This window comes from Marinobacter sp. NSM (assembly GCF_052380025.1).
In the GTDB taxonomy this organism is placed as follows: Bacteria; Pseudomonadota; Gammaproteobacteria; order Pseudomonadales; family Oleiphilaceae; genus Marinobacter.
On record NZ_JBQTCK010000005.1, the window covers coordinates 55,720 to 113,390 of the forward strand.

Sequence of the window (57,671 nt, forward strand, 5' to 3'; positions counted from 1 at the left end):
CAGATAAATATCAACATCAGGTGCATCTGAAGAATTGTGAACCGCGCGAATGCCTGCACCTGTGTCCTTGTCCAGAATTTCCGACGTCTCGCTACCATTAATCACTAGCAGGCTCACCGGAGACTCGCCGTACACCGTGTTATCGATCGCGGCAATCAACAGATCAGAGCCTGCAGGCAACTCGACCGCACCGCTGTCATACACCACATCGGTGCTGCCCTCGGCGGTCACCCGGATCTGGTAGGTGCCGGCGTCCAGCTCCAGCGGCCCAACGGAATCACGGAATGCAAAACTGAAAGCGGGTTCTGCTGGCAAGTCGGCGCCATCAGCGGTCACATAAACCGACACAGCTGGCACCAGGCTGTCAGCCGCTGGTGACAGATGGGCCACCCTCAAGCGAGCCGAGTTCGGATCATCCCGCTGGCCGTCGTCTGTCAGCACCACCGGCTCGATGTCGCTACCGCCAACGGTACCAGTCGCGATAATGTCGTATCGGGTGTTTGCCTCAAGTCGGGTGCTTCCGACCTCGATGACGGTCAACTGATCGCCTGTTGGCAAGAGCGCATCAACATCAACTGAATAATTACCGCGATTTGGCCGCAAGGTCGCAACCTGCTTGAAGTCCGCACCGGCAACCAGTGCCTCGCCGTTGAAACTCACGTTAACAGAAGGGGCGTCGGATACGGCATGAACAACCCGAATATCGGTTCTTGGAGTACTGCTCGAACCATCAAAACAACCAGAAAGCAAAACGCTGCCGGCCATCAAAACCGGTAAAGCCACTATCGTTTTCATTGTCGCTGTTCCTCACTGTACAAAGCTTGACGATCGGTTTATTTGGTTCGAACCTGCACCAGTTCAGTCCCTGACTAATGCGTCAAAGCAATCTACGGGGAGGGAAAAAAAACGGATTCACAATTTTTTACATTCCAGCTCACGAATGTGAGCTGAATTCAATTTTCTCTATGCCAGCAGGCATTCCGGGATGCCCCTGTGCAGGCGTCATTTTACGGGAAGACATGACACCTCCCCGGCAATTGTGAGCAAACAGCATCTGAAACTTTTGCCAATCCGTAACTAGACTGAAGTGATCAGCATTCCGTTAGGCAAGCGCAACATCAAAATAAGTATGCAAAGTTTTACCACCGAGAGACAGGCACCATGGATCAGCGGCACCGCACAAAAAACCTGAAGCTGACGACGCTTTCCCTTGTCGCCCTCTTCGTCCTGGCTGGCTGCAGCTCTACCCGCATGGCCTATCGCTATGCGGACTGGGGTGTGGTTTGGTGGGTAGAGGATTATGTCACCCTTAGCCGGGCGCAAAAACAGCAGCTGAACCAGGACCTGGACAGCCTGCGCCAGTGGCATTGCTCAACGGAGCTACCCCGCTACCGGGCCTGGCTGGACGAACTTGAGGCCGACATAGCCGATGGCGCACCGGATATCGACACCATTGAGTATCATCAACAACAACTTCTGGTCTTTGTGCCAGACTTATTGGATCGAGCTGTACCGGTGGCGGTGAATCTTCTGGCCAGCCTGTCTGATGACCAGGTGAACGAGCTGGCCAGGAACATGGCAGAAGATCAGGCTGAGCTTGAACAGGAAATGCTGGGAGGTAACCAGACCGCCAGCGCCCGGGCAGAGCGCACCACCAAACGCGTAGAGCGATGGCTCGGCAGCCTGAACGGGGAGCAGCAGTCCCTGGTTGAAGAATGGTCTGCCGATCGCGGTCAACAAACGGAAATCTGGCTACAAGGCCGGAAAAACTGGCAACAGGCCCTGCTGGAGACATTGGAAGGCCGGAATCAACCCGGCTTCGATGCGACCATCCGCGAGCTGGTGGTTAACTCAGAAAACGCCAGAGGCCCGGAGTATCAAGCCATGATGACGGAAAGCCAGCAAGCCATGGCAAACCTGATGCATTCGTTGATCCAGGCTGGCGACCAACAGCACCGGGAGCACCTGCAGGCCCGGGCAAATAAATTGAACCAGGACTTCACAGCCCTGACCTGCTCCTGATCTTGCCAGCTGAGCACCAGACACAAAAAAGGGCCGGAGATGACGAATTCTCCGGCCCTTTTTCATTCTGACTGTGATTAAACCGTCAGGTAACCACCGTCCGCATTAATGCAGGCACCCGTGGTGTAGCTGGAAGCGTTGGACACCAGGTACAGCACGGTACCAGCCATTTCGTCCGGGTCTGCCACCCGCTTCATCGGAATGTGGGCCATGGCCTGTCTCTTGATAGCTTCGTTGGTGGTCAGGGCGCTGGCGAACTTGGTGTCGGTCAGGCCTGGCAGCAGGGCGTTTACCCGCACGTTCTGTTGGCCAAGCTCCATGGCGAAAGATTTGGTCATGGAAATCACCGCCGCCTTGGTCACCGAATAGATGCCCTGGAAGTGGCCGGGATTTACGCCGTTTACAGACGCCACGTTAACAATGGACCCGCCACCGTTTTTCTTCATCAGCTGGGCACCGCGGGCACACATGAAGAAGTAACCACGGATGTTCACGTCCACGGTTTTCTGGAAAGCGCTCAGGTCGGTATCTTCTACCGGGCCGAAGTAGGGGTTGGCAGCGGCGTTGTTGACCAAAATATCCAGCTTGCCGTGCTCTTTGGCAATGTGCTCCCACACCGCTTCGATCTGATCCATTTCGCCGATGTGACAGGCGAAGGCTTCTGCACTGCCGCCATCTTCACGGATGCTGCTGGCCACGGCTTCACAGCCGTCAATCTTGCGGCTGCTGACTATCACATGGGCACCGTAGTGGGCCAGTGTGCGGGCAATACTCTCACCGATACCACGGCTGGCACCGGTGACCAGGGCGACTTTGCCGGTCAGATCGAACAGGTTTACGTTGCTCATGGAATTCCCTCAGCTTATCGGAATGTCACCAGGGCGGGGTCTTCCGCTTCCAGGTGGCTATAGTTATTGAATACGGCCAGGCTGCGCCGGGGGCCGGAATACAGAATGCGAGACACGCTGGTGTTGGCGATCACATTATTCATCTCCAGCGCCTTGTGGTCTGACAGCTCCAGCAGGCGCTGGGCAATGACCGCAATGGGCCCGCCGGAGGTAGACACAATCACATCGGCACCGTCCGCCAGCTCAATCAGTTGATCCAACGCATTGCCCACCCGCTGCCGGAAACCCTGCCAGGATTCCGCGTATTCGTGGTCATACTCGCCACTGACCCAGCGGGCGACGGCTTTCTCGAAAGCCTGCTGGAAGGCTCTCGCCGGTTTCGGGAAGCTGGCCAGGTCCCGGGCCATCACCTGTTTGTCCGCCCATTCCGGGCGCAGGCGCTCCACCACTTCCAGATGATCGAACTCGTTCAGGCCTTCCATAACCTGCATATCCGGCAGGTTCGCGCCGTAACCGGTGGTGATTGCCTCCACGGTTTCCCGATGGCGCTGCAGGTTACCGCCAAAAATGGCACCGGGTTCCACCTTGTCCGCCAGCCAGCGGCCCAGAACCTTGCCCTGCTCCCAGCCGCGCGGAGACAGCTGGTCGTAGTTCTCCTTGCCGAAACTGGCCTGGCCGTGGCGCACCAGATAAATCGTGGCCATTACAGTGTGCTCTCGCTGATCAACCGCTGGCACCGCTTCTCCAGATAGTTGGCGGCATGACCAAAGGCGGCAAAGCGCTTGTCTTTGGTCTGGCCGTGATAGAAGCGGTAGTAGATTTGCTGGATGATGACCGCCAGACGGAACAGACCGTAGATTTCGTAAAAATCGAACTTTTCCGCCCGGAAGCCGGATTTCTCCATGTAGTAGTCCACCACTTCTTTACGGGTCAGCATGCCCGGGCGGTGCGTGGGCTGGCGCCGCAGCATCTGGAACGGGCCTTCGTCGTCGGCTTCAATCCAGTAGGCCAGACTGTTTCCCAGGTCCATCAACGGGTCACCGATGGTGGCCATTTCCCAGTCCAGCACGCCAATCACTTCAAACGGGTTGTCCGGGTTCAGCACCACATTGTCAAAACGGAAATCGTTGTGAATGACCACCTGGGCGATATCCTCCGGCATCTTATCGTTCAGCCAGGCCATCACCTCTTCAAAGTCACCGACGTCGTCGGTTCGGGCCTTGCGGAACCGGTCGCTCCAGCCACCAATCTGCCGCTGCACGTAACCGGCGCCCTTGCCCAGTTTATCCAGGCCGGCGGCCTCGGCATCCACCCTGTGCAGGTCCACCAGTTTGTCGATCACGTTCAGGCACAGCTTGCGGGTGTCTTCGGCACTCAGTTCGAAATCCTTCGGGAAATCCTGGCGCAGAATGATGCCCTTAAGCCGCTCCATCACATAAAAATCACACCCCAGCACATTATGATCTTCGCAGATGGCGACAATGTTGGGCACGTATGGGTACACCGGCTTCAAAGCCTCCATCACTCGCGCTTCCCGCAGCATGTCGTGGGCGGATTTGGCAATCTTGCCGAACGGCGGCCGGCGCAGCACGTAGGATTGGTCGCCATAATCCACCTGATAGGTCAGGTTGGACGCACCACCGGGGTACTGCTTGATGCTCGGCTGGCCTTCCAGGCCCGGAATGGCCTGCTTCATGAACTGGTCGACGGCGCTGATATCCAGCTCTTCGCCTTCCCGGATGTCTACCGCCTGGTCGATCTGTGTCATTCAATCTCTCCTGTGATCTGTTCAGGCTTTCGCCTTGCCACCCATCTTGCTCATCCAGCGCTTGGTTTCCTGGTGCATCAACCAGTCAAACGCCCAGGGTGCGTGGCGTTTGAGCATCCACATGCGGCGTTCTTTAGCGTGGGGCAGTACCCAGAAGTCTTTGTCTTTCACACTGCGGAAGATATCCTCGGCCACGTCTTCGGCGGTAATGCTGGAGCGCTTCATCAGCTTGTTGACGTTCTGTTGAATGCCGGGAATGTCGGAACGCATGGTGCTGGCCAGGTTGGTCTGGAAAAACGCCGGGCACACGCAGCTAACATGAATACCGGAATCCCGCAGCTCCTGGCTAAGGGTTTCGGATAGGGCGATCACTCCAGCTTTGGAGACGTTGTAGCTGTCCATCAACGGCGCCAGCATGAGGCCGGCCATAGAAGCCACATTCACAAATGCGCCGGAGCCTTGTTCCTTGAACAGCGGGGTAAAGGCTTTGCAGCCGCGGACAACACCTAGCACGTTGATGTCGAGGATCCATTCCCAGTCGCCGATGGTGGTGTCTTCGATGGAGCCAGCGGAGGCAACGCCGGCGTTGTTAACAACTACGTCCACACCGCCCCATTTTTGTACCAGGTCATCACGAACTTTTTCAAAGTCGCTCAGACGGCGGACGTCACATTCAACGAAATAGCCCTCGCCCCCTGCGTTATTCAGTTCCGCCTCAACGGCCACGCCCTGCTCCGGGTTAATGTCCCCAATGCAGACTTTCGCGCCCTCTTTGGCATACCGCAATGCAATCGCCCGGCCCAGGCCACTGGCCCCGCCGGTTATGAATACTCGCTGTGTCATGTTCGTGCTCACCGTTTTTACGTTTGAGTTCGTTTTGTATTTTGGAGTTCGCGTTCTTTTTGAGTATGAGTAAGAGTTGGTGCCAGAGGGCCCTTTCCAAAAACCGCTACGAGCACATCCATGTGCGCTTCTCTCCGGCCATCCATGGCCTCCGAAATTTTTGGAAAGGGCCCTCTGGCACCAACTCCCATACACCTCAGTAAGCTGTTCCAGGTTCTTTTACTTGCAGCTCCTCACCAATGTTGAGGAGGGGGCCGTTGGGGTGGGGCTTCTGAAAATTTGTGGAGCCATGGATGGCGGAACAGAAGCGCCACATGGATGTGCCGAAGGAGCGTTTTTCAGAAGCCCCACCCCGACGGCCCCCCACTCCCAACCAAGAGGCCAGGAAAACCAGAGCACCCAACTCGAAACTCAGGACTTGTACTTCCGAAGCTCCAGGCGAGCCACCATCGCCCGATGAACTTCGTCCGGGCCATCTGCCAACCGCAGAACCCGAGCGTAACCGAACAATGCCGTCAGCGGGAAATCATCGTCACTAACCCCGGCACCGCCGTGAATCTGAATCGCATCATCCACAATCTGCTGCAGCATCGCAGGCACCACAGCCTTGATCATAGAAACTTCCTGCAGCGCACCCATAATGCCCTTGGTATCCAGCGCCCAGGCACACTTCAACGTCAACAGTCGCGCCTGCTCAATGTTCATGCGTGCATTAGCGATGACATCCGGGTTGCCTCCCAACTTGGCGATGGGCCGGCCGAAGGCTTCGCGGGTCATGGCGCGTTTGATCATTAACTCAAGAGTACGCTCAGCGGCTCCAATCGCACGCATGCAGTGGTGCACGCGGCCCGGCCCCAAGCGGCCCTGGGCGATTTCGAAGCCACGGCCGGGGCCGGCGATGATGGCGCTCTTGGGCAGGCGCACGTTGTCGAACAGTACCTGGCCGTGGCCGTAGGGCTCATCGTAGGCGCCGAATACCGGCATCATGCGTTCGATGGTGATGCCTGGAGTGTCCAGGGGCACCAGCACCATGGAGTGGCGACGGTGTTTCTGCGCATCCGGATCAGTGACACCCATAAAGATGGCCACTTTGCAGTCGGGATGACCGATACCGGTGCTCCACCACTTGCGGCCATTCAGGACTACTTCATCGCCCTCAACAGTGGCGGTAGCTTCCATGTTAGTGGCGTCGGAGGAGGCAACCGCCGGTTCGGTCATGCAAAAGGCGGAGCGGATGTCGCCACTCATCAATTTTGGCAGCCACTCGGCTTTCTGTTCCTCAGAGCCGTAATGGATCAGCACTTCCATATTGCCGGTATCCGGGGCGTTGCAGTTGAAGATTTCCGGGGCAATGAAGCTTCGGCCGGTTTCTTCCGCAATCAGGGCATAGTCGGAGTTGAGCAGGCCGCAGCCGTACTTGTCGTCAGGGAAGAACATGTTCCACAGGCCCTGGGCCTTGGCTTTTTCTTTCAGTTCTTTGATGATCGGCAGCACTACCCAGCGGTTCTCCAGGGAGGCAAGCTCCTTGTGGTACTGCTCTTCAATGGGGTAAATCTCGTCGCGCATGAATTGTTTCACGCGCTTGAGGTAGTCCTGGCCTTTCTCGGAAATGTTGAAATCCATGGTGCAGCTCCTCGCGCTTGCCTGCCCCAACCGGGGCGCACTTTCATTCAGATGGCAATCAGTCTAGGAGCCAATGCTCTATTACGCGACTGAATTGTTCTTATCGTTTATCATTACCCTTACTTATTCCGGAACCGTACGCGTCTCATGGCCCTGAATCGACTGGACCTCAACCTGCTGCATGTTTTCGATACCATTTATCGGGAGGGCAGCCTGACCCGCGCCGCGAGGGCGCTGCACCTGACGCAGCCAGCGGTGAGCCATTCCCTGGCGCGGCTGCGGGATCACTTTGATGACCCATTGTTTACCCGCCAGGGTAACCAGATGGTGCCCACTCCGTTAGCACGCAGGTTTCTGGAGTCCATGCGGCCGGGACTGAATCAGGTGCAGAGCGCGGTAAACCAGTTCCATGCCTTTGACCCGGCCAGTCAGCGCAAGACTTACACACTGGGGTTGCGAGATGTACTGGAGTCTACCTTTCTGCCCCAGTTGATGGGCAAACTGGCACCCTACCCGGACATGGAGATTGTCTCCCAGCGGATACCAAGACGGGATATGGAAACCCAGTTAGCCGCCGGCAAACTGGATTTCGCCATTGATGTATTGCTGCCGGTCAGTAACCAGACCAGCCATGAACTGCTCAGGCAAGACCGGTTGGTGGTATTGGCGCGCAAGGGGCATCCGGCCATTAAAGACGGGCTGGATATGCCGGCGTACCTGAAGGCAAAACATGTACTGGTTTCGTCCCGTACCGAGGGTCCGGGCATCGAGGACTTTGAGCTGTCCCGGCACGGCGTACAGCGCAGCATAAGGCTACGCTGCCAGCACTACTATGCTGCCTGCCGCGTGGTGGAGAATTCCGACCTGTTGTTGACTATGCCGGAAACCTACGCCCGGATTATTGCCGAACGGAGTGAAATAGAAGTGATGAGCCCGCCCGCACAGATGCCCTCCATCGATGTGCACCTATACTGGCACAGGGCGTATGAGCGGGAGCCTGCGCTGGTGTGGTTTCGGGACCTGCTACGCAGCCTGCCACAACATCAGTAGGCGCCTACCAGGGCCAGGAAGCCGAAGAAACCGGCAGCGGTAATGCCCAGGGAAAGCACTACAATTCCAAAACCCCACCAGATTGCGGCGGCGTCTGACACTGGCACGTCGTGGCCCCGCAAGGTTCGATAGAAAGCCCAGGGGCCGAGCACAAACGAGCCCACGACAGCAAACACCAGGCCAACTGCGATGCCGGCAAAGGTCCAGGTAGCCAGTACCATGGCCCGGTCTGAACTCTGTTCCTTTACACCGTGGTGTTCCAGAAACTTCTTGCAGAAGAACCAAAGCAGGGCAAACAGAGCGACCACAAAGACCAAGCCGCCAACAAGTGTAATAATCCGATACAGCACAGAACCATCCTTTACTGTTAGGTGATCAGTCCGGGAACACAGGCTCCGGAAGGCATTCAAACCCCGGCTTGGCAAACAGGTAGCCTTGATAGAGCGTAATTCCCTGGGAGCGCAGCCAGAAGTATTCCTCTTTGGTTTCTACGCCTTCAGCCACAACCCGACCACCTAGATGGCGCATCATCGTGAGGATACCAAGCACCACCGCCTGCTTATTCACATCTTCATAAACGTTTCGCACCAGCGTCATATCCAGTTTCAGGAGCTCCGGCGGGCTCAACATCATGATGTTATAACGAGAATACCCAGCGCCAAAATCATCAATCGCGGTGCTGAATCCCATTGAGTGATAGGCTTCGATGATGGAGGCTAGATGCTCTACCGAACTGAGGTCTTCGTTTTCAATCATCTCAAAGATGATCTTCCGAGTATCGAAATTATAGGTTTTTGCAGCCGCTAGGGTAGTCCGAATGCAATACTCAGCCTGATACACCGCGTTAGGCATAAAATTAATGCTGAGCATTGGCTGCATGTTGAGTTGGGCGGCCAGCTTGACAGCCTTGACCCGGCAGATCTGATCAAACGCATAGCGATTGGTTTCATTCACCTTGGACAAAACCGACCTGGCACTTTGCCCTTCAGGACCTCGCACCAAGGCCTCATAGGCAAACACCGTTTTGTTCTCCGCATCCACGATGGGCTGGAAGGCAAAACTGAACGAGAAATCCAACCCGTTCCCGCAGGCACATTGGCCACAATGCGACTCATCAAACAATACTTTTGGTTTATTCATGTGAACTCCGAGCGCATGAACATGTTCAACTTGGTAACAGGATATAGCAATCAAGTAGCTCCCAATACACTGTCTGCCCCCAAAGTCGTAGTACTTAACCAATTAATTAACGCATCAACACTGGCACCCGCCAGCCTGGGGACTACACTGAATTTGTTGTTCAAAACCCCCAAACACCGCACCTTAGGAAGCTCCGGAATGGCCCAGATTACTCGCATCGCAATTACCCCCGGAGACGGCATCGGACCGGAAGTTGTCGCCGAGGCTGTCCGTTGTCTGGAGACGCTGCGCGCGAAGCATAACCTGGCACTGGAATGGACCCGGTTTCCCTGGCCATCCCATGCCTGGCATGACGAATACGGAGAGTCCTGGCCGGCAGATGCTCTGACCCAGCTAAAAGCCTATGATGCTATTCTGCTGGGCGCCCTGGGGGATCCCGGCCCCATGGACGACACCAACCGGTACCTGCTGCCAGACAGCATTTCCCTGGCTCCCCTGCTGGACATGCGCAAAGGTTTTGACCAGTGGGTGTGTGAACGCCCTGCCCGGCTGCTGCCGGGCGCAAGGCAGTACCTCAAAGACGATCGCGCCAAAGACATCGACATGCTGGTGATTCGCGAAAACAGTGAAGGCGAGTACGTCAGCCAGGGCGGTCGACTGCGCCAGGGCAAGCCAGACGAAGTGGCCACCCAGATGGAAGTATTCACCCGCCGGGCCACCGAACGGATCATCCGTTACGGCTTCGAACAGGCCAGACAGCGGGCTGGTGAACGGGTTCAGGAAGGCCGCACCCGCGCTTTCCGAACGCTGGATGGCCGAAGCTGTGAAAGCCAGGTGTGCCTGGTGACCAAGCGTAATGCCTTGCGTTACTGGGGTGACATGTACACCGAAGTATTTGAGGAAGTCAGCCACGACTTTCCCGACGTCGCCACCCACCATGAACTGGTAGACGCCGCCTGCATGAAGTTTGTTCAGTGCCCCTGGGCCTTTGATGTGGTGGTGGCCAGCAACCTGCAGGGCGATATCCTGACCGACCTGGCAGCCGTATTGTCTGGCGGCATGGGCGTTGCACCCTCCTGCAACCTCAATCCCACCGACCCGCACATGCCATCCATGTTCGAGCCCACCCATGGCAGCGCCCCGGATATTGCCGGCCAGGGCATTGCAGACCCCACCGCCATGTTGTTCACCACCGCTCGCATGCTCGACTGGCTGGGTCGTAAAGACCCCAAACTGACACAGGCCGGCAAAGAACTGTTCGACGCCGTAGCCGCTGACCTTGCCGAGCAGGGCAACCAACAACGAGCCACCAGCCAGATTGGCGATGCCATTTGTAAACGCATGCTGGCCTGACTGGTCTGCTAAAGAGGTATTTCATTCACTTCGGGAGGTGTCCATGACCGACCACAAAGGCAAACTGTCCCCCCTGCTCAAGCAGGCTACCGGTATTACCGCCGCCAAGGGCGAAGGCGCCTATATTATTGATCCCGAGGGCCGTCGGTATCTGGACTTCACCTCCGGCATCGGTGTCACGAGCACCGGCCATTGCCACCCGAAAGTGGTCGCTGCTGCCCAAAAACAGGTAGCCACCATGATTCACGCCCAAGCCACCACAGTAATGAACCCCAGGCTGCCGGAACTGGCGGAAAAGCTCGGAGAGCTAACCCCAGATCCCCTGAATGCCTTTTTCTTCTCCAACTCCGGCACCGAGGTGGCCGAGGGTGCGGTTCGGTTGGTTCGCCAGGCCACCGGGCGGCCCAATGTGATTGTTTTCCATGGCGGCTTCCATGGCCGCACCATGGGCTCTTTGTCCATGACCACCTCCAGCGTTGCGCTTCGGGCCGGCGTTAGCCCGATGATGGGCGGCGTTGTGGTCGCTCCCTTTCCCCATGCTTTTCACTATGGCTGGAGCCTGGATGAAGCCACCGACTTCTGCCTGCGGGAACTGGACAGAATTTTCGTAACCTACTCCGCTCCCAAAGAAACCGCCGCCATGCTGATCGAGCCGGTTCAGGGAGAAGGCGGCTATGTACCCGCCAACGCCCGCTTCCTGAAGGGCCTTCGGGAACGTTGTGACAAACATGGCATCATGCTGGTGTTCGATGAAGTTCAGGCCGGCTTCGGCCGCAGCGGGAAGTTCTGGGCCCATGAACACTTTGGCGTAACCCCGGATGCCATCATGATCGCCAAGGGCCTGGCCAGCGGCTTCCCGATCTCTGCCCTGGCCGCATCCGAAGAAACCATGTCCAAAGGCTGGCCCGGCTCACAGGGCGGTACCTACGGCGGCAACGCCGTGGCTGCTGCGGCCGCCATCGCGACCATTGATGTTATTCGCGAAGAAGGCCTGGTAGAGAACGCCGACCGCATGGGCAAGCGCCTGTGGGATAACCTGCAAGCCCTGAAAAAGGATTATCCGGAGATGGCAGATGTCCGGGGCAAGGGCCTGATGGTCGGTGTGGAAATGCGCCGGGGCGACTGCCCGGACGGCGAACGCGCCGGCAAGATTCTCAAGGAATGCGAGAGCCGGGGCTTGCTGATGCTGCGCTGTGGCCCCTACCAGGAAATTGTTCGCTGGCTGCCGCCACTGATCGTCACCCAGCAGCAGATTGACGAGGCGACCGGCATCTTCGAGGAGGCCCTGAAAGCCACCGCTTAGGAGCAATGGCGAACAAAAAGGCCAGGTGACGCACGTGTCATCTGGCCTTTTTGCTGAAAACTACTTTGAAAACGCCAAGGTGTTATCTGTCTGCCGTAACGAACTCCAGCCGCCCCGGCGCAACCCGGATATCCATAGGCACAATGCCCAGCATCCGCTGGGCAAGGTCCTCCTCATTGAGACGGTACACCGGCATGGTTTCCAGCATCTGGGCCACCACCCGCATCACGTTGTCCGTGACCGGCGCCAGGTCGCCCTTGAACAAGGGTGAGTCAATGGAGCTCTCCAGGAGCTGGAGCCGGCGGATATACACGGCTTTTTCCTGACTGTCATACACCGGCGCACCTTCAACCTTGAGCGCCAGATCCACTGGAAGCTTGGCCATCAAGGCATTCAAAGACACCTGACCCCGAAGATCAATCACCGCCACATCGCGACCATCCGGCCCCAGAGTGATGTCTGCATCTCTCAGGCTCAGGCTAAGCGGTGATCCATTCTGCAATTGCTGCCGATCATAATCGGCCACAGCCCGCTTCAGGTGCCGCTCAATCTCGCCCTCGGAGATGGCATAGGGTGAAATACTCGCACAACCACTGGCCAATACCGCCAGCACCAGAACCGGGAACCAGGCCCGAACCTGCTTGAATGTCTTCATTTTTCTTCCTCTGCGATCCAGGGCCCTATCCTGCGTCAGGCAAGCTACCCACGCAAGCGGTGATGATTAACGATTGGAGAGGAAGTCAGTCGTTCTCGGCACGGGCCTGCACGGTTGGTGTCAGCTGTTCATCGAACGTCACGGTCAGCACGATGGGCTGACAGCACACCTGGCAATCCTCGACATACTCCTGCTCAGCCACCGAGGGGTCGACACTGACTTCCAGCGTCTCCCAGCAGTAGGGGCATTGTATGAGAACCGAATCGAGCGCTGACATGCTGGTTCAGAACTGCTGCTTGGCCATCCAGGGGATGATCCGGTCGAACGCCTCTTCCATTCGCTCACAGGTCGTCGAGAAGCTGAAGCGTAAAGCATTCGTGCAGCTTTCCCCAAAGGCATCACCCGGCACCACACACACACCGGTTTCCTTGAGCATCCTCAGCGCCAGATCGGAACCATCCACATGGGGCGGCAAATCCGGAAACGCGAAGAAAGCACCACCGGGCTTGTAGCCGGTCAGATAGGGTGTTTGATCAATCAACTCAACAATCTTGTCCCGGCGCTCCCGGTAGATATGCACCATATCGCGCACGCACTGCTGGTCTGCCGTCAGCGCCGCGACCCCGGCAAACTGGGAGGGTGTATTGGCCACCGAGGTGGTGAACATGTGATAGCGACGGAGCGACTTGATGGCCGCCTGGCTGGAGATCACCCAGCCCACCCGCAGGCCCGCCATGCTGTAGGTTTTCGAGAAACTGCTGATGCACATGATATTGTCCAGATCCATGGAGCAATTCAGAACACTGGCAAAATCGTCATCATCAAAAATCAGATGGTCGTACACCTCATCCGCGTATACCTGTATGCCACGATAGGCACATTCCTCCAGAATGGTTTCTACCGTACTGCGCGGGTACACAGCCCCGGTGGGGTTATTGGGGTTATTCAGAATCAGCGCAAACGTCCGCGGCCCCATGGCACGGATCACCTCATCCGGGTCCAGCTGGTGATTGTTCTCCGCTCTGGTGGGTACAAACTTCACCTCACCGCCGGTCATCCGGATCAGGGGGGCATAAAGCAGAAACGACGGGTCCGTCACGATAAACTGCCGGCCGGGCGCCGAGGTGGCCGAAATAGCCAGGTACATAGCCTCGGTCGCACCACTGGTCACCAGGATATTGTCGCGAGTGAGCTTGCGGTTGTAGCGCTTGCCGTAGTAATCCCGCAGGGCCACCAGCAGCTCCGGCAGGCCGGCATCCATGGTGTAGCCGGTTTGCCCGGCATTCAGTGCGTCAATATAGGCATCAATAACGTGCTTGGGTGTTGGCAGATCCGGCTGCCCGATGGACAAGTGAATCACATCCTTCATGGTGGACGCCATATTCACCAGGCGACGAATCCCCGAAACAGGAATGGCCTGCATGGCCGGGTTCCAGCTGGCTTTGTTCTTGCGGTACTTCACCTTCCGCGGTTTGGTCTCGCCGGAATCCTTGTTCACGGATTCTGCCATACGCACCTCCTGACAACAGGGTAAATAAAGACCTACCCCTGCAGGTTAGTCAGTAAAAATCGCCGGTACAAGGCAACCGGGACTAAAGACTCAACAAACCCGCCCGGGCACGGAGGCCGTCAAGCCAGGTTGACCCACACCCACTCGCCTACCAGACTGTAACGATGGATTAAAACCAATCGTTGCTATTCCTGCGGAGGTGAAATGACAGCGTCCAACAAACCGGTTGTCACCGTTCTTACAGCGCCCGGCGAGGCCCCGCCCCCGGGCATTGAGGCCATCCAGGCCAGGGCGGAAGTACGCTTCGCCAGTGACGAACAAACACTGCGAGATACCCTTCCAGGCACCGATGTGATGATGGTGACCGACTTCCGAACGGAAGCTCTGGAAGCCGCCTGGCCAACCGCAGACAGGCTGAAATGGATTCACGCCACCAGCGCCGGGGTAGATGCACTCATGTTCCCGGCGCTAATCAAAAGCGACGTTACCGTGACTAATGCCCGGGGTATTTTCGACCGGACCATAGCCGAGTATGTGCTTTGCAGCATTCTGATGTTCGCCAAGGATTTCCCCCGGTCTATCCGTTTACAACTGAACCACGAGTGGAAGCATCGGGACACGGAACGGGCCGAAGGCAAGCAGGTGCTGGTAGTGGGCGCCGGCTCCATCGGCCGCCAGATCGGCCGACTAGTTAACGCCGCAGGCATGCATGCCCATGGCATTGCCCGCACGCCCCGGCAGAAAGACCCGGACTTTGTAGCGGTGCACGGCAACGATGAATTGTATGACCAGTTGAGCCATGCGGACTTTGTGGTGATTGCCGCACCACTGACACCGCAAACCGAGGGGCTGTTCGACAGCAAGGCGTTTGCGGCGATGAAAAAGTCAGCCAGGCTGATCAATATCGGCCGCGGGCCGATTGTGAAGACGGATGACCTGATCAAAGCTCTGGACGATGGTGAGATTGCCGGGGCAGCATTGGATGTTTTCGAGGAGGAGCCGTTACCGAAGGATCATCCGCTCTGGGAGCGGGACAATGTGATCATGACAGCGCACATGGCGGGCGATTTCATCGGCTGGAAGCGGGCGCTGACGGACCAGTTCCTGGAGAACTTTGACCGCTGGCACAAGGGTGGCGAGCTGTTCAACCTTGTTAACAAGGAGCTTGGGTACGCCGGTTAGCCTTTGTGATCGCCGCTCGGGTTCTTTGCCGTTTGGGTCAGAGTCCGGAGCGGAGCTTACATGGACGTATTTACTGCGTGTTTCGGAAGGCACCCTCCGACCCGCTCACATCCCCAAGTTATCGGTTGGCCGCCGAAAACTCCCGCTGCAACGGCAACAAGTCGAAAACACGAGTCTCGTCGTTGGGGTCCACAAGCTCCGTGGCGGACTTGTAAACCCGAGGCGTGGTGTAGAGCATTTTCAGAGCCTTACCATGAGGCATCGCCATGTAACGCTCAGGCTCGTTGTCCTCCAACCACTTCCGAACCCGCGGCGCCATGTTGTGGGCCATTTTCGGGAAAAAATGGTGTTCGATGTGATGACTGAACCGGAAATGCAATCGATCAAGAACCGGATTGCTGCGCAGGCTCATGGAGTTATCCAACGGATTATTCGTCGGCGTTTGCGGCCGCAGGAAGTGATTGGTCAGGATATAGCCCTGCCCCAAGGCATTGGCCGTCATGAACGGAATCAGCACGGTAAACACCGCCAGCGGGCCTGAGACAACCGCCAGGGCAGCCCACAACACCACACACAGGAACACCTGAGCAATGGCCAGATTGCGGTTAAAGCCCTTAAACTGCTTTCGATGTTTCGCCTGAATCCACAGCACCAGCTGGGCATGAAAAGTGAACGAATAGGTCAGAAACAGATAGCTGTACCAGGTGCCTGAACCCGGGGCCAGCTTGTGAAACTTCTTCTGCCCGGGATTGGTTTTATAACGGCGCAGGGTGCCGAAGCTGTCCGGATCTGTATCTCCGGTGTTGGTGTTGCCGTGATGCACCACATTGTGCCACTTACGCCAGAACTCCGGCGGCACCATCAACGGACCAAAACCCAGCCAGCCAAAGAAATTCTGCCAACGCCGGCTCATGCCCAAGGCGCCGTGCAACACCTCGTGGGCCAACAACGCCTGGCAACCAATGGTATGCCCCACCAGCAACGCCACGCCAAGATTGGCATACCAGGGCAACCCCGCCATCAGAATCGCCGCCAGCCCACCCCAGATGATCGCCTGCAGGGGCAAGAACCAGATCACCCGCCAGGTCTGGGCCTTGAACGTATCAGCGGGAAGCTCCTTCTTCATCCGGTCCCGAAGCTCCCGCTCGTCCGGCTTACCATAAACCACGGCCTCCGCCGCTCCCGGTTTCACTGCTGCGTTCATTTTTCACCTTTGCTTAGTTGAATCGTGGGTAGAATAGATTTACAGCGTACATGTGTGCGCCGAAATTACACCACGATATTCAATTAAACAATGGCAGAACGAGAAATATTTTATTTCTCCGAAAACCAAAAGCACATCTGTACGCCAAATACCGGAGCGCAGACGGAGGTCATGGGCAGGGAGGGCTTTCTGAAACCCTGCGGAGCCAGGGATGGCGGAGCGGAGCGTACAGGGACGTATTCACAGCGTGTTTCAGAAAGCCCTCCCTGCCCATGACCATGCACCCGATTCCGAAACAAAAAAAGGAGCCCGAAGGCTCCTTTTCTCGATGAAAACTCAAAAATCTGAAAGTCAGCCCCCCGAAAGCGACTGCTCCGAAGGATCAAGCTCCATCTGCTGAATGGCAATCACCGCCTGAGTCCGGTTACGAACACCAAGCTTACGGAACACCGCCGTGATATGGGCCTTGATGGTGGCTTCTGACACATCCAGATCATAGGCAATCTGCTTGTTCAAAAGCCCCTCAGCCAGCATCCCCAACACCCGGAACTGCTGCGGCGTCAAAGACGCCAGGCGCTCCGAGAAATCGGTGGATTCAGACTGCATCCGCTCAATCTTGTCGGCTATGCCCTCAGGCAGCCAGACATCGCCCTCCAGCACCGCCTGAATGGCCAGGGTAATGGTAGGCAGCGGTGCACTCTTGGGAATAAACCCCGAGGCACCGTAGTCAATGGAGCGACGCATGGCCTGCAAGTCTTCGGAACCCGACACAACCACCACCGGCAGCCCCGGGTACTGGCCTCGCATGAACACCAGCCCGGAGAAACCATGGGCACCCGGCATGTTCAGATCCAGCAGGATCAGGTCTGCATCCGGGTGCGACTCTACCGCCGCCTGCAGTGACTTGATGCTGTCGACCTCTACAGTCTCGACATCCGGCACCGCTTGATTGACCGCTTGTTTCAATGCAGCCCGAAACAACGGGTGATCATCAGCGACGATAATTGTTTGTGTCATTCAACAGATTCCTCACAGGTTAGGGCTGTCAGCCGCCGGTGTTACTGAAACGCCCGGCTGCTGATCAGGTCATCCACTACGCCCGGATCAGCCAGGGTCGAAGTATCTCCAAGCTGATCGTGCTCGTTCGCAGCAATCTTACGCAAAATCCTGCGCATAATCTTGCCAGAACGCGTCTTGGGCAGTCCAGGCGCCCATTGAATCACATCCGGAGACGCAATCGGGCCAATTTCTTTACGAACCCACTGAACCAGCTCTTTCTTCAGCTCGTCCGATGGCTCTTCGCCCTGCACCAGCGTCACGTAAACATAGATGCCCTGCCCCTTGATTTCATGGGGATAGCCAACCACGGCAGCCTCGGCCACCTTATCATGAGCCACCAGGGCGCTCTCAACTTCGGCCGTACCCAGACGGTGGCCAGACACGTTCAGAACGTCGTCCACCCGGCCGGTGATCCAGTAGTAGCCGTCTTCATCGCGGCGGGCACCGTCACCGGTAAAGTACATGCCCTTGTAGGTGCTGAAGTAGGTCTGGATAAACCGCTCGTGATCACCGTAAATGGTGCGCATCTGGCCCGGCCAGCTGTCCAGAATGACCAGGTTGCCCTCGGTTTTTCCTTCCAGGATGTTGCCTTCGTTATCCACCAGTGCCGGCTGAACGCCAAAGAACGGCTTGGTGGCGGAACCCGGCTTCAGGTCTACCGCGCCAGGCAGCGGGGAAATCAGAATGCCGCCGGTTTCGGTTTGCCACCAGGTGTCCACAATCGGGCACTTGCTGTTACCAATTACCCGGTGGTACCACTCCCAGGCTTCGGGGTTGATCGGCTCGCCTACCGAGCCCAACAGCTTCAGGCTTTCGCGGGTAGTGCCGTCCATGCAGGACTCGCCCTGGGCCATCAGTGCACGGATGGCGGTGGGCGCGGTGTACAGGATGTTGACCTTGTGCTTGTCGACAACCTGCCCCATGCGGGAGCTGTCCGGATAGTTCGGTACACCTTCAAACAGCAGGGTGATGGCGCCATTGGCCAGCGGGCCGTACAGAATGTAGCTGTGGCCGGTCACCCAACCGAAGTCCGCAGTACACCAGTACACGTCACCATCGTGGTAGTCGAACACATACTGGTGGGTCATGGAGGCATAGACCATGTAACCGCCAGTAGTGTGCAGAACCCCCTTCGGAGCACCGGTGGAGCCAGAGGTGTAGAGCATGAACAGCGGGTCTTCCGCGTTCATCGGCTCCGGCTCACATTCTGCCGGCGCATCCTTGATCAGATCTTCGTAACGAACGTCACGGCCTTCGGTCCAGGGTACTTCTTTATTGCCGGTATGGGTGACCACGATCACCTTGTCGACCTTGGAGTCTTCCTCGTGCTTGAGCGCGTGGTCCACGTTCTTCTTCAGCGGGATGGCCCGGCCACCACGCAAACCTTCATCAGCGGTGATCACGAAACGGGATTTGCCGTTAACCACCCGGGCAGCGAGCGCTTCCGGGGAGAAACCACCGAACACCACCGAGTGAATCGCACCGATCCGAGCACAGGCCAGCATGGCAACCGCGGTCTGCACAATCATTGGCATGTAGATGGTGACCACATCACCTTTCTTTACGCCCTGGGCTTTGAGCGCATTGGCAAACTTGCAGGTCTCTTCGTACAGCTCCCGGTAGGTAACGTTGCGGGATACCGAAGGGTCGTCGCCTTCAAAGATGATGGCCGTCTGATCGCCGCGTTTCTCCAGGTGGCGGTCCAGACAGTTGGCGGAGGCGTTCAGTACACCGTCTTCAAACCATTTGATGGACAGGTTGTTGTAATCGTAGGTGCTGTTCTTGACCTTGCTGTAGGGCTTAATCCAGTCAAGGCGCTTGCCGTGCTCACCCCAGAACGTATCCGGGTCTTCTACGGACTGGCGATACATTTGTTCATATTGCTCTTTGCTGACCAGTGCACGCTCGGCAACTTCCGGACTCACCGGATATACCTGTTTATCAGTCATTGTGCTCCCCCTTAATCAGAGTCTGTTGTCATTGTCGGTTTTTTAAAATTCAGGGTGGTCGGGCGATTTTTGCCCTTAAGACAGATGCATGTAGTTCAACATGTGTGCCACCGCACAATGAATTAGACTAACGTCCTAACCTACCGCCATTTTCGGGCTAACCCGTTCAGCAATGCGTCGATCAAGGCAGGGTCTAGCAGCTTTAACAGCGGCTTTATCAAGAATAGTTGCAGATCGGGGAATGGCAAAACATGACGTGGGGAGAGCAGGCCCGGCCGCTGGCCGGACCCAGGAAGGATGATCAGGCAGCTTTTTTGCGCTGCTTGGAAGCCCGGAGACTGTAGACCTTTCTTTCTTTCAGGGCATAGCGGTTCAAACCCGCCAGGTGTATCTTGCGCAGATAGACTTCCCAATCAATTTGGCGTGCGTCCACCGGGAAAAGCCCCTTGTCGACCTCACCCATTCTGGCAGACAACGCCTGCAGTTCATCGTTGTGGAAGATGTAATCCGGGGCTGTGTAAAAACCAAAAATAGTGGCCAGTGACTGGGTGGTATCCAGGTTCTTGAGCATTTTCAGGTCACGGGAATTACCCAACAACTTCAATACCTTGTCCGTCACACTCAGGGGCAGGCGCACACCGCTCACCACCAGGTCAAACAGGGTTCGGTTAACCGCAATGAACGGCTTGCTGGGCTGCCGGTAGAACAGATGATCGTAGGCGGCGTAATTGGCTTTGGATTCCGCCATCAGGTGGTCGATGAACTGCCCCAGTGAGACCGGATTGGAGCTGCCACTGCAGCACTGGTAGATCCTGCGCCGATCAGGTTCTGCCAGGGCCTCGGAAAGCGACAAAACAATCGCATTGGCCACCAGATCCACCGGAATGACATCAATCACGCCCGAGCGCTTACCCGGGAACAGGGTCACCTTCTCCCGGGCGTAGGCCAGGATAATGGCATCCGCTACCTTGACGCCTTCAATCCAGCCAGGGGCAGGCTCTTCCAGAGCACTTTCAATGATGGAGGGCCGCACAATGGTCAGGCTGCGGCCGTTCAGCGCCTTCATCAACAGTTGTTCGCCCAACCACTTGGTAAAGGTATAGGTGTCGCTCCAGCCGTAGCGGTTTGCTTCCCGAATACCCAGGTCCACCAATTTCTTTTCAAGGGTTTTACCGGAGTAACGGGCGCGAACATCGGCAATTTTGTCTTGCAGCAGCTGCACCAGCTCTTCAATTTCGTAATAGCCTTCGCCTGAACGGGGAATCGACTCACCTGCGGGCTTGATCACCGATTCGGTCACCGGCCCGGAGTTCATGCCGTTAACATAGCAGGTCGACACCTGCAAAACCGCCAGCCGGGTATTCCGTCGGGCCAGCCCGGCGATATTCTCAAGACACAGGGTGTTGATCATCAACGCCTTATCCAGCTCTTCCCGGAAGTTCACGCTGGCGGCCGAGTTGATGACAGCGTCCAGCTCTCCGGCCAGCTTCTGGCAGGCATCCTCACCCAAACCAAAACAAGGCTCAGTTACTTCACCGGTAATGCAGTGAACCCGCTCTTCGAGGAATGTTTCAAACCCGTCTGCATCAGTGCTTCTGAGGTGATCAAATATCGATGAGGTGGCAATTTCGTTAACAAAGCGGCTGCGGGCATCCGGGTGGCGCTTATTACCCCGAATCAGCAAGTAGATGCCTCCGATGTCCGGAACGGTCCTGATCAGCTTCTCCAGAACAACCTTTCCCAGGAAGCCGGTGGTTCCGGTAATCAGCACCCGCTTGCCACGGAGCTGCCCGAGCACCTTCGACGGAGATTCTTTATGATTCACTTGCTGGTTTGCCATGGTAGAACTCCTTCTCTGAAATCGATGTCACCAGCGATCAACGCCGGTAAAAAGTCGCGGGGGGCGGTTTCCTTTGCCCCGACATGAGTGCATCCATCCTGCATCCGCCTGTCAGAGCTGCCTGCATAATGCGGGCCACAGTTCCGGTCAATTCTTGCACAGCGATCGTGACAGGGCGGTGACAGACTGCAAAATTACGACACACAAACCCCAAATAAAATGACCAAATAATGGTCAGGTGGTCGTGGTGATATCAGGAGCGGGTTCGATCTTTGCCCGCAAGGGAACGTAGCAGGTCGTCCAGGGAAACATTCGACGGTTTTTCACGCAGCACGCGAAGTAATTGATCCTGCTCACCAAAGCTGACTCGATCGTACAGCGGGCCCTCAATCTGGTACAGGGGATCAGTTGGCTCTGGCTGAGCCGACGGCGACGCCAGTTCACCGGCGAGGTGTCGCAGATGGGCGGCCAGCCGGTCTCGATCGGTCCGGCCCAAATGATCCCAATTCATGGACGCCAGGCCGGTTTGCACAATTTCCACGGTATCGGCATCGGGATTGCGCCCCAACAGTGCAAACAGACGGGTAAATGCGTCATAGCGGAGCATGACGTCGTCCGGCTTCGCTGACAGCAATGCTTCCAGTTGGCCGACCAGAGCCCGGCATTGCTGGCCAACGAATTCTCCACCGGGCACGCCTGGAGTGGCTGTTTCGCCCTGCTCGGATTGCCGGCGCGCAGCCTGATGCCAGTAAGCCGCGATACCGCCTTTGCGCCGGGGCAGTGCCGCGAGGTTAACATTGAGCATTTCCGCCAGCGTGTGAAACTGCCGACAGGAAGGATCAGAGGTTGGCAACAAAGTCACCGGGTTCTGGTCGAGTACCGACTGCCGAAGCGTTTCGTCCCGCCACAAAGCCCCCAGGTAATGCAATGTCCACTGCAGATGCCGCTGGCAGGCACCATTCAAACGCTGGAACACCGATCGAGCCTGGCTGGCACCCTGCGCCATATTTACGATCACGGACGGCTTGCGCCGGTACCCTCGGCGCTTGAGAACTTTCATTAGCGAGAAAGCATCGGTGAGTGAGGCTGGGTCCGGGGTTACCACCACACAGGCCAACTCTGCCGCTGCGATCATATGAAGACCGACAGCCTGCAGTCCGGATGCCGTGTCGATAATCACATAGTCGTAGCAATGCTCCAGCTCATGCAGCGACTTGAGGAGTTTCAGGCTGTCTCCGCGGGTCATTTCCATGCACGCCTGAACCCCGGAGGCACCGGGAACAATATCCAGCCCGTAGTGGGTTTGCAGAATGGCATCGGCCAGACCACACCGGCCGGCGATCACATCGGCAAGCGTGCGTTCAGGGTAAAGCCCCACCAAAAGGCTTACGTTGGCAAGATCTGTGTCCGCGTCCAGCAGCAGCACCTTCTGCCCGGCTTTAGCCAAGGCAAGCGCCAGATTGACGGCCACGGTGCTCTTTCCCACTCCACCTTTACCGCCTGTTACTGCGATGGTCCTTGGTTGGCGCAACTTTTGCGTTCCCTCGTAGCTTGAACAACCGAAAACAGACAAATCTCGAGACTTGTCACTGTAAGCGACATTTTAACCTGTAAAAAGGTTACACATATCACAGACTTGATAATACCCTGTTTAAAAAATCAACAACAACGGTTTAATACTGGCGGATTATTGTCTAGGCTCACTGACTTATAAGAAGAATGAACACCCTGTCATAAAAGCTTGATACACAACAGGGCACCTTACTCGCAACGATAATGACGCGAGGCAAGGACAAAGGGCGCGCGATGAGTAATGCGATGGATATTGCAGCTGACCTTCAACTACCGAGCCTGCCGGAGGTCACCTTGCGGGCGCTGAAAGCATGTCAGGCCGGGGACAGCTACCGCGAAATCAGTCAGATTGTTGCCACCGACACCGCGCTGGTTGCCCGGCTTCTGTCATTGGCCAACTCCGCCCTGTACAGAACCAATCCTCCCATCCACTCTGTCGAGCAAGCGCTTCTTCGCCTGGGTACCCGCCGCTTCCAGACCCTGCTGCTGACGTCGGCGTTACGCCAACTGCTGTTCGAACTTGGCGGTGACGAGTGGCAACAATTGCGGGATTTTTGGCGCCACTCCCTGACCACCGCCCTCACCGCCAGAGCCCTGGCCACACTCACTCGCTACCCGAGCCCTGAGGAAGCTTTCCTGCTTGGCATGGTTCATAACATTGGTGAACTGATCGCCATTAAAACCCCGGCACAGGAACGGAGACAGGACATCCTCAATCACCAGAATGAGATTGCCGCCCGCTTTGTGACTGGCTGGGGCTTGGGGCCGCTGGCAGCCGATGCCATGCGATATCAGCAGGCGCCACCACCCCAGCTCAGAGACGCCAGCCATCTGGTAAAACTTATCAGTCTGTCTACCCGGCTTGCGCTGTCAGACTCAGCGGGCATTGCCGCCGCGGGCACCATTTTCGGGCTACGGGAGGATCTGACAAGGGAAATCTGCGGACGAATCAACGAAGAAGTTGCCACCATGGCGGCCTCTTTCGGTATCCCCCTGGACACTGCCTATCAAAGTGACGAAGGCACCCGACAGCTCAGGCAAACGCTGATTCATCAGGCGATCGCCAGCAAAGCCCTTGAGCTGCGCGCCTCAGACAGCAGCAATCCGAGCGATCTGATTGCCAGCACGGTCAACAGTCTTGGCGTTCTAACCGGGTTGCCGGCCCTGTGCTTTGGACCTGAGGCAGAGAACCTCAGGCTGCTGGCGGGCACCGGTACCAACCTGCCTGATTTGCGCCTGCATCCCCAGCCCGGCGGCAGCGTACTGAGCGAGGCGTGGAATGGCGGCACCCCCATCAGCTTGGGTGAACGTGAGCCCAGCGTGCTTGACCGCCAGCTACTGGCCATCCTGGGAACACCGTCTTTCATGGCGTTCCCGGTTCAACAGGACGGACAAGTGCTTGCCATATTTGCCCTGGGCATGGACCCCGAATCACTGGTGGCAACCACCGAACTGGTTCAACTGTTCATCCACGAACTGGCAACGCTGATCGACAGCCAGACACCCGAGGAGCCAAACGTCGATAGCCAGATTACCCATGACCGGATTCGCCGCCAGGTACACGAAGTCAGCAACCCGCTAACCATCATAAAACAGTACATTTTCCAACTTCGTGCCCGGATGAACGATGAAGCCGTTCAGGAAGATCTGGACATTATCCGGGAAGAGCTGGATCGGGCGGGTTATCTCCTGCTGCAAATCAGTACCGGCAATTCGCCCGCTACCACCAGCGGTACAGACCTGAACCCGGAACTGGAAAGCCTGGCCCGCATCCTTCAAGACAGCCTGTTCAATCAGGGCGACCGCAGCCTCAAGCTGAGCCTGTGCCGTGAAGACACCCACGTGCAGGGCAGCACATCTTGCGTGCGCCAAATCATCATTAATCTGATCCGCAATGCCGTCGAAAGCCTGGAGGCCGGCAGTGGAGAGATTGCGGTCAGTACAGCAGCACCGATAATCCAGAACCAGCGCCGCTGGGTTGAATTACAAATTACCGACAATGGCCCCGGCATTCCCGAGGCCGTCAGGCGCAACCTGTTTGCACCGGTAAACAGTTTGAAGGGCCAGGGTCACAGAGGTCTTGGCCTGAGCATTGTGAAGCAGCTGATTGATGACATGGAGGGCATCATCGCTTGTCACACGGGGCAGGAAGGCACCACCTTCCGGATTCTGCTCCCCGCGGCAGGCCACAACAAACACGATACCGACTGACGAATTAGCGGAAACAGACGAATGGCATTTGACCAGAGCAAACAGCCCCTCCCCGGGTCCGAACCGGCCAGAATTCTGGTAGCCGATGACGAACCGCGCCTGTTGGCCAACCTGGCCCAATTGCTAAGAAGCCGCGGTTTTGCAGTGACCGAAGCCAATGGTGGAAAAGAGGCCTGTGATCGGCTCGACGCCCAAGCCTTTGATCTGGCACTGCTCGACCTCAATATGCCAGACACTGATGGTTTCGCAGTGATGGAACGGATAGCCAGCCAACAGCCAGATTGCGGCGTGATTGTGGTCAGCGGCGAAGGGTCGTTCGGTACCGTCAGCCGGGCATTGCGCCGGGGAGCCCTGGACTACATACGCAAACCTTTTGATCCCGAGGAACTGCTGACCACGGTTGAGGGCGTACTGGGCAAACAGTCTCTGATCAAAGCCCACGAAATGATCCAGACCCGGCTGGAAAAATCCGAAGCCCTGCACCGCTACATCGTCAACAGTTCACCGGATATCGTATTCATGCTCGATAAAACCGGCCATATCTGTTTCATCAACAACAAGGTGGAAAGCCTGCTGGGCTATCAGCCTTCGGAGCTCTGCGGTCGTCATTTCGGGCACATTCTGGACGACCGGGACGTGGCCAGGGGCACCTACGCCCTTCAGGGGCCGGACATCTCGGTGGATAACCCCAGAACGCTGGAAGTGCGGCTTAAAACCTGCGGCAGCAGCAAGGCAACCCGGCATTTCGAAATCACTGCCTTCCCGGTAGACCCGCAAACCTGGCCCCAGACCGGCGACACCCTTGGCGGCTCGACAGCCCAGCCCGCCCGTTATTACGGCATCGCCCGGGATGTCACTGAACGTAAGGAGGCGGAAGCGTTCATCAACTTCCAAGCCTACCACGACCTGCTCACCCGACTGCCCAACCGGGCCCTGTTCAAAGATCGCCTGGAGCTGGCCATCACCCAGGCTCGGCGGGCCAAGCAAAAACTCGCCGTCATGTTCCTGGACCTGGATCGCTTCAAGGTGGTGAACGACACCCTCGGCCACGCCATGGGTGACCGCCTGCTGCAAGCCGTGACCCACAGGCTCGAGAAATGCCTGCGACGGGGCGACACCCTGTCGCGCTTCGGTGGCGACGAATTCACCCTGCTGCTGCCCTCGGTAAACAGCCCGGAAGACGCCCGGGGCATTGCCAGGAAACTGATACAGACCCTGAAAGATCCTTTCCAGCTGGGTAACCATGAAGTCTTTGTGGGGGTCAGTATTGGCATCGCAGTGTTCCCGGATGCTGGAAACTCCATGGACCAGCTGATCCAGAACGCGGATATCGCCATGTATCACGTCAAAGCCCGCGGTAAAGATGGCTATCGTTTCTATTCCGACAGCATGAGCATCAATACCGCCAACCGGCTCAGCCTTGAGCGGGATTTACGGCTGGCCCTGGAGCGAGACGAACTCAGGGTGTTCTACCAGCCTCAAGTCTGCTCTAAGACCAACCAGGTGGTAGGGCTGGAGGCTCTGGTGCGCTGGCAACATCCGGAACGGGGGCTGATCTATCCGGGCGACTTCCTGCCTCTGGCGGAAGAAACCCGGCTAATCGGCAAGCTCAGTGAGCGGGTGCTGGACCAGGCCTGCAGAGACGTAGGACACTGGATCAACAGCGGGCATCCAAACCTGCGCCTGGCGGTCAACCTGTCTCCCAGCCAGGTAGAACATCCGCGCTTTGTCGAGACATTGCTGGAGCAGGTCCAGTCCCATCGTTTTCCTGCCGGCAATCTGGAAATCGAGATCACCGAGAACGTGATCATGAACGATCTGGAACAGATCAGCCGGAAACTGAAAGAACTGGCGGGTTGCGGTGTACGCATCGCCATTGACGACTTCGGCACCGGCTACTCCTCCCTCAACTATTTGCACCGGCTGCCCATTCACACCCTGAAAGTGGATCAATCCTTTGTCAGGGCCATTCGCAGCGGAGAGGACGGCGCCTGCATAGTGAACGCCATCGTTGCCATGGCCCACGGCCTGAAACTGGAGATCGTCGCCGAGGGCGTGGAAACAGATGACCAGCTCAACTACCTGGCAAGCCTGGGCTGCCATCAGGTGCAGGGATTCTTCTACGGCCCCGCCCGGCCAGCGGCCGATATTGACCGGCTGCTGAGCCGCGATGGTCTGGCCTTCGCCCACACCGGATAACCGGTTTTCGATTGTAGGACACTCCTAACTAAAACATTGACCCGGTTTGCAAAGTGTTTCGATACGTTACTTTGTGTATCTGGAATTGCGCAGTACTGCACATCTTTGAACCCACCCCTTCTCTAAGCTCAGGTTATCAGTAACCGATCACCGGACTGTCCGACAGGCTGTCGGAATAACAATCACAATAACGGTGACGTTCAACCAGCGAACAAGAAGAAGGCAGCAGTCATCATGCGCGACAAGTACAAGTACATCGGCCCCGTCTATGACTTCCTGAGCAACCTGTACAGCGGCAAAAACATTCACCGCTGCAAAACCGCCATGCTCGACGTGGAAACCGTCAAACCCGGTGACCGCATCCTGTTTGCTGGCGTAGGGCACGGCCGGGACGCCATCCGCGCCGCCGAACTCGGCGCCGATGTAACCGTGGTCGACCTGTCTGAAACCATGCTGTGCAAGTTTGCCGATGCCCAGCAGAAAGAAGCGCCGAACCTGACCATACGCCGTATTCACAGCGACATCATGAAGGTGGACGAGTTTGAGCAGTACGACATGGTGGTCGCCAACTTCTTCCTCAACGTGTTTGACGAAGACATGATGGTGACAGTGCTGGAACACCTGATTCGCCTGGGCAAGGCGGACGCCCGCGTGGTGGTTGGTGACTTCTGTTACCCCACCGGCAACATCCTCGCCCGCATGTTCAAGAAGCTTTACTGGTACATGGCGGTCTTCATCTTCTGGCTGTTTGCCAACAACGCCTTCCACAAGATCTACAACTACCCGGAACACATGCAGCGCCTGGGCCTGCAAGTAACCGAGAAAAAGCATTTCAAACTTCTGAACATGGATTGCTACTGGTCGATTCTTGGCCGCAAGCAAGCCTGAATCTCTTCCGACTCAAAATAACAACAGGTTACCGGGAGCTTCATCATGTCAGATCAGATTCTTGCCCTCGACAACATCAGGGAACTGGCAGACGGCCAGTTCAGCTTCGCCGAGCGCGTCAACTACCTCAAGAAAAACGGCCAGCACTCACAGTCGTTCTCAACCCTGCAGCCGGGCATGCAGTATTTTGATGTGCCGGGTATGGGCTACATTGCCTATATGCGAAAATGGGGCGGCACCTTTGTCCTGTCAGATCCAGTGAGCGCACCCGAGCATTTCCCCGCCCTGCTGGAGAAGTTCCAGCAGACCTTTCCTAACGCCTGCTACATCCAGGTTTCGAAATCGGTGGTGGATTTTCTGCACCTTCGCTTCGGCCTGTATGGCACCCAGTTTGGCTGCGAATCCCGGATTGATCTCAGGTCCTGGAGCCTGACCGGCAAGAAGAAACAGATTCTGCGCACCGCACTTAACCAGGCCGAGAAGAACGGGATTACCGTCATGGAACGGTTCAGTGATGACCACACCCGGGAGATCTCCGAAGCCTGGATACGCACCCGCAAGTGCAAGAGCAACGAGATCCGCTTCCTGATTCGGCCCATGGAAATGGACTATCGGGAAAACGAGCGGCACTTTTACGCCTACCAGGACGGCAAGGCGGTGGGCTTTATCTATTTTGATCCCATTTACCGAAACAATGAGATCATCAGCTACGTACCTAATATCTCCCGCGCCAACGCCGATTTTCGACAGGGCATTTTCTACACGCTGATGGCCCACGCCGTGGACACCTTCAAAGCCGAAGGAGTGCCGTTCCTGGATCTTGGGCTGATTCCGTTATCGCTGGACCAGGCCACCGAGCACCAGGAAAGCCGGCTGCTGAAACGACTGCTGCATGGCATTTACGAGAAAGGCAATTTCCTATACAACTTCAAGGGACTGGAGTTCACCAAATCCCGTTTCCGGGGTGACAATTTCAAAACCTACTGCTGCCATAAACGCGCTATTCCGGCTCTGGAATTCCTCGCCATGTTCAAGCTGACCCGGCTGTTGTAACGCCGGGCCAATGCTCGCAAACCCGCGCCACTGAAATCCCCATTTCGGCCAAGAACAGGGCAACATCCGGGGGGGCGTCCCCGGTAAAGCGGGCCTCTGACACAACGCCACCGGTATCCGCTCTGGGGGTTTCCGCTGCCGCCAAACGCCCGGATTCGCCCAGCAGAAAGGCGACCCGGCGAGCGATGGCGTCACCGGAATCCACCCATGCAGTGACCTCCGGCAGGCTTTTCCGGAGCCAGGGTAACAACAGCGGATAGTGAGTACAGCCAAGCACTACGGTATCTACACCAGCCTCACGCAGCGGCGCCATGGCTTCATCCAGCTCATCCTGGGGCGGTTCTGCGCCTTGCACCAGTTGCTCTGCCCAGCACACCAGCCCAGGATGGCCAAGCCGCACCACGTCGCAGTCACTGGCAAACTCGGCAATGAGCTTATCCAGATAGGGTCGCTGTACCGTTGCCGGCGTTGCCAGTAGCCCGACCCGACCATTCACGGTGCAGGCGGCGGCGGGTTTGATCGCCGGCACCACACCCACAACCGGTAGCTCCGTCATAGCCCGCAAATGCGGAAGCACCACCGTGCTGGCGGTGTTGCAGGCGACCACGATGATGGCACAAGGCGACTGTTGCAGGCTTTGCCGGATCAGGGAGCAGCAGCGCTCAATCACCACCTGCTCGCTCTGACCGCCGTAGGGAAAACCAGCGTTATCCGCCAGATACACCAGGTCCGCACCGGGAAGCGACTGGTGAATGCGGACAGCCACACTGAGCCCGCCAACACCGGAATCGAATACCAGCACCCGAGGAGGCAAACCGGCCATCATCCGGCATCGCTCCCGTTCTCGGCAATTTCCTGTTTCATGGCACTGATCAGGCGGCCGGCAATGGTGGTATCGGGCGGAATGGGGGGATGATCGTCGGCACTGAACCAGCCGGCATCCGCCAGCTCATCTTCCTGCAGGCTGAGTTCACCACCCTGATAATCGGCAAAAAAACCCACCATCATCTGATGGGGAAAAGGCCAGGGTTGGGAACTCCGGTAGCGGATATTGCAAACATCCAATCCTGTCTCTTCTTTTACTTCCCGGGCCACGGCCTGCTCAAGGCTTTCCCCAGGTTCGACAAAACCGGCAATCAGGCTGTAGAAATTCCGGGGCACCCTGGAAGACCTCGCCAGCAGGAACTGGCTGCCGCGCCGGATGACCACAATCACACAGGGTGCGATTCGGGGATACCAGGGGATATTGCAACGGCTGCACCAGCGAGCCCGCTCCCGGGGATGTGACTCGGTGCGCTCTCCGCACCGACCGCAATAGCGGTGGTCCTGCCACCACTGCAATACCTGGAAGCCGGTACTGAGCAAATCTGCAGGCGCCTCGGGTGACACCAGCAGGGCGTCCCTCAAGGTAACCAACTGGGCGCCAGGCAGCCCGGAGTCTGGCAAAGTACAAACGAACAGACGCCGGCCATTCCAGGTACCCAGGGCAAGGGCCTCCGGGCGACTGTCGCCCATTTCCGGACCGCCCCAGGCCAACAACCAGCCGTTATCCGGCTTAAGGACATTGTTACCGGAAAACGCCAGAAGCAGGTCCCCTTGCACAGGGACCTCTTCAAACCAGCCCGGCAACCACTGCTCGCTTTTGCTCACCATGCTTTTGCCTTATCAGCAACCGTTCGTCTGAGCGGCAATGTAACACATCACAACCACCAGCAAGAATCTGTATACCGCTTTCCGCACCCGCCTCAACCCGTTAAACTTGGCGCCTGTTTCCAGTACCGGAGTAACATCTTATGCGACTTTATCAGGGCATTCGCAGCCTGATCCTGTCTCTTTTCCGCAAGATCCTGTTTTTATGGGTCAGGACCGATGTCAGCGGCAATACCTTGGAGGCCCTGGGGCTCGATCCGGACAAACCGGTGTGCTACGTGCTGCAATACAGCTCGTTGTCCAGCCGCCTGGTGCTTGAGCAAGAGGTCATCCATGCGCGCCTGCCCGGTGCAACCGACAGCCTGCCGGTAAAAAACGGGCCGGCCCACTCCTTTTTCTATCTGTACAAGCGCATTGGCGGGCCGTTCAGCGGCGGCCGGCAAACCCCGGTTCCCACCAAAGAGTTCACCGGCCTCGTACAGTTTGGCCTGGAGCATCCCGAGCAGGACGTACAGATTGTTCCTGTCTCATTGTTTTGGGGCCGTTCTCCGGATAAGGAGAAATCCCTGGTCAAGCTGTTGCTGTCAGACACCTGGTCGGTTGCCGGGCGGCTGCAGAAGTTCCTGATCATTCTGGTGCATGGTCGCAGCACCTATGTGCAGTTTAACCAGCCCCTGTCACTCAAGCAGGTGGTCGACGAATACCGGAACAACGAAGAAAAAGCCAAGCGGAAGCTGGCACGTATTCTGCGCACCCATTTCCGCCGGGTTCGCCAGGCGGTGCTGGGGCCGGATCTGTCGCACCGTCGCACCCTGGTGGAGGGCCTGGTACGCACCCAGGCTGTCAAGGAAGCGATACGGGAAACCGCCGCCAAAGACGATATCCCGCCTGAAAAGGTTCGCGCCAAAGCCTACAAATACGCGGACGAAATTGCCGCCAGCATGTCCATTGTGACCATCCGGTTCCTGGAACTGGCACTGGCCTGGCTCTGGAACCGCATCTACAACGGCATCGCCGTCAACAACATCAAGGTGGCCAAGGAAGTCGCCCAGGACCATGCGGTGGTCTATGTTCCCTGCCATCGTTCGCACATCGATTACCTGTTGCTGTCCTACGTGCTTTACAAGAACGGCCTGATGCCCCCCCACATTGCTGCCGGCATCAACCTGAACATGCCCATTGTTGGCCCAATCCTGCGCAGGGGCGGGGCTTTCTTCATGCGCCGCAGCTTCCGGGATAATCCCCTGTACGCCACGGTTTTCAACGAATACATGCACGTGATGTTCACCCGCGGCTACTCGGTGGAATACTTTGTCGAGGGTGGCCGCTCCCGCACCGGGCGCATGCTGCCACCACGTCCGGGCATGCTGTCGATGACCGTGCGCAGCTTCCTGCGGGATCACCGCAAACCCATCGTATTCGTGCCGGTTTACATCGGTTATGAGAAAGTGATGGAGGGCCGCTCCTACCTGGGCGAGCTGCGCGGTAAAAAGAAACAGAAGGAAAGCGTCTTCGGCTTGGCCAAGACGGCCCGGAAACTGACCAACTCGTTCGGCCGGGTAGCGGTGAACTTTGGTGACGCCATACCACTGGCCGATGTTCTGGACGAAGTCCATGACAGCTGGCGCAGCGAGGCTTACGACGCCGAGTACCGGCCCACGTGGCTCACCGAGGCGGTTGATGAACTGTCCAAGCGGGTAGCCAGCAACATCAACGCTTCTGTGGCGGTCAACCCGATTGGCATGACCGCCACCGTTTTACTGGGTACCGAGCGCCTGGCCATGGATGAGGGTCAACTGATCAGGCTGATGGACCAGTATGCCAACTTGCTCAGGGCCTACCCGTACGCCAACACCGTCACCTTGCCAGAGGGTTCTGCGCGGGACTGGGTTGCCTACTGTGAGAACATGGGGCTGATTACCCGCCAACCCCAGAAACTGGGCGATATCATTGCCCTGGAAGGCTCCAACGCCATTCTGATGACCTACTACCGCAACAACATCCAGCACCTGTTTGCACTGCCGGCGCTGATTGTCAGCCTGTTCGAGAACAAAACCAGCCTGCGCAGAGACAAGGTTCTGTTCCTTACCAGCGTTGCCTACCCTTACCTGCAGTCCGAACTGTTCCTGAAATTCGGGCAGGATGAAGTGGAATCGGTTATTAACAAGTGGATCGACGTTCTGATTGATCAGGGCCTGGTTATCCAACTGGATGACGAGCGCCTGGGTCGACCGGAGGAAGGCACCGAAGCCATGCTGCGGGCCCGCATCCTGTCCCGCTTTATCATCCAGACCCTTGAACGCTACCACATTACCCTGGGCATTCTGCGCAAGTATGGTTCGGGCAAACTGACCGCGGCGGAACTGGAAGAGCAAAGCACGCTGCTGGCCGAGCGGATGTCTATCCTGTTTGGTCTTAATGCGCCGGAATTCTTCGACAAAACCCTGTTCCGGAACTTCATCGCCAATATGCAGAAAACCGGGGTGCTGACCACCGACGACAACGGCCTGCTTTGTTACGGAGAAGGTCTGGATGAGGTGGCCGAAGATGCCCGGCTGGTGCTGAGCGTTGAAAAACGACAAGCCATTCAGCAGGTCACCATGCTGGATGCGTGAGTCTTTGAGGTCTGCCGGCCCGGGTTATCTCAGGCCGGCAGCGCCTTGATGGAATAGATATCGTAGCGGCTGCTTTTGCCTTCGAGCCGCGTAGTGGGCTCCGGCCCCGCCACCGCAGGCGCCTTCCGGGGGCGCTTCACAACCACCCGGTAACGAGCACAGGCCAGGGCTGCGGCAAGCAACTGTTCGGAATCGTCATCGTCTCCCACCACCTGCCGGAATACCTGCATTTCCTTTTTGACCAGGGCGGCTTTGTCCCGGTGGGGGAACATCGGGTCCAGATACACCACATCCGCCGCATCCCTGCCGGCGTTCTCAAGCCAGCCAATGGAACTGCCGGCCTCAAGCTGCATCTGAGCCACCAGGGGCGCGCAATCGATATTCAGTGCGGCCCTTGCCAGGCCATCTGCCAGCAAGGCATGGATCACCGGGTTGCGCTCCAGCAGGGTTAGCCGGCAACCGAGGCTGGCAAGCACGAACGCGTCCTGGCCGAGGCCGGCAGTGGCATCCAGTACATGAAGCTGGGCCCTTGTTTTCTGCAAACCAACCGCCCGGGCCACCAACTGGCCGGTACCGCCACCGTGCTCCCGGCGGTAGCCCATTTTGCCGGTCACAAACTCGGCCCGGACCGGCCCAGGTGCTCCTTTGCCCGTCAACTGCAGGGCAAGGCCTTCGTCGTCCATATACAGCAGCACCGGAAATTCCCGGACCTGTTTGGGTTTGACGACACCTAGCCAACGCAACCCCAGCTCGTCCGCCAGTTGTCGTGCAACCATCTGGTCACCCAGCGGGCTGCAACCAACGGCAACGGTCGCCGTCAGGGAGTGGCAAGTATCATGGGAAGGGTTTGGCATCAGACGAGAATGTCGATACCGGAAATAACCGAGCCGCCTTCAAATTCCTGCCCGGCGGCGGCCACACCGGCAAAGGTCGAAAGCGCTCTGGAGGCTGGCAAAGGCACCTCGTCGGCGCGAAATCGTTCAAGCCGGGCATCCTCAGCGGCCCTGCGGGCTTCAACGCGACGATCGGTCGCCTCACTAGACGTCTGGTTACCGGGAGCGGTATCCCGGCTTTGCTGGGGTGCATTCAGGTCACGACGAACCGACTCGGCACCGGGGGCCTGGGGAGAGGCGGCCGGGGACCTGGCGACATCGGTACGCTCTCGTGCCGGGCTGTTGTTACCCGTTTGAATCAGGGAGGAATTGGCCGGATTAATACCACCGATCATAATGCGCAACCACAGAAACGGTTCAAGTGTGTTACTGCATTATGGAAGAACCGGGGCCTCTTGGAAAGGCAGGCGGCAACATTTCTGATCAGAAAACGACCTTTCACGCACGGCCGGGCAGTTTCTTCCAGGCCACTTCATCCCGGATATAGACCGGCTGCGCCAGCTCCGCCGGCACCGCGATGCCATTGCGAAAATCCTGTTCTGCCAACCGGGCCACCATGGCGGCCCGGGGCACCAGGGTGTCATCCACCGCTCTGATCCGGCAGACCACCACTTCGGGCATATCGCCCTTTAATGTCCAGCCCTGGCCAGCACCAGTCCAGTTCGCCGATACGTCTGAGCCCGGCAGGCTCACCGCCCCGGGCGGGCAGACCCGCTCCTCGCCGATCAACACCGGCAACCCCTGCTGACACAGGAAGGCACCCCAGTAGACTTCGCCCATACGGGCGTCAAAGGCCACCGCAATGTGTTCACCATCAGCCAACTGGTGCTGCTCAATGGCGTCCAGGGCGACAGCCGCCAGCGACGACACCGGCACAACCGGTAAATTGAGCCCCCAGGAAAGCCCCTGGATCACCCCGGTCGCAATGCGCAAACCGGTGAAGGAGCCCGGGCCACGGGCAAAAGCCAGAGCGTCAAGATCTTTCGGGGAAAGCCCATGTTCGGCGAGCAGTTCGCGAACCATGGGCATTAACAGGCGGGTGTGGCCCCGTGGGGCCAGTTCAAACCGCTCGCTGATCTGGCCATCCAGCCATAGAGCGACGGAGCAGCCCTCAGAAGACGTATCCAGTGCTAAAAGCTTCACAGAATCAAGCCTCCCGGGCTACTCCCGTTCCGATTACTTAAGCTGGGACAGGATCTGGTCGCGGATACTGTCCAGGCTACCAATGCCTTCCACGCGCACGTACTTGGGCGCATCGGCAGGTGCCTTGCTGGCCCAGTCCTGGTAGAAACCAATCAGCGGCGCCGTTTGCTCGTGGTAGATGTTCAGGCGCTTGCGTACGGTTTCTTCCTTGTCGTCTTCACGCTGTACCAGCGGTTCGCCGGTCTCATCGTCCTTGCCCTCTACCTTGGGCGGATCGTATTTCACGTGATAGATACGGCCACTGCCTTCGTGCACACGACGGCCAGACAGACGACTGACAATTTCTTCGTCTTCAACGGCAATTTCCACCACGTAATCGATGGCAATACCCTGGTTCTTCAGCGCTTCGGCCTGGGGAATGGTGCGCGGGAAACCGTCCAGCAGGAAACCGTTCTTGCAATCCGGCTGCTGAATACGCTCGTCGATCAGGGCGATGATGATATCGTCAGACACCAGCCCACCGGAGGCCATCACTTCCTTGACCTGCTTGCCCAGTTCGGACTCGGCCTTGACGGCGGCACGGAGCATGTCGCCTGTGGAGATCTGGGGGATCTCGAAACGCTCGGTAATAAACTGAGCCTGAGTACCCTTTCCAGCGCCTGGCGCGCCTAACATGATGATTCTCATAACGTTGTGCTCCCGTTGTCTTATATTATCGTTTGAAAAGTTGCGGCAAAAACCGTCGCCTTTGCGACAACCTCTCAGGGGCTCCAGGCCCACTTGCTGGCGCGCCTGCCCAAAATTGAGGCAGCATTATACGAAGTCCGCCCCGACAGAGAAAGTCGACCTCCGTATCATGGTTGGAATTACCGGAAGACAGGGGGCTTCAGGCACAGAAGCCTGACGCCGTTTTGCTCAGGATGCAAGCGACGACGCCAGCACATCCAGGTCGGTTGCGACCGCCTGGATTTCTTCCTGAACCAGCTCCAGTGTTGCGGGCTCCAGGCCAAGCGCTTCTGTCAGTGCGGGGATATCATCCGGGTTGAACTCGTCGCCAATACCCTGCTCTTTCAGCAGTGCATTCGCCAGTTGGACCATCAAAACAAACTCTTCATGCTCACCATGATAACCCGGGTGCTGGTGCATGCCTGCCGCCTTGATGACCGGTTCCGGCAGTTGCCAGAGCCGATGCAGAATACCGCCAATGGCACCATGGCCAACCGCCAGGATATCCTGGCGCTCGCTATGGCCAAACACTTCCTGTTCCAGTGAATGCATGCTTGCTTCAGGGTTGATCTCCCGAAGAGCGTTCAGTTCCTGAAATTCAGAGGGGAGCAGGTGCCCCACCAGCAACAGGCCAAAGTTGTGCAACAGCCCGCACAGATACGCCAGCCCCTTGTCCCGGCCGGAGCGCGCCGCCAGACTTTGGCACAGGAAGGCACAATACAGTGAGTGACGCCAGAAATTATCCATACCCAGCATTCCACCCCCGGGCACATCAAAAGCCCTCACCGATGCAATACCCATGGCAATATGGGCGACCCGATCAAACCCCAGCACCCGGGTAACGGCCTCCTGAACCGAGTTGATCTGACCAGGGTAATTGAACAGTGCCGACCGTGCGTAGCGCATGATCTGGGCCGTCATGCTCGGGTCAAACTCAATCAGTTCCGCCAGCTCTCTGGCTGTGGCTTCCGTACTGGCGGTCAGGCGCAGAATCCGCAACGCCAGCGCCGGCATGGGCGGCAGACGATAGAGTTTCTGCAGTTTGTCAGCCACTTCGTCGAGGCTCAGTGCGCCACGGGAGCCATTACCCTGCCCCCGGATAACCAGATGCCCTTCCCGGGCACCCGCCAGTGCCAACCGGAACGAGCGGCCGTCCATCACAACCAGGGTATCGTTGGTGCCAGGTGAGAACACCACCTGGTCGGCGGTAGTGAGATCTTCGTCAATCAGCACCGGCAGGTCCCAGGCATTCCCCACCGGTGGCACGAATCCCGGCTCGCAGTCGCCAAACAGCCTTGCTGTCTGGCGCGCGGTTAGCGGCTGCAGGCGACGCCCGGTAAACTGATGCAGGGTGTCCATATCCAACGTACTGTCAAAGCGATGCACCGCCATGACCACACCATTGATGTCGATCAGCAGCGTGGGCTGGATAAAATCATGCTGGGGCTTGCCAGAGGCAAGAACCGCGGCATCGAGATTGCTTACCGGTGCAATGTCGATCTGCTGATAGCTGATACCCTTGCGGGCGAGGTAATGCGACAGTCGCTCTGACAGTGCCAACGGGGAAGACTCCTTTATCCGGTTCAGGGCTTTCCGGCCCCGGCGTTATTATGCACGTTAGCCCGTATTACGCATACCAGCGGCGATGCCCGCCATGGTGACTTTCAGCGCCCGCTCCACCATATCCGGCACCTCACCTTTGCCCTCACTCTCGCGGTCGCGTTTGAGCAATTCCGCCTGAAGGTAATGCAATGGGTCCGTGTAGGGGTTGCGCACTCTCATGGAATGGGCAAACACCGGTTCGCTCTCCAACAGGGCTTGCTGATCCTTGAGCTCCAGCACACGCTCGATACAGCCGTTCAGCCGTTCCCTGAGGCTACCCCCAAGGGCCCTGAGGCTTTCATCTTCCACCAGGGTCTGCTCGTAATAGCTGGCAATGCGCAGGTCGGCTTTGGCCAGCACCATTTCCAGCATGTCGACATAGGTGCGGAAAAACGGCCAGCCCCGCATCATCTCACGCAGCTCTGGCAGGCGCTGATGCCGGGCGGCTTCCTCCAGGGCCACATCGCTGCCCAGCCAACTGGGCAGCATCAGGCGCATTTGGGTCCAGGCAAAAATCCAGGGAATGGCTCGCAAACTCTCCACGCCACCGGTGGCTTTCCGGCGCGCCGGTCGACTGCCCAGGGCCAGCTTACCCAGCGCCGTTTCGGGTGTAACCTGGCGAAAATAAGGCACGAAATCCGGATTCTCCCTTACCACTTCCCGGTAAGATTTGAGGGAACGCTCAGTCAGCCAGTCCATCATCTCGCGCCAGCTGTCCTCGGGATGTGGCGGTGGCGCTAGGGTCGCCTCAATGACGGCAGTGGTGTACAGGGTAAGGCTTTGTACCGCCAGCCGGGGCAAACCGAACTTGAATCGGATCATTTCCCCCTGCTCGGTAATCCGGAAACTGCCGTTCACCGATCCCGGCGGTTGCGACAGAATCGCCCGGTTTGCCGGGCCGCCACCACGGCCCACCGTGCCGCCGCGACCGTGGAACAGGGTCAGGTGCACGCCATATTGGCGGGCCACCTGGGTGAGTTTTTCCTGCGCCTGGTACTGGGCCCAGGCTGCCATCAGCTGGCCGGCGTCCTTGGACGAGTCCGAATAGCCAATCATCACCTCCTGGCGGCCCTGACAGTACTCGCGGTACCAATCAACCTGATACAGGGCAGCCATGCTTTCTGGTGCACCCTGAAGATCGCTGAGGGTTTCAAACAAAGGCACCACACGCATCGGGAACTTCATTCCCGCTTCCCGCAACAACAGGATCACGTTCAATACATCTGAAGGCTTGCTGGCCATGGAGATAACGTAGGAACCCAGCGCTTCCGGGGTCTGACCCGCCACCACCTCGCAGGTAGCCAGCACTTCCCTGACTGACTCTGAGGGTTCCCAGTTGCGGGGCACCAGTGGCCGGCGGCCTTGCAGCTCGCGCAGCAGGAATGCCTGCCGGTCGTCTTCCGACCAGGACAGATAGTCTCCCAGCCCCAGGTAATCCACCATCTCTGCCACCGCCTCCGCATGCCGGGAAGCCTCCTGCCGGATATCCAGGCGAATCAGCGGCAGTCCGAATGTGTGAGCACGGCGAATGGTGTCCAACAGCGGGCCGTTGGCAATTTGCTCCAGGCCGCAATCCATCAGTGATCGATAACACAGCTCCAGGGGAGCCGTCAGGTCTTCGTTCTCAAACAGGATACCGGTCTCGTCCGCTACGTGGCCTTTAACGCCGGCCTCGGCCCAGTCTCGGGTACGGACCAGGCGCTCCCGCAACTCGGCCAGTACCTGACGATAGGGTTCCCGGCAATCACCAACCCGCGCCCTCAGTTCATCACTGGCCTGCCACATGGATAACTCGGCCCTCAGAGCCTGAATATCCCGCAGGTAAAGATCGGCAGCCATCCAGCGGCCCAGCAGGAAGACCTGACGAGTCACATCGTGAGTCACGTTCGGGTTACCGTCTCGGTCCCCTCCCATCCAGGAGGCAATACGAATCGGGGAATTCTGCAGGGGCAGGCCTTTGCCCGTTGCATCAGAAAGTGACTGGTCCAGGCTTCGAAGGAATCTGGGCAATGCCTGCCAGAGGCTGTTCTCGATGACCGCAAAGCCCCACTTGGCCTCGTCCACAGCCGTCGGCCGCTCATGGCGGATTTCGTCGGTGTGCCAGGCCTCAGTAATCAGCTGTGACAGGCGGGCCACAATCTCATCACGCTCCGCCGGCATCAGATCGTCGTGGTCGAGCCGGGCCAGGCAATCCGACATTTCATCGTATTTCAGAATCAGGGTACGGCGGGCAACTTCTGTCGGGTGGGCAGTCAGCACAAACTCAATCCGCAGGTCAGCCACCCGCTGATGCAATTCCTCAGGATCAACGCCCCCGGATTTCAATCGCTCGAAGACCTCACCCAGGGACTCCACCATCAGGTCGGAAGGGTGGCTCTGCTTACGGCGAATGCCATGGTACTGCTCGGCCAGGTTCGCCAAGTTGAGAAACTGGTTGAAGGCGCGGGTGACCGGCAACAGTTCATCGTCACTCAGTTGCCCCAGGAGTGTTACCAGGCGCTGCCCGGAGCCACTCTCCTGCCGACGGTCAGCTTTGGCCGCAGCCCGAATCTCCTCAATCCGCTCGTAGCAGTCCTGCCCGGGAAAACGCTGGATGCTCTGGCCCAGTAATTCGCCCAGCAGACGCACATTTTCTCGCAGATCGGGGTGCAGTTCGGTCACGTTGAGTTCCCTCTGAATTGACGGAGACGAAGTAAACTTACGATACTAAGGATCCGTTCGAAAAGTCTATTGGCGATTCAATCCCCTCGCCCCAAGGAGCCACCATGAAAGTGACCGATTTGCCCCAGCACTGGGAACAGGAAAAACAGGCGATGGAACGTACACACGAATACAATCTGCGCCTGCCCCTTGAAGACGCCGCCCGGGTAGCCGCGCTGGCGGAACTCTATCCAGATCGCAGCGAAAGCGAGATTCTCAATGACATGATTGCCGCTGCACTGGACGACCTGATTACTCAGGGTCCGCTGAAGGATCGCCTGGCAGACAAGGGAAAGTAATATAGATGAGCAGACATCAACCCAAGCGCACGGCGCCTGGGTTGATGGAAACCCGGTGGTGAGCTGAATCGGTACTGGCGTCAGGCCACCGATTCAAGCTGACGGGCTTTAATCCGCTTGATATGCTTCTGGCTCAGGGCTACAAACCGCGGAGTCAGCCCCTGGTCTTCGTAGATCTCAAAACCATCCTCATCATAAGCAACCACTTTGTCGCCCTGAACGTAGGGAAAGCTGGTTTCCAGCTCATCAAGCGCAGCGGAGATCAGATCACGCATCAGGTCTTGAGAGGATTTCATCGGGTACATCGCTGCCACTTTCTGCAACAGCTCGTGATGCTGGTCAGACAACGATAGGTACGCGGCATCACGAGTGAGCCGACCACGACCGTGCTTGTCCCAATGCTTGACCAGATCTTTGATTTTCATGGTGCCTTCACCCCTGCATCTTATCTGACGGTACAGCGCACCGATATGGTGCAAGCCGTACTAGAAGTGTAGACGAAGAATGACATTTCAGTGACTGAAAATTGGTAACGGATTGTACTTATCGGCTACTGTTCCGAGGCACGGACCGTTAACGGTTTTCAACCCCCTTTACCTTCTGCCATATGGCATCCAGCGCTTCAAGGGACTCCTCATCCAGATCACGCCCCTCACTTTCCAGCACCGCTTCGATCGCCCGAAAACGTGCGTCGAATTTGCGATTCGTTCGGTTAAGGGCCTGCTCAGGATCCACTTTCATGAATCGTGCCAAATTCACGCACACGAACAGCAGATCACCCAGTTCATCCTCGACCGCATCCTGGTCGCCACTATCATTCTGGGCGGCCTGCCATGCGTCTTTCAGCTCATCGATCTCCTCGTGAAGCTTGTCGAAGACCGGGCCAATCTCAGGCCAGTCAAAGCCATGGCGCGAAGCCCGGCGCTGCAATTTTTCGGCACGGGCCATGGCCGGCAGGGTTCGTGCAATGCCATCCAGGCGGCTGACCGAAGACTCAACAACAGGTTTCTCGGCCCGCTCCTCCGCCTTGATACGCTCCCAGCTCTCCTTGATCCAGGCTTCGCTGGGACGGTTGCTCGGGTCAATGCGGCTTTCCAGAGTGCCTTCCGGGAAGACATGGGGATGCCGGCGAATCAGTTTGCGGACCAGGTGATCAACGATGCTATCGAAATCGAAATGCCCTTCCTCACGCCCCATCTGAGCGTAGAAGATCACCTGGAACAGCAGGTCTCCCAGCTCATCCTTCAGGTGCGGGTAATCCGCCTGTTCAATGGCGTCGGCCACTTCGTAGGCTTCTTCTATTGTGTGGGGCACGATGCTGGCGAACGTCTGCCGGGTGTCCCAGGGGCAGCCCGTGTCTGGCTCCCGGAGCCGGGCCATCAGGGTTTTCAGGTCATCAATGGAATAGCTCATCCGCGCTTTCGCCTTACGTCGATGATGTTCGGCAGGTTGCGAATCTGGGCCAGCAACCGCGCCAACTGTTCCAGGCTGGAGATTTCCACCGTCACCCTCATGGTAGCGATGTTCTCATCCTTGTTGGTCAAGGTATTCAGGGCCAGCACGTCACTGCGGGATGACGACAACACATGGGTTATATCCCGCAACAGCCCCGAGCGATCGTAAGCTTCGATTTCGATATCGACAGGGTACACAGAGGCAGGCTTGCCACCCCAGTTCACCTCGATGATCCGGTTGGGCTCGAATTCCCTCAGGCTGAGGAAGGTCAGGCAGTCCTGTCGGTGCACGGTGACACCGCGCCCAACCGTGATATATCCGCCAATCGCATCGCCCGGTAGCGGCTTGCAGCACTTGGCCACCTGGGTCTTGAGTTTGCCCACACCCAGAATCTGGATGTCTGACTCGGTGTCATAATCCTTCTTGCGGGCAGTGGTCAGCTTCAGGTCGAGCTGTTCAGACTTCGGCTCCAGCATCTGCTGCGCCACGTTCGCCACGTGCGCAGGCCGCAAATCGCCGGCCCCAATGGCGGCGAACATATCGTCTGGCGAGTGGTAATTCACCTTTTTGGCCAAATCCCCCAGATCAACATCGTACAGCGACAAACGCTTGAATTCGTCTTCCAAGATAGCGTGGCCGTCTGTGATATTACGGTCACGATTCTGTTGCTTGAACCAGTGGGTAACCTTTGCCCTGGCCCGGGATGTCTGGATATAGCCCAGGCTTGGGTTCAGCCAGTCCCGGCTCGGCGCCGGGTTGTTGGAGGTGAGGATAAATACCTGGTCGCCGGTTTTCAGCGGATAGGTCAGAGGAACGATCCGGCTGTTCACCCGGGCACCCCGGCAGGCGTGACCGATTTCGGTGTGTACCCGATAAGCGAAATCCACCGGTGTGGCACCCTGGGGCAGGTCGACCACGTGGCCCTCGGGGGTGAAGACATAAACCCGGTCCGAGGCGACGTCTGACTTCAGGTGATCAGCCAAACCAGACAAGTCGCCCAACTCTTCCTGCCACTCCAGCACCTGCCGCAGCCAGTTGATCTTGGCGTCGTAACCGGTGGACTTGTTGTTCTTGTCGGTGCCCTTGTACAACCAATGGGCACAAACACCTAACTCAGCTTCCTCGTGCATGGCATGGGTGCGGATCTGCACTTCCATCACCTTGCCTTCGGGGCCGATCACCGCGGTATGGAGCGACTGGTAGCCGTTCTCCTTGGGGTTGGCGATGTAGTCGTCAAACTCGTTGGGAATATGCCGCCACAAGGTGTGAACAATGCCCAGAGCGGCATAGCAGTCCCGCACTTCCGGCACCAGGATGCGCACCGCACGGACATCATAGACCTGGGAAAAGTCGATACCCTTGCGGCGCATTTTGCGCCAGATACTGTAGATATGCTTGGCCCGGCCGGAGAGTTCACCCTTGATACCGGAGGCCTGAAGTTCAGTTTGCAGGGTCTCGATTACTCGCCGGATATAGCCTTCACGGTCCAGCCGCTTTTCATCCAGCAGCTTGGCGATCTTCTTGTACGCTGAGCTGTGCAGGTACCGGAAAGACAGGTCTTCCAGCTCCCATTTGATATGACCAATACCCAACCGGTGTGCGAGGGGCGCGTAGATATCGAAGACTTCCCTGGCCACCCGCATGCGCTTCTCTTCCGGCGCATCCTTGACGGCCCGAATCGCACAGGTCCGCTCGGCCAGTTTGATCAACGCAACCCGGACGTCGTCAATCATGGTAACCAGCATTTTCCGGACATTGTCGAGTTGCCCTTCACTCTGGCCCAGCACATTGCCCTTGAGCGGGTGGTGCACCGACGAAATGGCTGCCATCTGCTGCACACCATTGATCAGCCCGGCGACTTCGTCACCGAATTCCTTGCGGATCTCTTCCAGGGGTATCCGCTCTTCACGCACGGCCCGGTACAACACCGCAGCCACCAGACTGGCCTGGTCCAGATGCAGTTCGGCCAGCACCTGTGCCATTTCCAGACCAGTACGGAAACTGCTGGAGCCCGGCGCCCAGAGGCGATCCTCTCTGAATGCCTGCATGGCAATGCTGGCCGCTTTTTCACAGGCCTGCCGGAGCTGCTCCGGATTATCCAGGTGCGTCTGTTCAGCGATGTGGCGAACACAACGATCAATGTCGATTTCGCCATCACCAGTGACCGAATAATCTTCCCGAACTTTTACCATAGCAGAGGCATACCCGCTGATTTTCCGGTTACCCGGGTCGCGATCCTGGCGACCCGGCATCTGACTGTCGACTGATCAGTCAGAGTCATTCACGCTCAAAAAGAGCAATGGATTCGACATGGGTGGTGTGGGGGAACATATCCATCACACCTGCGCGCACCAGGCGATAACCGTTGCGCACCATGACGCCGGCATCTCTTGCCAGAGTGGCCGGATTACACGAAACATAGACAATTCTGCTGGCCCCGAACGCCGTGAGGTACTTGCAGATGTCTTCCGCGCCGGACCGGGGCGGGTCAATCAAAATCTTGTCGAACCCCTCTTTGGCCCAGCTTTGCCAGGTAAAGTCACCGTGCAGATCGGCTCCGAAGAACTCCACATTATCCAGACCATTGAGCTGTGCGTTCTCGCGGCCACGCACAACCATGGCATCATCGCCTTCGACGCCAACCACCTGGCCACCTTTGCGGGCCAACGGCAGGGTAAAGTTACCCAGGCCACAGAACAGATCCAATACCCGCTCGCCGGGCTGAACATCCAGCCACTCCACGGCTCGATGAACCATATTCTGATTGATACCGGCATTGACCTGTGTGAAGTCCATCGGATGGTACTTCATGGTCAGATCAAACTCGTCCAGGCTGTAGCTCAGGCGCTCACCATCACGACCGGACGATTCCGGCCAGATGCGGTGCACCGTATCCGGGCCCTTGGGCTGCAGATAGATATGCAAGTCATGGGCCTGACCAAAGGCAATCAGTTTTTCCCGATCTTCGGGAACCAGTTCGTCCATATTACGGAACACCATGGCCGCCACATCATCACCACAGGCCACTTCTACCTGGGCAATCCGGTCGAAAGCCACCATGCCATGCAGCAGTTCCCGCAGGGGCTTGATGCGATCACCAATGCGCGGGTCCAGCACTACACAACGGTCAATATCCGTCAGGAAACTGTTACGCTTTTCCCGGAATCCTACCAGCACCGACTCCCGGGCCTTCACATAGCGCACACCCAGGCGGGCTTTGCGACGATAGCCAAGGGTAGCGGGTGAGCGCATGGGTTCAACCCACTCCTGGGGTTCGATGCCTCCAAAATGGGCAAAATGCTCCCTCAGCGTGTCTTCCTTGAACCGAATCTGAGCATCGGCGCTCATGTGCTGGAGGCTGCAGCCACCACAAAGGTCAGCAAAATCACAGGGCGGTTGCTGGCGGTCTGGAGCCGCTTCCAGAACCTCCAGGGTACGCAGTTCATCAAACTTGCTGCGGGTGCTGACCACCTTTGCCATCACCGTTTCACCCGGCAGAGCGCCGTCCACAAACTGGACTTTACCTTCGGCCCGGGCAATGCCCCGGCCGTCGTGGCCAAGGGTCTCAATTTCACAACGCACCGGTTCCTGGGGCAGAACCTTGCGGCGACGCTTACTCATAGGGGTTAATCTCTCTTGTGTAGCCGGCTTGGATGACCGGTTCAGGCGCCGGGAAAAACACCGGTAGACAGGTATCGGTCTCCGCGGTCACAGATAATGGCCACGATCACCGCGTTTTCAACCTCACGGGATAATTTGAGGGCAGCGGCAATGGAGCCACCGGACGACACGCCACAGAAAATTCCTTCTTTGGCGGCCAGCGCCCTCATGGTGTCTTCTGCTTCTTTCTGACCAATGTCCAGAACCTGGTCTACCCGGGCAGCGTCGTAAATCGACGGCAAATAGGCCTCGGGCCAACGGCGGATACCGGGGATGGATGCACCATCTTCCGGCTGCAACCCAATAATCTGAATATCGGGATTTCGCTCTTTCAGATAACGGGACACGCCCATAATGGTCCCGGTGGTCCCCATGGAGCTGACAAAGTGAGTCACCTTGCCCTGGGTCTGCTCCCAGATTTCCGGGCCGGTGGTGCGGTAATGGGCCAGTGGGTTATCCGGGTTGCTGAACTGGTCCAGCACCTTGCCCTTGCCTTCGGATTCCATCCGCGCAGCCAGGTCCCGTGCCCCTTCCATGCCCTCTTCCTTGCTGACGGTCACGATCTCCGCTCCGTATGCCCGCATGGAAGCGCGGCGCTCCTCACTCATGTGCGCCGGCATGATAAGAACCATCCGGTAACCTTTGATTGCCGCAGCCATCGCCAGGGCGATGCCAGTGTTACCGGACGTCGCTTCTATCAGGGTATCGCCTGGCTTAATTTCTCCACGGCGTTCGGCTTCCTGAATCATGCTGATGGCAGGCCGGTCCTTCACCGACCCGGCCGGGTTATTGCCTTCCAGCTTGGCCAGAATGACATTGGAGGTTTCCCCCGGCAGACGCTGCAATCGAACCAGAGGGGTATGCCCTACATAATCTTCAATGGTCGGGAAAATCATAGCGAAACCCTGTGATACACTTTTGGGTTCGAATCATACGCTTTATGGCCGCATTGTCCCAATACAGCTTGTCGCTATATCCATGACCCGCGGCTATAACTGTTTGTTCCCGGAACCTTTACCACAGTTTTCGGAAATCAGATCAACTATGCTCATCACACAGGGAAGTGCCGGTTCCGGGTAAGATCGGCCCGGCCAGGCTCAGGAAACTAGCAGGAACATATCTATGCGGCGCTGGGGCATTCGCAAAAAAGTATTGGTGGTAACGCTGGTTCCCACCTTGTTGACCACTTTGTTACTGGGGCTGTTTTTCACCTACAGCTGGGTCAACAACATCGAGAACCTGTTGAGGGATCGGGGTGAATCCCTGTCCCGCCAGCTTGCTGCCGGCTCCGAGTATGGCCTGTTCACCGCCAACCGCAGCCTGCTGAGCAGCTTGTCCAACGCCCTGCTGGAAGAGCAGGACGTTCGCTCGATCACCTTCTTCTCGCCAGACGGCCGCCGCTTGCTCCACACCGGTCCGGGCGGCGCCGATGCCATCGACGAATCCTCCCTGAAGCCGGACCTGGCGGTAAAGATTACCCGGGACAGCAGCACCCGGTTTGTCACTCCGGTTTATCTGCAGGACCTGATGATCGAGACCATGCTCGACCCGGATGTCCGGCAGTCGGCCACCCGGTTACAGGAACCCCTGGGCTGGGTTGCGGTGGAGATGTCCCATGTCCGCACCGAAAAGGAAACCTACAAGGCGCTACTGATTTCCCTGCTACTGGTGATTGGCGGGGTACTGCTCAGCATGGCCATTGCCCTGCGTCTGAGCCGTGCCTTCACCGATCCGGTGTTCCAACTCAATGAAGCCGTAGCCCGGCTCAAGGAAGGTAAGCTGGATACCCGGGTGTACACCAGTGCCGGCCCCGAATTCGAGCAACTGGAATCCGGCCTGAATGACATGGCCTCCGAGCTCAGCAAGGCCCAGGCGGAAATGCAGCAGAACATCGACCAGGCCACAGAGGACCTCCGGGAAACCCTGGAAACCATTGAAATTCAGAATATCGAACTGGATTTCGCCCGCAAGGAAGCCCTGGAAGCCAGCCGGATCAAGTCCGAATTCCTGGCCAATATGTCCCACGAAATCCGCACGCCCCTGAATGGCATCATCGGCTTTACCGAATTGCTGCTGAAAAGCCCCCTGCCCCGCCAGCAACGGGACCACCTGAACACCATCCGGAAATCGTCCGAGATTCTGCTGACGATCATTAACGACATCCTGGATTTTTCCAAGATCGAGGCCGGCAAGCTGATTCTTGACCGGGTACCGTTCCAGCTAAGGGATATCGTGGAAGAGGTGATGGTGATGCTGGCACCGGCAGCCCATGCCAAGAACCTGGACCTGGTGCCACTGGTCTATAACGATGTACCGGACAACGTCATGGGTGACCCGCTGCGGGTGAAGCAGGTCATCACCAACCTGGTCAATAACGCCATCAAATTCACCCAGACCGGTGAAGTGGTGCTGCGGGCCAGCCTGGAAGACGAAACACCCGACAGCAATCGGGTAACCCTGCGCCTGAGCATCACGGACTCCGGCGTGGGCCTGTCCCGGGCCCAGCAACAATCGTTGTTTAACGCCTTCAGCCAAGCTGACGCCTCAACCGCCAGGCAGTATGGCGGCACCGGGCTGGGACTGGCCATTTCCAAGCGGCTGGTGGAAGAGATGGGCGGCAAGATTGGCCTGGAAAGCGAACTCGGCAAAGGCTCTACCTTCTGGTTTACCCTCACCCCGGAACTGTCTGCCGCTGCCGACACCAGCGCGCCAAAAGACGCCCTGCGCGGCGAACGGATAATCTACCTCGAACAGCAGAAAACCACCGGGCTCGCGGTCGAACACCTGTTACGGGACTGGGGCGTGGCAGTACAACGGGTGTCCTCGCCAGCCGCCCTGGTGGAACACGTGGAGGAAGCCCAACGGAAGCAGGAAGGCTACGCCGCCGCCATTATCGGCATTACCCGCCACCTGCTGAACTCCAGCCAGTACTGCAACATGGTGCGTTCGCTAGAAGTGGAGCGGGACTGCCGGACACTGCTGCTGACCCCCACCTTGGAAACCCACGACACGCCGCTGTCCGGGCTGTCCAGCGGACACCTTACCAAACCGGTGTGCCGGGATGCCTTCTACGACGAACTGTTGCTGTTGATCCACGGCATCCAGGCCAGCAACCGGGGAGCAGGAGAAGTGTCCCTGCCACTGAGAAGCAGCGGCCCTTCGAGAGTTCCGCGTGTACTGGCCGTGGACGACAATGACGCCAACCTGAAACTGGTGATGACCCTGCTGCAGGACTGCCGGCTTGAAGCAGAGGGCGCCTCAAGCGGATTCGAGGCGCTGACCAAGGCCCGGCAGAAGCCCTTTGACCTGGTGTTCATGGACCTGCAAATGCCGGGCATGGATGGTGTGGAAACCACGGCACGAATCCGGGATCTGGATACCGGCTCTCATCATACCCCGATCATCGCCCTGACCGCCCATGCCCTGGCCGATGAACAGGAAAGACTGACCCAGCAGGGCTTCGACGGTTACATGCCAAAACCGATCAGCAGCACTCAGCTGGTCCAGTTGATTCGCGAATACACGGGTTATGACTGCAAGAGCAGCAACGACAGTTTCAAAATCTCGGAAGTCCGGGATACCCGCCGCACCCTGCGGCCATCAAACCGTCGCATGCAGCAGGATTGCGTCAGTGTTGATGAAAGCATTCAACTGGCCGCTGGCAAGGCCGACCTGGCGGAAGAACTGTTCAGCATGTTGCTGGAACAACTGCACACCGACATCGAGCGTGTAACCGAACTCTGGAACAACAATGACACCGACGAGCTGCTTGAATGCGTACACAAGCTCCACGGCGCAACCCGTTACTGTGGCGTACCGGAGCTGAGAACCGCCGCCAACCGTTTTGAAACCGCACTGAAGTGCCAGGCCCCGGATATGGAGTTACAGAAGGACCAGCTATTGGCAGCCATGGACCGACTGCAGATCTGGAGTGAACAAACCGACTGGCAGCAGCTGTTCAGAGAGCAGCAGCGCCAACCGGAGACCACCTGAGGCCAGCTTAGGGGCGGGCGCGCTCAATAATGGCGAGCATCTCCCGAACCGCCTCTTTCAGACCAGTGAACACTGCCCTGGCAACAATGGCATGGCCGATGTTCAACTCGTTAATGCCCGGAATCGCCGCCACCCGCTCGGTGTTGTGATAATGCAGGCCGTGGCCAGCGTTCACAATCAACCCTTTCTTTCGGGCATAGGCCACGGCATCGGCCAGCTGTTTGAACGCTTTTTCCCGAACAGCCGGGTCCTGCGCTTCGGCGTATTCGCCGGTGTGCAGCTCGACAACCGGCGCACCACAGCGCACAGCGGCGTCTATCTGCACCGGATCCGGGTCAATGAACAGTGATACTTCGGCCCCGATCCTTGCCAGCCGGTCGCAGGCCTTGGCCACACGCTCTTCCTGACCGTCGACATCCAGCCCACCCTCGGTGGTCAATTCTTCGCGCTTCTCCGGCACCAGGCAGACACACTCCGGCCGAACCTGTTCGGCAAAGGCCAGCATGGCATCGGTTACCGCCATTTCCAGGTTCATCTTGGTTTGCAGGACTTCTCGCAGCAGCAGTACATCTCGATCCTGGATGTGCCGGCGGTCTTCCCGGGGGTGAATGGTAATACCATCGGCCCCCGCTTCCTCAGCCACCAGCGCCGCCTGAACCGGGTCTGGATAGCGGGTGCCGCGGGCCTGGCGTAATGTGGCCACATGGTCAATATTCACACCGAGCAACACTCTGGAATTCATGGGGTTCTCCCTGATGATGAAACGGAATGGCTGAACAGATTGCGGCTGTGTAATGGTTTACCCTGCAACAGATAGTCCACCAGAACACGCATGACCCGCTTGGCGGTCCTGCGCGGTAACTCACCGGTAAAGTCGCCGTCGGCCAGGGCCAGCAAAGCCTCGCCCGGAATCTGCTGCAATCGAACCCCGGTGGCAGCGGCAGACACAATGCCCTGCACCGGATCATAACCGTAGTAATAGCCGGCCACTACTGGCAAGCCGGTATCAGTGGCTTCGTCCCAGGCAAAGTCATACCCGAGGGCCCCGGCAAACGCCCGTTCAAAACGCCGCAAGACCGGCTCCACATCGGCTTTGGCCGCCAGTGCTGCGAGAGCCTGCAAGCTTTCTATGTAACTGGCAAACAGGGTGGGATGAGGGTCTGCCATTGGCAGAATGCGCTGAAGCAGTTCATTGATGTATAGGCCGCTGTACAGGGCACGGGTTTGCGAAAGCAGCGGCGCCGACCGAACCTCAAGCTGCACCAGTGTTTTCAGATCGCTTTTTCCGGTCCAGTCCACCATTAACGGCTGGAACGGCTGCAACTGGGCCTTGAGGGGGCTTTTGGCACTGTTGGCGCCGCGCGCCACCAGACTCATTCGGCCGTGATTCAGAGTAAACAGATCCACCAGCAAGGCGGTTTCCCGCCAGGGGCGCCGGTGAATCACATAAGCGGGCTCCTGCTGCACCGCTCCCTTCATAGCGACCTCAGAAATCGCTCATGCCAAGGCTTTTCAATGCCCGGTCGCTGTCGGCCCAGCCGCGCTTTACCTTCACCCACAAACGTAACATGACCTTGGTGCCAAACATGCGTTCCATATCCACTCGGGCTTCCTGGCCAATGCGGCGCAGGCGCTCGCCCTTGTCACCGATAATGATTTTCTTCTGGCCTTCCCTTTCCACCAGAATCAGGGCCGAGATATGCAGGGTTTTCCCCTCATGCTTGAACTCTTCGATCTCTACTGCCACGGAATAAGGCAATTCAGCCCCGAGTTGGCGGGTAATTTTCTCCCGCACCATCTCCGACGCCATAAAGCGCTCGCTACGATCCGTAATCTGATCGTCCGGGTAGAAGTGCACACTCTGGGGCAGAAAACGTCCCACAGCTTCCTCCAGTGGCTGGAGGTTGGTTTCTTTCAACGCAGACAAAGGGATAATTTCGGCAAATTCCCGTTTTTTGGACAGTGCCTCAAGGTGCGGCAGCAGTTTGTCCCGGCTCTCAACCTTGTCCACCTTGTTAACTGCAAGGATAACCGGGCATTTCAACCGCGACAATTTCTCCAGCACCATGTCATCGGCAGTGGTCCACGCCAGCTGGTCCACCACGAACACCACCACGTCCACGTCGATCAGGGCAGACGACGCCGCTTTGTTCATGTAACGGTTCAGCGCACGGGGCTCGTCTTCGTGCATGCCGGGGGTATCCACATAGATGGCCTGCACCGGTCCGTCTGTCTTGATACCCAGCACCTGATGTCGGGTGGTCTGGGGTTTGCGGGAGGTAATACTCAGTTTCTGGCCCAGGATATGGTTCAGAAGCGTGGATTTTCCCACGTTCGGCCGGCCAACAATGGCGACAAAACCACAACGGCTGTCCGGATCTTCCGGGCGGGTAATATCATTCATCAGGAGTTCTCCACGCCCAGTTGCTTTAGGGCATTGCGGGCAGCCTGCTGTTCAGCAATTCTCCGACTGCTACCGGTGCCGCTGGTCTTTCGATCCAGTGACGGTAAGGCACAGGAGACGTGGAACGTCTGCTCATGGGCTTCACCGTCGACGGAGATCACTTCGTAACGAGGCAGCGGGAACTGCCGGGATTGCAGGTATTCCTGCAACCGGGTTTTCGGATCTTTCTGGGTGTCCTGAATGTCCAGGTTGGCCAGGCGATGCTCGAACCAGCGCAGCACCTGCTCACGGCAGGTATGAAAATCGCTGTCCAGGTATATAGCACCGATGATGGACTCCACCGCATCCGCCAGAATCGACTCGCGCCGGTAGCCACCACTCTTGAGTTCACCGGAGCCAAGCCGGAGATACTGACCCAACTGGAATTCGCGACCGATCTCGGCGAGGGTCACGCCTTTGACCATCCGCGCTCGGAGCCGGCTCAACTGGCCCTCCCGGGCTTTCTCGAAGTGCAGGTACAAGTGCTCTGCAATCACCATATTAACGATGGAATCCCCAAGGAACTCCAGGCGTTCATTATTCTGGTTCCCGTAACTTCTGTGGGTCAGGGCCAGCAGCAACCGCTCGGGTTCCTTGAAGGTGTATCCGATACGACGCTGCAACTGATCCAGATCTGGTTGTGAACTCACTGTCCCTTTAACTCATACTCGTGCTGGAAGTGAACGATGGTGTCCACGTTTCCGAATAGATGATTGCGAACCTCGTAGTCCACCTTGATGACCACAAACTCGCCATTTTTCTCAACGCTGATCTGCTTGGTGTCGAAGCCCCTGACGTTATTGACGCTCAGGCGCCGGTTAATCAGGTTGCGCACCTCAGCCGGCCCCATTCGCGACAACCCCTCGGTGCCATCAAGACCTTCCAGTGCTTCCTGAATGGTGAAATCGTCCAGGTAAGCAGGGCCAATTTTCAGCCCCAGGGCCAGCAGGCTGCCAAAAAACATCGCCACAATCAGCATGGTTAGAGCGCTGCCGCCCTGCTGCTGCAATCCGACGGGATTATTCTTTTTCATCATGTTTGTCTCCGGCACAACGGGGTTAGTCAATGCTACCCACTCGATCAAAAGATGGCAGACTTGTCAGTGATTTCCAGTGCATCCAGATGGCAAAGGCCTTCCCGACCACAAGCTCATCAGGCACAGTGCCCCAGAACCGGCTGTCGTTACTGTTGTCCCGGTTGTCCCCCATGACAAAGTAGTGGCCATCAGGCACCAGCCATTCACCTTCCCCGTTGCCTGCAACCCGGCCCAGGGTCAGATACACATCGTGCTCAACGCCGCCCACTTCCTCACGCCAGCGCTCCATTGGCGGAAGACGGGCCACAAACTCCCTGGCCACCGGTTCATCATTGATAAACAGCTGTTTATCGCGATAGCGCACCCGGTCACCCGGCAAACCAATCACTCGTTTGATGTAGTTGGTGGCGCCATCCTCCGGATAACGGAACACCATGACATCACCACGCTCGGGATCACCCATCGACACCACCTTGGTGCCGGCCACTGGCAACCGAAGCCCGTAGGCGTACTTGTTTACCAGGATAAAATCACCAACTTCGAGGGTCGGCAGCATCGAACCGGAGGGAATCTGAAAGGGTTCTACCAGAAACGAACGAAGCACCAGAACGATGGCCAGCACCGGGAAGAATGATCGGCTCAGGTCGACCAACCAGGGTTCACTGGCTTCAGCAGTGTCATCAGACGCGGCACCGCCAACGTCCGGACCAGCTGCCTGCCGCCGTTTGCTGAAAAACACTTTATCCGCCAGCCAGATCAATCCAGTCGCGAAGGTCAGAACCACCAGTACCAGCGGAAAATCAATATCCATCCGGGAGCCTTAGTTTTAGTTATCCACTTTCAATACAGCAAGAAACGCTTCCTGAGGCACCTCGACATTGCCCAGCTGCTTCATACGTTTTTTACCTTCTTTCTGCTTCTGAAGCAGTTTCTTCTTCCGGCTGACGTCACCACCGTAACACTTGGCGGTAACGTTCTTGCGCAATGCCTTGACCGTAACCCGTGACACCACTTGGGTTCCGATCGCCGCCTGGATGGCGATATCAAACATCTGCCTGGGAATCAGCTCTTTCATTTTCTCGATCAGCTGGCGCCCCTTGCGGTGCGCCAGATCCCGATGCACGATCAATGCCAGGGCGTCGACCCGCTCACCGTTAATCAACACGTCCAGGCGAACCAGATTGGCCTGCTGGAACCGCACGAAGTGGTAATCCAGCGAGGCAAAACCACGGCTGGCAGACTTGATCCGATCGAAGAAATCCATCACCACTTCCGCCATCGGCAACTCGTAGGTGAGCTGAACCTGGGTGGACATGAAGTGCATGTTCTTCTGAACACCCCGCTTCTCTTCACACAGGGCAATAACGTTACCCAGGTGTTCCTGAGGCACCAGGATATTCGCCTCCACGATGGGCTCACGCATTTCCTCGATAGAGCCAATATCCGGAAGCCGCGAGGGGTTGTCCACCGACAGTGTCTCACCCTGCTTGGTAATGACTTCATAGATTACCGTGGGCGCCGTGGTAATCAGATCGATATCGTACTCACGCTCCAGCCGCTCCTGGATAATTTCCATGTGCAGCATGCCCAGGAAACCACAGCGGAACCCGAAACCAAGGGCGTCAGAATTCTCTGGCTCAAAAAACAGGGAGGCGTCGTTCAGCGTCAGCTTTTCCAGGGCATCCCGGAAGTCGTCATAATCGTCAGCGCTGACCGGGAACAGGCCCGCATAAACCTGTGGCTGAACCTTCTTGAAGCCCGGCAACATCGGAGTTTCGTCGGCGAACTTCTGATGCACGATGGTGTCGCCCACCGGTGCACCGTGAATATCCTTGATACCCGCCACCACAAAGCCTACGTCACCGGCTTCCAGAACATCAGTGTCGGTGGGTTTCGGATTAAAAATACCCACCTTGTCGGCATTCCACGCTTTCTTGGTGGATTTGATGACAATCTTGTCGCCTTTGCGCAGAACACCCTCGGTCACCCGAACCAGGGATACCACGCCCAGATAGTTATCGAACCAGGAATCAATGATCAGCGCCTGCAGAGGCGCACTACGGTCACCCTTCGGTGGCGGAATCTTCCGGATCAGATCCTCAAGTACATCTTCCACGGCCAGACCGCTTTTGGCACTGCAGCGCACCGCATCGGCGGCTTCGATACCGATGATGTCCTCAATTTCCGCCGCCACCCGTTCCGGCTCTGCCTGGGGCAGGTCCATCTTGTTCAGAACAGGCACCACTTCAAGGCCCTGCTCAATGGCGGTATAGCAATTGGCCACCGACTGGGCTTCCACACCCTGGCCGGCATCTACCACCAGAAGCGCACCCTCACAGGCGTAGAGGGACCGGGATACCTCATAGGAAAAATCCACGTGGCCAGGGGTGTCGATGAAATTCAGCTTGTAGGTTTCACCATCTTTGGCGGTGTAGTTGAGCGTTACGCTCTGGGCCTTGATGGTAATACCCCGTTCCCGCTCCAGATCCATGGAGTCAAGCACCTGTTCGGCCATTTCGCGGTCGGTCAGGCCACCGCATATCTGGATAAAACGATCCGCCAGTGTGGATTTACCGTGGTCAATGTGGGCAATAATGGAAAAGTTACGGATTCGGCTCAGTTCAGTCACAGACAATGATTACTCATATAAGACGTAGGGTTGAGCCCGGAATGGCCGCTACCGGGTCCGGGAACGGCGTGATTTTACCGGTTACCGGCCGCTATTGCCATGATCAGGAAATAAGCGGCTTCTCGTACTGCCGGATCAGGAACCCGATCAACGCGTCTTCGTCCAGCGGGTAGCTGAACAGATTACCCTGACACTGGGCGCACCCGGCGGATTTCAGGAAACTCAGCTGCTGCAGGGTTTCCACGCCCTCGGCTACCACGGTCAGGTGCAGTTTCTTCGCCAGCGCGATCACGGCAGACGCCACATCGGTAGCACTGACGTTATAGGGAATGTCCCGGATAAACCGATGATCAATCTTGATGACGTCCAGCGGGAGCTGCTGTAACGCGACCAGCGAGCATGAACCGGTCCCGAAGTCGTCCAGGATCAGGCAAACCCCGAGATCATTCAGCGACACCAGCAGTTCACGCAGCATGCGAGGGTCTTCGTTCAACAACTCTGCCGGCATCTCCAGTTCCAGTCGCTCCGGCGACACGCCGGTTTCCGTAATGACCTGACGAATCATGTCCAGGAAACCGGAATCGGTGAGCTGTCGCACCGACAGGTTCACTGCCATCTTCAGGGATTCGAAGCCGGCCCGTTCCAGGGCCTGCACCTGAATACACGCTTGCCGCAGGGCCAGCTCGCCCAGCCGGACAATTAGGCCGGTCTCTTCCGCCAGGTTGATAAACTGCTGCGCCGAAACCAGTCCCTTTTCCGGGTGGTGCCAACGCAGGAAAGCTTCAACGCCAATCACCCGCTGGCTGACGAGATCAATCTTTGGCTGGTAATGCAGAACAAACCGGTCGCCATCCAGGGCCGTGGCCAGCTCTTCCTGCTGCAACAGGCGCCGGGCGGCCTTGATATTCATGGCAGGAGTGAAGAACTGATAGGTATTGCGACCCAGCTCCTTGGCCCGGTACATGGCCAGATCGGCATACTTCATCAGAGTAACGGCATCCTCGCTATCATGCGGAATCAGAGTGATGCCGATACTCACGGTAATGCCCACTTCGTGGTCGTTCAGGCGTATTCGCTGGCACAGGCGGCGGAGTATGGACTCTGCCACCTTGCCGGCGGCGTCCGGCCCGCTGATCTGAGACAACAGCACCACAAATTCGTCGCCTCCCAGGCGGGCCACTGAGTCTTCCTCTCGCACACAACCTTCCAGCCACAGCGCCACCTGTTTCAGCAGCTCATCCCCGGCGTCGTGCCCCAGGGTGTCATTAATGCGTTTGAAACCATCGAGATCCAGAAACATCAGGGCCGCGGGTTCACCACTGCGGCGACTCCGGCGTACCACGTGGTTCAGACGGTCCCGGAACAACTGACGGTTTGCCAGCCCGGTGAGCGGGTCGTAGAACGCCAGTCGATGCAACTCGGATTGGGCAGCTTTGAGCTGGGTCAGGTCCCGCAGGCTCAGGACTACGCCATTAACGCCAGGCACCGACAACATGGCGGTATAGGTGCCTTCCATGTCACGCCATTGGCCCTCAGCATCCCGGATACGAGCCCG

49 protein-coding genes (2 of these 49 only partly in view) are annotated in these 57,671 nt (G+C 57.7%); 12 read left to right on the forward strand and 37 right to left on the reverse strand.

Annotated features, from left to right (window positions below; genetic code table 11):
• On the reverse strand, nt 1-795 hold the 5' portion of the coding sequence (locus ACTZWX_RS12210) for a DUF4397 domain-containing protein (protein ID WP_444714168.1). 603 nt of this gene lie to the left of the window's left edge; 795 of the gene's 1,398 nt are visible here — the first part of the coding sequence; it begins with the start codon at nt 793-795; its stop codon lies beyond the left edge, outside the window.
• A 366-nt stretch (nt 796-1,161) separates the two neighbouring features.
• Here ACTZWX_RS12210 and ACTZWX_RS12215 point away from each other — a divergent pair, with 366 nt between their 5' ends.
• Nucleotides 1,162-2,022, forward strand: coding sequence for a DUF6279 family lipoprotein (locus tag ACTZWX_RS12215; protein WP_444714169.1), 861 nt, complete (start codon nt 1,162-1,164; stop codon nt 2,020-2,022).
• A gap of 77 nt (nt 2,023-2,099) precedes the next feature.
• Here the strand turns inward: ACTZWX_RS12215 and ACTZWX_RS12220 are convergent, their stop codons facing one another.
• From ACTZWX_RS12220 to ACTZWX_RS12240, 5 genes are all read right to left on the reverse strand, one after another.
• Nucleotides 2,100-2,870, reverse strand: coding sequence for an SDR family oxidoreductase (locus ACTZWX_RS12220; protein WP_444714170.1), 771 nt, complete (start codon nt 2,868-2,870; stop codon nt 2,100-2,102).
• A gap of 14 nt (nt 2,871-2,884) precedes the next feature.
• Complete coding sequence (locus tag ACTZWX_RS12225) at nt 2,885-3,574, reverse strand: histidine phosphatase family protein (protein ID WP_444714171.1); 690 nt, start codon at nt 3,572-3,574, stop codon at nt 2,885-2,887.
• A complete protein-coding gene (locus tag ACTZWX_RS12230) occupies nt 3,574-4,638 on the reverse strand; it encodes a phosphotransferase family protein (RefSeq protein WP_444714172.1) in 1,065 nt (354 codons plus the stop codon). The genes ACTZWX_RS12225 and ACTZWX_RS12230 overlap by 1 nt, the downstream gene beginning before the upstream one ends.
• Nucleotides 4,639-4,659: 21 nt before the next feature.
• Complete coding sequence (locus ACTZWX_RS12235) at nt 4,660-5,481, reverse strand: SDR family oxidoreductase (RefSeq protein WP_444714173.1); 822 nt, start codon at nt 5,479-5,481, stop codon at nt 4,660-4,662.
• Nucleotides 5,482-5,892: 411 nt separating this feature from the next.
• Nucleotides 5,893-7,104 (reverse strand): acyl-CoA dehydrogenase family protein, encoded by a 1,212-nt coding sequence (locus ACTZWX_RS12240; protein ID WP_444714174.1) that lies wholly within the window; start codon nt 7,102-7,104, stop codon nt 5,893-5,895.
• A 147-nt stretch (nt 7,105-7,251) separates the two neighbouring features.
• On the opposite strand from ACTZWX_RS12240, the gene ACTZWX_RS12245 reads away from it, so the two are divergent.
• The gene (locus tag ACTZWX_RS12245; RefSeq protein ID WP_152437502.1) at nt 7,252-8,154 is read left to right on the forward strand and encodes a LysR family transcriptional regulator; all 903 of its coding nucleotides are present in this window, start codon (nt 7,252-7,254) and stop codon (nt 8,152-8,154) included.
• On the opposite strand, the gene ACTZWX_RS12250 is transcribed toward ACTZWX_RS12245, so the two are convergent.
• Both ACTZWX_RS12250 and ACTZWX_RS12255 read right to left on the reverse strand, forming a co-directional pair.
• Nucleotides 8,148-8,504: a hypothetical protein gene (locus tag ACTZWX_RS12250; protein WP_072677863.1), complete on the reverse strand. Its 357-nt coding sequence runs from the start codon at nt 8,502-8,504 to the stop codon at nt 8,148-8,150. The genes ACTZWX_RS12245 and ACTZWX_RS12250 overlap by 7 nt on opposite strands.
• Before the next feature lie 25 nt (nt 8,505-8,529).
• Entirely contained in the window at nt 8,530-9,294 is a 765-nt protein-coding gene (locus tag ACTZWX_RS12255) for an EAL domain-containing protein (RefSeq protein WP_444714175.1), read from the reverse strand.
• Between the two features lie 198 nt (nt 9,295-9,492).
• Here ACTZWX_RS12255 and ACTZWX_RS12260 point away from each other — a divergent pair, with 198 nt between their 5' ends.
• Both ACTZWX_RS12260 and ACTZWX_RS12265 read left to right on the forward strand, forming a co-directional pair.
• Nucleotides 9,493-10,647 (forward strand): isocitrate/isopropylmalate dehydrogenase family protein, encoded by a 1,155-nt coding sequence (locus ACTZWX_RS12260; RefSeq protein ID WP_444714176.1) that lies wholly within the window; start codon nt 9,493-9,495, stop codon nt 10,645-10,647.
• 43 nt (nt 10,648-10,690) lie between these two features.
• Entirely contained in the window at nt 10,691-11,950 is a 1,260-nt protein-coding gene (locus tag ACTZWX_RS12265) for an aspartate aminotransferase family protein (protein ID WP_444714177.1), read from the forward strand.
• An 82-nt stretch (nt 11,951-12,032) separates the two neighbouring features.
• On the opposite strand, the gene ACTZWX_RS12270 is transcribed toward ACTZWX_RS12265, so the two are convergent.
• The 3 genes from ACTZWX_RS12270 to ACTZWX_RS12280 all read right to left on the reverse strand — a co-directional run bounded on the left by ACTZWX_RS12270 (nt 12,033) and on the right by ACTZWX_RS12280 (nt 14,115).
• Complete coding sequence (locus ACTZWX_RS12270) at nt 12,033-12,605, reverse strand: DUF1439 domain-containing protein (protein ID WP_444714178.1); 573 nt, start codon at nt 12,603-12,605, stop codon at nt 12,033-12,035.
• 85 nt (nt 12,606-12,690) lie between these two features.
• Nucleotides 12,691-12,882, reverse strand: coding sequence for a CPXCG motif-containing cysteine-rich protein (locus tag ACTZWX_RS12275; RefSeq protein ID WP_444714179.1), 192 nt, complete (start codon nt 12,880-12,882; stop codon nt 12,691-12,693).
• Between the two features lie 6 nt (nt 12,883-12,888).
• Nucleotides 12,889-14,115: a pyridoxal phosphate-dependent aminotransferase gene (locus tag ACTZWX_RS12280; protein ID WP_444714180.1), complete on the reverse strand. Its 1,227-nt coding sequence runs from the start codon at nt 14,113-14,115 to the stop codon at nt 12,889-12,891.
• Nucleotides 14,116-14,319: 204 nt separating this feature from the next.
• Between ACTZWX_RS12280 and ACTZWX_RS12285 the strand changes: the two genes are divergently transcribed.
• Nucleotides 14,320-15,297 (forward strand): D-2-hydroxyacid dehydrogenase, encoded by a 978-nt coding sequence (locus ACTZWX_RS12285; protein WP_444714181.1) that lies wholly within the window; start codon nt 14,320-14,322, stop codon nt 15,295-15,297.
• A gap of 118 nt (nt 15,298-15,415) precedes the next feature.
• On the opposite strand, the gene ACTZWX_RS12290 is transcribed toward ACTZWX_RS12285, so the two are convergent.
• The 5 genes from ACTZWX_RS12290 to ACTZWX_RS12310 all read right to left on the reverse strand — a co-directional run bounded on the left by ACTZWX_RS12290 (nt 15,416) and on the right by ACTZWX_RS12310 (nt 22,835).
• Nucleotides 15,416-16,501 (reverse strand): fatty acid desaturase family protein, encoded by a 1,086-nt coding sequence (locus ACTZWX_RS12290; protein ID WP_444714182.1) that lies wholly within the window; start codon nt 16,499-16,501, stop codon nt 15,416-15,418.
• A gap of 351 nt (nt 16,502-16,852) precedes the next feature.
• Nucleotides 16,853-17,518: a LuxR C-terminal-related transcriptional regulator gene (locus ACTZWX_RS12295; RefSeq protein ID WP_058090659.1), complete on the reverse strand. Its 666-nt coding sequence runs from the start codon at nt 17,516-17,518 to the stop codon at nt 16,853-16,855.
• 41 nt (nt 17,519-17,559) lie between these two features.
• Entirely contained in the window at nt 17,560-19,509 is a 1,950-nt protein-coding gene (gene acs, locus ACTZWX_RS12300; protein ID WP_444714183.1) for an acetate--CoA ligase, read from the reverse strand.
• 301 nt (nt 19,510-19,810) lie between these two features.
• On the reverse strand, nt 19,811-21,349 hold the full coding sequence (locus ACTZWX_RS12305) for a fatty acyl-CoA reductase (RefSeq protein ID WP_444714184.1): 1,539 nt from the start codon (nt 21,347-21,349) through the stop codon (nt 19,811-19,813).
• A gap of 253 nt (nt 21,350-21,602) precedes the next feature.
• Entirely contained in the window at nt 21,603-22,835 is a 1,233-nt protein-coding gene (locus tag ACTZWX_RS12310; RefSeq protein ID WP_444714185.1) for an AAA family ATPase, read from the reverse strand.
• Nucleotides 22,836-23,155: 320 nt separating this feature from the next.
• Between ACTZWX_RS12310 and ACTZWX_RS12315 the strand changes: the two genes are divergently transcribed.
• From ACTZWX_RS12315 to ACTZWX_RS12330, 4 genes are all read left to right on the forward strand, one after another.
• Nucleotides 23,156-25,132, forward strand: a complete 1,977-nt coding sequence (locus tag ACTZWX_RS12315) for an HDOD domain-containing protein (protein ID WP_444714186.1) — start codon at nt 23,156-23,158, stop codon at nt 25,130-25,132.
• A 21-nt stretch (nt 25,133-25,153) separates the two neighbouring features.
• The gene (locus ACTZWX_RS12320; RefSeq protein ID WP_444714187.1) at nt 25,154-27,331 is read left to right on the forward strand and encodes a putative bifunctional diguanylate cyclase/phosphodiesterase; all 2,178 of its coding nucleotides are present in this window, start codon (nt 25,154-25,156) and stop codon (nt 27,329-27,331) included.
• A 234-nt stretch (nt 27,332-27,565) separates the two neighbouring features.
• Entirely contained in the window at nt 27,566-28,219 is a 654-nt protein-coding gene (locus ACTZWX_RS12325; RefSeq protein WP_444714188.1) for a class I SAM-dependent methyltransferase, read from the forward strand.
• A gap of 45 nt (nt 28,220-28,264) precedes the next feature.
• Nucleotides 28,265-29,272 (forward strand): DUF2156 domain-containing protein, encoded by a 1,008-nt coding sequence (locus tag ACTZWX_RS12330; protein WP_444714189.1) that lies wholly within the window; start codon nt 28,265-28,267, stop codon nt 29,270-29,272.
• Here ACTZWX_RS12330 and murI read toward each other — a convergent pair.
• Complete coding sequence (gene murI / locus ACTZWX_RS12335; RefSeq protein WP_444714190.1) at nt 29,250-30,095, reverse strand: glutamate racemase; 846 nt, start codon at nt 30,093-30,095, stop codon at nt 29,250-29,252. The two genes, ACTZWX_RS12330 and murI, sit on opposite strands and share 23 nt — an antisense overlap.
• Nucleotides 30,095-30,925, reverse strand: coding sequence for an NAD(+) diphosphatase (gene nudC, locus ACTZWX_RS12340; RefSeq protein ID WP_444714191.1), 831 nt, complete (start codon nt 30,923-30,925; stop codon nt 30,095-30,097). The genes murI and nudC overlap by 1 nt, the downstream gene beginning before the upstream one ends.
• A 140-nt stretch (nt 30,926-31,065) precedes the next feature.
• Here nudC and plsB point away from each other — a divergent pair, with 140 nt between their 5' ends.
• Nucleotides 31,066-33,537, forward strand: a complete 2,472-nt coding sequence (gene plsB / locus ACTZWX_RS12345) for a glycerol-3-phosphate 1-O-acyltransferase PlsB (protein ID WP_444714192.1) — start codon at nt 31,066-31,068, stop codon at nt 33,535-33,537.
• Between the two features lie 29 nt (nt 33,538-33,566).
• Here plsB and ACTZWX_RS12350 read toward each other — a convergent pair whose 3' ends face one another.
• The 6 genes from ACTZWX_RS12350 to ppc all read right to left on the reverse strand — a co-directional run bounded on the left by ACTZWX_RS12350 (nt 33,567) and on the right by ppc (nt 40,562).
• Nucleotides 33,567-34,391 carry a class I SAM-dependent methyltransferase gene (locus ACTZWX_RS12350; RefSeq protein ID WP_444714193.1) on the reverse strand — a complete coding sequence of 275 codons (825 nt, stop codon included), beginning with the start codon at nt 34,389-34,391 and terminating at the stop codon, nt 33,567-33,569.
• Nucleotides 34,391-34,765 carry a UDP pyrophosphate phosphatase gene (locus ACTZWX_RS12355; RefSeq protein ID WP_444714194.1) on the reverse strand — a complete coding sequence of 125 codons (375 nt, stop codon included), beginning with the start codon at nt 34,763-34,765 and terminating at the stop codon, nt 34,391-34,393. The genes ACTZWX_RS12350 and ACTZWX_RS12355 overlap by 1 nt, the downstream gene beginning before the upstream one ends.
• A 103-nt stretch (nt 34,766-34,868) precedes the next feature.
• Nucleotides 34,869-35,573, reverse strand: coding sequence for a tRNA (adenosine(37)-N6)-threonylcarbamoyltransferase complex dimerization subunit type 1 TsaB (gene tsaB / locus ACTZWX_RS12360; protein ID WP_444714195.1), 705 nt, complete (start codon nt 35,571-35,573; stop codon nt 34,869-34,871).
• A gap of 33 nt (nt 35,574-35,606) precedes the next feature.
• Nucleotides 35,607-36,260 carry an adenylate kinase gene (gene adk / locus ACTZWX_RS12365; protein WP_061332267.1) on the reverse strand — a complete coding sequence of 218 codons (654 nt, stop codon included), beginning with the start codon at nt 36,258-36,260 and terminating at the stop codon, nt 35,607-35,609.
• A gap of 228 nt (nt 36,261-36,488) precedes the next feature.
• Complete coding sequence (locus ACTZWX_RS12370) at nt 36,489-37,859, reverse strand: HDOD domain-containing protein (RefSeq protein ID WP_444714196.1); 1,371 nt, start codon at nt 37,857-37,859, stop codon at nt 36,489-36,491.
• A 57-nt stretch (nt 37,860-37,916) separates the two neighbouring features.
• Nucleotides 37,917-40,562, reverse strand: a complete 2,646-nt coding sequence (ppc, locus tag ACTZWX_RS12375; protein ID WP_444714197.1) for a phosphoenolpyruvate carboxylase — start codon at nt 40,560-40,562, stop codon at nt 37,917-37,919.
• 104 nt (nt 40,563-40,666) lie between these two features.
• Between ppc and ACTZWX_RS12380 the strand changes: the two genes are divergently transcribed.
• Nucleotides 40,667-40,900: a hypothetical protein gene (locus tag ACTZWX_RS12380; RefSeq protein ID WP_138437761.1), complete on the forward strand. Its 234-nt coding sequence runs from the start codon at nt 40,667-40,669 to the stop codon at nt 40,898-40,900.
• A gap of 80 nt (nt 40,901-40,980) precedes the next feature.
• On the opposite strand, the gene ACTZWX_RS12385 is transcribed toward ACTZWX_RS12380, so the two are convergent.
• The 5 genes from ACTZWX_RS12385 to cysM all read right to left on the reverse strand — a co-directional run bounded on the left by ACTZWX_RS12385 (nt 40,981) and on the right by cysM (nt 46,911).
• Nucleotides 40,981-41,325, reverse strand: a complete 345-nt coding sequence (locus tag ACTZWX_RS12385; RefSeq protein WP_061332269.1) for a hypothetical protein — start codon at nt 41,323-41,325, stop codon at nt 40,981-40,983.
• A gap of 148 nt (nt 41,326-41,473) precedes the next feature.
• Nucleotides 41,474-42,313, reverse strand: coding sequence for a nucleoside triphosphate pyrophosphohydrolase (gene mazG, locus ACTZWX_RS12390; protein WP_444714198.1), 840 nt, complete (start codon nt 42,311-42,313; stop codon nt 41,474-41,476).
• Nucleotides 42,310-44,547 (reverse strand): GTP diphosphokinase, encoded by a 2,238-nt coding sequence (gene relA, locus ACTZWX_RS12395; RefSeq protein ID WP_444714199.1) that lies wholly within the window; start codon nt 44,545-44,547, stop codon nt 42,310-42,312. The genes mazG and relA overlap by 4 nt, the downstream gene beginning before the upstream one ends.
• A gap of 85 nt (nt 44,548-44,632) precedes the next feature.
• The gene (gene rlmD, locus ACTZWX_RS12400; RefSeq protein WP_444714200.1) at nt 44,633-45,976 is read right to left on the reverse strand and encodes a 23S rRNA (uracil(1939)-C(5))-methyltransferase RlmD; all 1,344 of its coding nucleotides are present in this window, start codon (nt 45,974-45,976) and stop codon (nt 44,633-44,635) included.
• A 41-nt stretch (nt 45,977-46,017) separates the two neighbouring features.
• The gene (cysM, locus tag ACTZWX_RS12405; protein WP_058091714.1) at nt 46,018-46,911 is read right to left on the reverse strand and encodes a cysteine synthase CysM; all 894 of its coding nucleotides are present in this window, start codon (nt 46,909-46,911) and stop codon (nt 46,018-46,020) included.
• Nucleotides 46,912-47,137: 226 nt separating this feature from the next.
• Here cysM and ACTZWX_RS12410 point away from each other — a divergent pair, with 226 nt between their 5' ends.
• Entirely contained in the window at nt 47,138-50,008 is a 2,871-nt protein-coding gene (locus ACTZWX_RS12410; RefSeq protein WP_061332272.1) for an ATP-binding protein, read from the forward strand.
• Nucleotides 50,009-50,015: 7 nt separating this feature from the next.
• Here the strand turns inward: ACTZWX_RS12410 and pdxJ are convergent, their stop codons facing one another.
• The 8 genes from pdxJ to ACTZWX_RS12450 all read right to left on the reverse strand — a co-directional run.
• Entirely contained in the window at nt 50,016-50,750 is a 735-nt protein-coding gene (pdxJ, locus tag ACTZWX_RS12415; RefSeq protein ID WP_444714201.1) for a pyridoxine 5'-phosphate synthase, read from the reverse strand.
• Nucleotides 50,747-51,487 carry a DNA repair protein RecO gene (recO, locus tag ACTZWX_RS12420; RefSeq protein ID WP_444714202.1) on the reverse strand — a complete coding sequence of 247 codons (741 nt, stop codon included), beginning with the start codon at nt 51,485-51,487 and terminating at the stop codon, nt 50,747-50,749. Before recO ends, pdxJ begins: the two co-directional genes overlap by 4 nt.
• A gap of 7 nt (nt 51,488-51,494) precedes the next feature.
• Entirely contained in the window at nt 51,495-52,412 is a 918-nt protein-coding gene (gene era, locus ACTZWX_RS12425; RefSeq protein ID WP_444714203.1) for a GTPase Era, read from the reverse strand.
• Nucleotides 52,412-53,101, reverse strand: a complete 690-nt coding sequence (rnc, locus tag ACTZWX_RS12430) for a ribonuclease III (protein WP_061332276.1) — start codon at nt 53,099-53,101, stop codon at nt 52,412-52,414. The genes era and rnc overlap by 1 nt, the downstream gene beginning before the upstream one ends.
• Complete coding sequence (locus tag ACTZWX_RS12435; protein WP_444714348.1) at nt 53,098-53,484, reverse strand: DUF4845 domain-containing protein; 387 nt, start codon at nt 53,482-53,484, stop codon at nt 53,098-53,100. Before ACTZWX_RS12435 ends, rnc begins: the two co-directional genes overlap by 4 nt.
• A 25-nt stretch (nt 53,485-53,509) precedes the next feature.
• The gene (lepB, locus tag ACTZWX_RS12440) at nt 53,510-54,298 is read right to left on the reverse strand and encodes a signal peptidase I (RefSeq protein WP_444714204.1); all 789 of its coding nucleotides are present in this window, start codon (nt 54,296-54,298) and stop codon (nt 53,510-53,512) included.
• A gap of 15 nt (nt 54,299-54,313) precedes the next feature.
• The gene (lepA, locus tag ACTZWX_RS12445; RefSeq protein ID WP_444714205.1) at nt 54,314-56,116 is read right to left on the reverse strand and encodes a translation elongation factor 4; all 1,803 of its coding nucleotides are present in this window, start codon (nt 56,114-56,116) and stop codon (nt 54,314-54,316) included.
• 103 nt (nt 56,117-56,219) lie between these two features.
• Nucleotides 56,220-57,671, reverse strand: the 3' portion of a protein-coding gene (locus ACTZWX_RS12450; protein ID WP_444714206.1) for a bifunctional diguanylate cyclase/phosphodiesterase. Its footprint extends 1,275 nt past the window's final position; 1,452 of the gene's 2,727 nt are visible here — the last part of the coding sequence; the start codon falls outside the window, past its right edge; its stop codon occupies nt 56,220-56,222.

Coding starts and splice junctions, on each gene's coding strand:
- ACTZWX_RS12215 (WP_444714169.1), top strand. CDS start 1,162: ATGGATCAGCGGCACCGCACAAAAAACCTGAAGCTGACGACGCTTTCC.
- ACTZWX_RS12220 (WP_444714170.1), bottom strand. CDS start 2,870: ATGAGCAACGTAAACCTGTTCGATCTGACCGGCAAAGTCGCCCTGGTC.
- ACTZWX_RS12225 (WP_444714171.1), bottom strand. CDS start 3,574: ATGGCCACGATTTATCTGGTGCGCCACGGCCAGGCCAGTTTCGGCAAG.
- ACTZWX_RS12230 (WP_444714172.1), bottom strand. CDS start 4,638: ATGACACAGATCGACCAGGCGGTAGACATCCGGGAAGGCGAAGAGCTG.
- ACTZWX_RS12235 (WP_444714173.1), bottom strand. CDS start 5,481: ATGACACAGCGAGTATTCATAACCGGCGGGGCCAGTGGCCTGGGCCGG.
- ACTZWX_RS12240 (WP_444714174.1), bottom strand. CDS start 7,104: ATGGATTTCAACATTTCCGAGAAAGGCCAGGACTACCTCAAGCGCGTG.
- ACTZWX_RS12245 (WP_152437502.1), top strand. CDS start 7,252: ATGGCCCTGAATCGACTGGACCTCAACCTGCTGCATGTTTTCGATACC.
- ACTZWX_RS12255 (WP_444714175.1), bottom strand. CDS start 9,294: ATGAATAAACCAAAAGTATTGTTTGATGAGTCGCATTGTGGCCAATGT.
- ACTZWX_RS12260 (WP_444714176.1), top strand. CDS start 9,493: ATGGCCCAGATTACTCGCATCGCAATTACCCCCGGAGACGGCATCGGA.
- ACTZWX_RS12265 (WP_444714177.1), top strand. CDS start 10,691: ATGACCGACCACAAAGGCAAACTGTCCCCCCTGCTCAAGCAGGCTACC.
- ACTZWX_RS12270 (WP_444714178.1), bottom strand. CDS start 12,605: ATGAAGACATTCAAGCAGGTTCGGGCCTGGTTCCCGGTTCTGGTGCTG.
- ACTZWX_RS12275 (WP_444714179.1), bottom strand. CDS start 12,882: ATGTCAGCGCTCGATTCGGTTCTCATACAATGCCCCTACTGCTGGGAG.
- ACTZWX_RS12280 (WP_444714180.1), bottom strand. CDS start 14,115: ATGGCAGAATCCGTGAACAAGGATTCCGGCGAGACCAAACCGCGGAAG.
- ACTZWX_RS12285 (WP_444714181.1), top strand. CDS start 14,320: ATGACAGCGTCCAACAAACCGGTTGTCACCGTTCTTACAGCGCCCGGC.
- ACTZWX_RS12290 (WP_444714182.1), bottom strand. CDS start 16,501: ATGAACGCAGCAGTGAAACCGGGAGCGGCGGAGGCCGTGGTTTATGGT.
- ACTZWX_RS12295 (WP_058090659.1), bottom strand. CDS start 17,518: ATGACACAAACAATTATCGTCGCTGATGATCACCCGTTGTTTCGGGCT.
- acs (WP_444714183.1), bottom strand. CDS start 19,509: ATGACTGATAAACAGGTATATCCGGTGAGTCCGGAAGTTGCCGAGCGT.
- ACTZWX_RS12305 (WP_444714184.1), bottom strand. CDS start 21,349: ATGGCAAACCAGCAAGTGAATCATAAAGAATCTCCGTCGAAGGTGCTC.
- ACTZWX_RS12315 (WP_444714186.1), top strand. CDS start 23,156: ATGAGTAATGCGATGGATATTGCAGCTGACCTTCAACTACCGAGCCTG.
- ACTZWX_RS12320 (WP_444714187.1), top strand. CDS start 25,154: ATGGCATTTGACCAGAGCAAACAGCCCCTCCCCGGGTCCGAACCGGCC.
- ACTZWX_RS12325 (WP_444714188.1), top strand. CDS start 27,566: ATGCGCGACAAGTACAAGTACATCGGCCCCGTCTATGACTTCCTGAGC.
- ACTZWX_RS12330 (WP_444714189.1), top strand. CDS start 28,265: ATGTCAGATCAGATTCTTGCCCTCGACAACATCAGGGAACTGGCAGAC.
- murI (WP_444714190.1), bottom strand. CDS start 30,095: ATGGCCGGTTTGCCTCCTCGGGTGCTGGTATTCGATTCCGGTGTTGGC.
- nudC (WP_444714191.1), bottom strand. CDS start 30,925: ATGGTGAGCAAAAGCGAGCAGTGGTTGCCGGGCTGGTTTGAAGAGGTC.
- plsB (WP_444714192.1), top strand. CDS start 31,066: ATGCGACTTTATCAGGGCATTCGCAGCCTGATCCTGTCTCTTTTCCGC.
- ACTZWX_RS12350 (WP_444714193.1), bottom strand. CDS start 34,391: ATGCCAAACCCTTCCCATGATACTTGCCACTCCCTGACGGCGACCGTT.
- ACTZWX_RS12355 (WP_444714194.1), bottom strand. CDS start 34,765: ATGATCGGTGGTATTAATCCGGCCAATTCCTCCCTGATTCAAACGGGT.
- adk (WP_061332267.1), bottom strand. CDS start 36,260: ATGAGAATCATCATGTTAGGCGCGCCAGGCGCTGGAAAGGGTACTCAG.
- ACTZWX_RS12380 (WP_138437761.1), top strand. CDS start 40,667: ATGAAAGTGACCGATTTGCCCCAGCACTGGGAACAGGAAAAACAGGCG.
- ACTZWX_RS12385 (WP_061332269.1), bottom strand. CDS start 41,325: ATGAAAATCAAAGATCTGGTCAAGCATTGGGACAAGCACGGTCGTGGT.
- mazG (WP_444714198.1), bottom strand. CDS start 42,313: ATGAGCTATTCCATTGATGACCTGAAAACCCTGATGGCCCGGCTCCGG.
- relA (WP_444714199.1), bottom strand. CDS start 44,547: ATGGTAAAAGTTCGGGAAGATTATTCGGTCACTGGTGATGGCGAAATC.
- rlmD (WP_444714200.1), bottom strand. CDS start 45,976: ATGAGTAAGCGTCGCCGCAAGGTTCTGCCCCAGGAACCGGTGCGTTGT.
- cysM (WP_058091714.1), bottom strand. CDS start 46,911: ATGATTTTCCCGACCATTGAAGATTATGTAGGGCATACCCCTCTGGTT.
- ACTZWX_RS12410 (WP_061332272.1), top strand. CDS start 47,138: ATGCGGCGCTGGGGCATTCGCAAAAAAGTATTGGTGGTAACGCTGGTT.
- pdxJ (WP_444714201.1), bottom strand. CDS start 50,750: ATGAATTCCAGAGTGTTGCTCGGTGTGAATATTGACCATGTGGCCACA.
- recO (WP_444714202.1), bottom strand. CDS start 51,487: ATGAAGGGAGCGGTGCAGCAGGAGCCCGCTTATGTGATTCACCGGCGC.
- era (WP_444714203.1), bottom strand. CDS start 52,412: ATGAATGATATTACCCGCCCGGAAGATCCGGACAGCCGTTGTGGTTTT.
- ACTZWX_RS12435 (WP_444714348.1), bottom strand. CDS start 53,484: ATGAAAAAGAATAATCCCGTCGGATTGCAGCAGCAGGGCGGCAGCGCT.
- lepB (WP_444714204.1), bottom strand. CDS start 54,298: ATGGATATTGATTTTCCGCTGGTACTGGTGGTTCTGACCTTCGCGACT.